Annotated in this window: 50 protein-coding genes and 1 riboswitch (1 of these 51 running past the window's edge); of the genes, 41 read left to right on the top strand and 9 right to left on the bottom strand. The window is 52.2% G+C overall.

The annotated features are described in order from the left end of the window. The first annotated feature begins 233 nt into the window (after positions 1 to 233). The 3 genes from GC101_RS27065 (at position 234) to GC101_RS27075 (ending at position 2,835) form a co-directional block, all read left to right on the top strand. The gene (locus GC101_RS27065; RefSeq protein ID WP_171719856.1) at positions 234 to 980 is read left to right on the top strand and encodes an acyl-[acyl-carrier-protein] thioesterase; all 747 of its coding nucleotides are present in this window, start codon (positions 234 to 236) and stop codon (positions 978 to 980) included. Between the two features lie 153 nt (positions 981 to 1,133). Beyond that, on the top strand, positions 1,134 to 1,727 hold the full coding sequence (locus GC101_RS27070) for an RNA polymerase sigma factor (RefSeq protein ID WP_343049834.1): 594 nt from the start codon (positions 1,134 to 1,136) through the stop codon (positions 1,725 to 1,727). Next, positions 1,702 to 2,835 carry a DUF4179 domain-containing protein gene (locus GC101_RS27075; RefSeq protein ID WP_171719858.1) on the top strand — a complete coding sequence of 378 codons (1,134 nt, stop codon included), beginning with the start codon at positions 1,702 to 1,704 and terminating at the stop codon, positions 2,833 to 2,835. The genes GC101_RS27070 and GC101_RS27075 overlap by 26 nt, the downstream gene beginning before the upstream one ends. 73 nt (positions 2,836 to 2,908) lie before the next feature. Here the strand turns inward: GC101_RS27075 and GC101_RS27080 are convergent, their stop codons facing one another. Both GC101_RS27080 and tsaA read right to left on the bottom strand, forming a co-directional pair. Further along, a complete protein-coding gene (locus tag GC101_RS27080) occupies positions 2,909 to 3,814 on the bottom strand; it encodes an AraC family transcriptional regulator (RefSeq protein ID WP_171719859.1) in 906 nt (301 codons plus the stop codon). Positions 3,815 to 3,835: 21 nt separating this feature from the next. Beyond that, positions 3,836 to 4,285, bottom strand: coding sequence for a tRNA (N6-threonylcarbamoyladenosine(37)-N6)-methyltransferase TrmO (tsaA, locus tag GC101_RS27085; protein WP_171719860.1), 450 nt, complete (start codon positions 4,283 to 4,285; stop codon positions 3,836 to 3,838). A 127-nt stretch (positions 4,286 to 4,412) separates the two neighbouring features. Between tsaA and GC101_RS27090 the strand changes: the two genes are divergently transcribed. The 19 genes from GC101_RS27090 to ilvA all read left to right on the top strand — a co-directional run bounded on the left by GC101_RS27090 (position 4,413) and on the right by ilvA (position 30,876). Next, positions 4,413 to 6,554: a DNA topoisomerase III gene (locus tag GC101_RS27090; protein ID WP_171719861.1), complete on the top strand. Its 2,142-nt coding sequence runs from the start codon at positions 4,413 to 4,415 to the stop codon at positions 6,552 to 6,554. Positions 6,555 to 7,064: 510 nt separating this feature from the next. Continuing rightward, the gene (locus GC101_RS27095) at positions 7,065 to 8,318 is read left to right on the top strand and encodes an MFS transporter (RefSeq protein ID WP_171719862.1); all 1,254 of its coding nucleotides are present in this window, start codon (positions 7,065 to 7,067) and stop codon (positions 8,316 to 8,318) included. 147 nt (positions 8,319 to 8,465) lie between these two features. Next, complete coding sequence (locus GC101_RS27100) at positions 8,466 to 8,729, top strand: DUF1294 domain-containing protein (protein WP_171719863.1); 264 nt, start codon at positions 8,466 to 8,468, stop codon at positions 8,727 to 8,729. A 50-nt stretch (positions 8,730 to 8,779) separates the two neighbouring features. After that, the gene (locus GC101_RS27105; protein WP_171719864.1) at positions 8,780 to 9,214 is read left to right on the top strand and encodes a universal stress protein; all 435 of its coding nucleotides are present in this window, start codon (positions 8,780 to 8,782) and stop codon (positions 9,212 to 9,214) included. 162 nt (positions 9,215 to 9,376) lie between these two features. Further along, positions 9,377 to 9,478: riboswitch (purine riboswitch) on the top strand. Positions 9,479 to 9,716: 238 nt separating this feature from the next. Then, a complete protein-coding gene (gene purE, locus GC101_RS27110; RefSeq protein WP_171719865.1) occupies positions 9,717 to 10,202 on the top strand; it encodes a 5-(carboxyamino)imidazole ribonucleotide mutase in 486 nt (161 codons plus the stop codon). An 80-nt stretch (positions 10,203 to 10,282) separates the two neighbouring features. Further along, entirely contained in the window at positions 10,283 to 11,584 is a 1,302-nt protein-coding gene (locus tag GC101_RS27115) for a 5-(carboxyamino)imidazole ribonucleotide synthase (RefSeq protein ID WP_246354542.1), read from the top strand. Between the two features lie 6 nt (positions 11,585 to 11,590). After that, the gene (gene purB, locus GC101_RS27120) at positions 11,591 to 12,886 is read left to right on the top strand and encodes an adenylosuccinate lyase (RefSeq protein ID WP_171719866.1); all 1,296 of its coding nucleotides are present in this window, start codon (positions 11,591 to 11,593) and stop codon (positions 12,884 to 12,886) included. A gap of 369 nt (positions 12,887 to 13,255) precedes the next feature. Continuing rightward, positions 13,256 to 14,146 (top strand): phosphoribosylaminoimidazolesuccinocarboxamide synthase, encoded by an 891-nt coding sequence (locus tag GC101_RS27125; protein ID WP_171719867.1) that lies wholly within the window; start codon positions 13,256 to 13,258, stop codon positions 14,144 to 14,146. A gap of 338 nt (positions 14,147 to 14,484) precedes the next feature. Continuing rightward, a complete protein-coding gene (gene purS, locus GC101_RS27130; RefSeq protein ID WP_039298247.1) occupies positions 14,485 to 14,730 on the top strand; it encodes a phosphoribosylformylglycinamidine synthase subunit PurS in 246 nt (81 codons plus the stop codon). 5 nt (positions 14,731 to 14,735) lie between these two features. Further along, positions 14,736 to 15,425, top strand: a complete 690-nt coding sequence (purQ, locus tag GC101_RS27135) for a phosphoribosylformylglycinamidine synthase subunit PurQ (RefSeq protein WP_171719868.1) — start codon at positions 14,736 to 14,738, stop codon at positions 15,423 to 15,425. Further along, the gene (gene purL / locus GC101_RS27140; protein WP_171719869.1) at positions 15,403 to 17,649 is read left to right on the top strand and encodes a phosphoribosylformylglycinamidine synthase subunit PurL; all 2,247 of its coding nucleotides are present in this window, start codon (positions 15,403 to 15,405) and stop codon (positions 17,647 to 17,649) included. The genes purQ and purL overlap by 23 nt, the downstream gene beginning before the upstream one ends. After that, the gene (purF, locus tag GC101_RS27145; protein ID WP_171719870.1) at positions 17,634 to 19,130 is read left to right on the top strand and encodes an amidophosphoribosyltransferase; all 1,497 of its coding nucleotides are present in this window, start codon (positions 17,634 to 17,636) and stop codon (positions 19,128 to 19,130) included. Before purL ends, purF begins: the two co-directional genes overlap by 16 nt. Positions 19,131 to 19,983: 853 nt before the next feature. Then, on the top strand, positions 19,984 to 21,024 hold the full coding sequence (gene purM / locus GC101_RS27150) for a phosphoribosylformylglycinamidine cyclo-ligase (RefSeq protein WP_171719871.1): 1,041 nt from the start codon (positions 19,984 to 19,986) through the stop codon (positions 21,022 to 21,024). Further along, on the top strand, positions 21,024 to 21,638 hold the full coding sequence (gene purN, locus GC101_RS27155; protein ID WP_171719872.1) for a phosphoribosylglycinamide formyltransferase: 615 nt from the start codon (positions 21,024 to 21,026) through the stop codon (positions 21,636 to 21,638). The genes purM and purN overlap by 1 nt, the downstream gene beginning before the upstream one ends. Positions 21,639 to 22,113: 475 nt before the next feature. Next, positions 22,114 to 23,661 (top strand): bifunctional phosphoribosylaminoimidazolecarboxamide formyltransferase/IMP cyclohydrolase, encoded by a 1,548-nt coding sequence (gene purH / locus GC101_RS27160; protein WP_171719873.1) that lies wholly within the window; start codon positions 22,114 to 22,116, stop codon positions 23,659 to 23,661. A 23-nt stretch (positions 23,662 to 23,684) separates the two neighbouring features. Continuing rightward, positions 23,685 to 24,950, top strand: a complete 1,266-nt coding sequence (gene purD / locus GC101_RS27165; protein WP_171719874.1) for a phosphoribosylamine--glycine ligase — start codon at positions 23,685 to 23,687, stop codon at positions 24,948 to 24,950. A gap of 383 nt (positions 24,951 to 25,333) precedes the next feature. Further along, entirely contained in the window at positions 25,334 to 26,680 is a 1,347-nt protein-coding gene (locus GC101_RS27170) for an SEC-C metal-binding domain-containing protein (protein ID WP_246354535.1), read from the top strand. Positions 26,681 to 27,007: 327 nt separating this feature from the next. Then, positions 27,008 to 29,089 carry a methyl-accepting chemotaxis protein gene (locus GC101_RS27175; protein WP_171719876.1) on the top strand — a complete coding sequence of 694 codons (2,082 nt, stop codon included), beginning with the start codon at positions 27,008 to 27,010 and terminating at the stop codon, positions 29,087 to 29,089. 524 nt (positions 29,090 to 29,613) lie between these two features. Then, positions 29,614 to 30,876 (top strand): threonine ammonia-lyase IlvA, encoded by a 1,263-nt coding sequence (ilvA, locus tag GC101_RS27180; RefSeq protein WP_171719877.1) that lies wholly within the window; start codon positions 29,614 to 29,616, stop codon positions 30,874 to 30,876. A 97-nt stretch (positions 30,877 to 30,973) separates the two neighbouring features. Here the strand turns inward: ilvA and GC101_RS27185 are convergent, their stop codons facing one another. Both GC101_RS27185 and GC101_RS27190 read right to left on the bottom strand, forming a co-directional pair. Continuing rightward, the gene (locus GC101_RS27185) at positions 30,974 to 31,933 is read right to left on the bottom strand and encodes a hypothetical protein (RefSeq protein WP_171719878.1); all 960 of its coding nucleotides are present in this window, start codon (positions 31,931 to 31,933) and stop codon (positions 30,974 to 30,976) included. Between the two features lie 41 nt (positions 31,934 to 31,974). Further along, complete coding sequence (locus GC101_RS27190; RefSeq protein WP_042133420.1) at positions 31,975 to 32,637, bottom strand: DUF1129 family protein; 663 nt, start codon at positions 32,635 to 32,637, stop codon at positions 31,975 to 31,977. Between the two features lie 223 nt (positions 32,638 to 32,860). On the opposite strand from GC101_RS27190, the gene GC101_RS27195 reads away from it, so the two are divergent. The 13 genes from GC101_RS27195 to corA all read left to right on the top strand — a co-directional run bounded on the left by GC101_RS27195 (position 32,861) and on the right by corA (position 44,906). Next, complete coding sequence (locus GC101_RS27195) at positions 32,861 to 33,061, top strand: hypothetical protein (protein ID WP_042133422.1); 201 nt, start codon at positions 32,861 to 32,863, stop codon at positions 33,059 to 33,061. A gap of 191 nt (positions 33,062 to 33,252) precedes the next feature. Then, positions 33,253 to 34,083, top strand: coding sequence for an alpha/beta hydrolase family protein (locus tag GC101_RS27200; protein ID WP_039298286.1), 831 nt, complete (start codon positions 33,253 to 33,255; stop codon positions 34,081 to 34,083). Between the two features lie 85 nt (positions 34,084 to 34,168). Beyond that, positions 34,169 to 34,945: a DODA-type extradiol aromatic ring-opening family dioxygenase gene (locus tag GC101_RS27205; protein ID WP_171719879.1), complete on the top strand. Its 777-nt coding sequence runs from the start codon at positions 34,169 to 34,171 to the stop codon at positions 34,943 to 34,945. Positions 34,946 to 35,092: 147 nt separating this feature from the next. Next, entirely contained in the window at positions 35,093 to 36,196 is a 1,104-nt protein-coding gene (locus GC101_RS27210; protein WP_171719880.1) for a DUF3048 domain-containing protein, read from the top strand. A 204-nt stretch (positions 36,197 to 36,400) separates the two neighbouring features. Beyond that, the gene (locus GC101_RS27215; RefSeq protein ID WP_039298293.1) at positions 36,401 to 37,018 is read left to right on the top strand and encodes a DUF47 domain-containing protein; all 618 of its coding nucleotides are present in this window, start codon (positions 36,401 to 36,403) and stop codon (positions 37,016 to 37,018) included. A 13-nt stretch (positions 37,019 to 37,031) separates the two neighbouring features. Beyond that, positions 37,032 to 38,021 (top strand): inorganic phosphate transporter, encoded by a 990-nt coding sequence (locus GC101_RS27220; RefSeq protein WP_171719881.1) that lies wholly within the window; start codon positions 37,032 to 37,034, stop codon positions 38,019 to 38,021. Between the two features lie 332 nt (positions 38,022 to 38,353). Next, positions 38,354 to 39,082, top strand: coding sequence for an amino acid ABC transporter ATP-binding protein (locus tag GC101_RS27225; RefSeq protein ID WP_039298298.1), 729 nt, complete (start codon positions 38,354 to 38,356; stop codon positions 39,080 to 39,082). Positions 39,083 to 39,114: 32 nt separating this feature from the next. Next, positions 39,115 to 39,966 (top strand): glutamate ABC transporter substrate-binding protein, encoded by an 852-nt coding sequence (locus GC101_RS27230; protein ID WP_281365926.1) that lies wholly within the window; start codon positions 39,115 to 39,117, stop codon positions 39,964 to 39,966. A gap of 161 nt (positions 39,967 to 40,127) precedes the next feature. Beyond that, complete coding sequence (locus GC101_RS27235) at positions 40,128 to 40,778, top strand: amino acid ABC transporter permease (RefSeq protein ID WP_039298474.1); 651 nt, start codon at positions 40,128 to 40,130, stop codon at positions 40,776 to 40,778. Between the two features lie 31 nt (positions 40,779 to 40,809). After that, a complete protein-coding gene (locus GC101_RS27240; protein ID WP_042133429.1) occupies positions 40,810 to 41,460 on the top strand; it encodes an amino acid ABC transporter permease in 651 nt (216 codons plus the stop codon). An 87-nt stretch (positions 41,461 to 41,547) separates the two neighbouring features. Further along, positions 41,548 to 42,837, top strand: a complete 1,290-nt coding sequence (locus GC101_RS27245) for an ATP-binding protein (RefSeq protein WP_171719882.1) — start codon at positions 41,548 to 41,550, stop codon at positions 42,835 to 42,837. Between the two features lie 3 nt (positions 42,838 to 42,840). Then, positions 42,841 to 43,743 (top strand): response regulator, encoded by a 903-nt coding sequence (locus tag GC101_RS27250; RefSeq protein WP_171719883.1) that lies wholly within the window; start codon positions 42,841 to 42,843, stop codon positions 43,741 to 43,743. 203 nt (positions 43,744 to 43,946) lie between these two features. Continuing rightward, on the top strand, positions 43,947 to 44,906 hold the full coding sequence (gene corA / locus GC101_RS27255; RefSeq protein ID WP_042210486.1) for a magnesium/cobalt transporter CorA: 960 nt from the start codon (positions 43,947 to 43,949) through the stop codon (positions 44,904 to 44,906). A 123-nt stretch (positions 44,907 to 45,029) separates the two neighbouring features. On the opposite strand, the gene GC101_RS27260 is transcribed toward corA, so the two are convergent. Next, positions 45,030 to 45,578 (bottom strand): tyrosine protein kinase, encoded by a 549-nt coding sequence (locus tag GC101_RS27260; RefSeq protein WP_171719884.1) that lies wholly within the window; start codon positions 45,576 to 45,578, stop codon positions 45,030 to 45,032. Between the two features lie 429 nt (positions 45,579 to 46,007). Here GC101_RS27260 and GC101_RS27265 point away from each other — a divergent pair, with 429 nt between their 5' ends. The 4 genes from GC101_RS27265 to rlmD all read left to right on the top strand — a co-directional run bounded on the left by GC101_RS27265 (position 46,008) and on the right by rlmD (position 49,846). After that, positions 46,008 to 46,298, top strand: a complete 291-nt coding sequence (locus GC101_RS27265; protein ID WP_019913624.1) for a YerC/YecD family TrpR-related protein — start codon at positions 46,008 to 46,010, stop codon at positions 46,296 to 46,298. 3 nt (positions 46,299 to 46,301) lie between these two features. Further along, positions 46,302 to 47,072, top strand: a complete 771-nt coding sequence (locus GC101_RS27270; protein WP_171719885.1) for a sirohydrochlorin chelatase — start codon at positions 46,302 to 46,304, stop codon at positions 47,070 to 47,072. 373 nt (positions 47,073 to 47,445) lie between these two features. After that, positions 47,446 to 48,339 (top strand): diacylglycerol kinase, encoded by an 894-nt coding sequence (locus tag GC101_RS27275; RefSeq protein ID WP_042133438.1) that lies wholly within the window; start codon positions 47,446 to 47,448, stop codon positions 48,337 to 48,339. Positions 48,340 to 48,382: 43 nt separating this feature from the next. Then, positions 48,383 to 49,846 carry a 23S rRNA (uracil(1939)-C(5))-methyltransferase RlmD gene (rlmD, locus tag GC101_RS27280; RefSeq protein WP_171719886.1) on the top strand — a complete coding sequence of 488 codons (1,464 nt, stop codon included), beginning with the start codon at positions 48,383 to 48,385 and terminating at the stop codon, positions 49,844 to 49,846. Between the two features lie 360 nt (positions 49,847 to 50,206). Here rlmD and GC101_RS27285 read toward each other — a convergent pair whose 3' ends face one another. The 4 genes from GC101_RS27285 to GC101_RS27300 form a co-directional block, all read right to left on the bottom strand. Next, positions 50,207 to 52,084 carry a serine hydrolase domain-containing protein gene (locus tag GC101_RS27285; RefSeq protein WP_171719887.1) on the bottom strand — a complete coding sequence of 626 codons (1,878 nt, stop codon included), beginning with the start codon at positions 52,082 to 52,084 and terminating at the stop codon, positions 50,207 to 50,209. A gap of 690 nt (positions 52,085 to 52,774) precedes the next feature. After that, on the bottom strand, positions 52,775 to 54,658 hold the full coding sequence (locus tag GC101_RS27290) for a leucine-rich repeat domain-containing protein (RefSeq protein WP_171719888.1): 1,884 nt from the start codon (positions 54,656 to 54,658) through the stop codon (positions 52,775 to 52,777). 335 nt (positions 54,659 to 54,993) lie between these two features. Beyond that, on the bottom strand, positions 54,994 to 55,980 hold the full coding sequence (locus tag GC101_RS27295; RefSeq protein WP_171719889.1) for a hypothetical protein: 987 nt from the start codon (positions 55,978 to 55,980) through the stop codon (positions 54,994 to 54,996). Further along, a complete protein-coding gene (locus GC101_RS27300) occupies positions 55,958 to 56,878 on the bottom strand; it encodes an AraC family transcriptional regulator (RefSeq protein WP_171719890.1) in 921 nt (306 codons plus the stop codon). Before GC101_RS27300 ends, GC101_RS27295 begins: the two co-directional genes overlap by 23 nt. A gap of 157 nt (positions 56,879 to 57,035) precedes the next feature. Here GC101_RS27300 and GC101_RS27305 point away from each other — a divergent pair, with 157 nt between their 5' ends. After that, entirely contained in the window at positions 57,036 to 57,278 is a 243-nt protein-coding gene (locus GC101_RS27305) for an acyl carrier protein (protein WP_171719891.1), read from the top strand. Beyond that, a protein-coding gene (locus GC101_RS27310) for an ATP-grasp domain-containing protein (protein ID WP_171719892.1) crosses the window boundary here: on the top strand, positions 57,275 to 57,671 show its 5' portion. Its footprint extends 953 nt past the window's final position; the window shows 397 of its 1,350 coding nt (coding positions 1-397); it begins with the start codon at positions 57,275 to 57,277; its stop codon lies off the right edge, out of view. Before GC101_RS27305 ends, GC101_RS27310 begins: the two co-directional genes overlap by 4 nt.

Here is a 57,671-nt window from a genome sequence, read left to right on the forward strand (position 1 = left end):
TCCTTTAGAGAATAGTATTACAATTACTTAGTGCCTTATTTTTGGTACTTGTTGTGAATTTTGTGCATAGCTTGTGTATAATTCGGTGGTAAATAGAAAGAAATGAAAACTTATACACATGTGGATAGATTATATTTTTTAACAAGTACTCCCCAATTCATGTGGATATCGTATTAGATAATGTGGATACAACAGAGGGAATTGTGGATGGATGCGTAAAGGAGCGTAAAGTTATGGACAAGCACGGCAACCTTTTGTGGACAGAGGATTTTATGGTTCATGCAAGTGACACTGATTTTCGGTCAAGAGGCAAGCTATCTTTTCTTCTTGATATTATGCAGCGTGCTGCGGATTCGGCTGTAAGCAGCCTGGGTCTAAGTATTGATACAATGCTTAATGCAAGAATGGGCTGGATGGTTATCACACTCGATCTGGATCTTCGACGTTTACCGTCGCCTAACGAGCTTCTTAATGTGCGTACCTGGAGTAAAGGAAACAAAGGAGCGCTCTGGCAGCGGGATTATCGGATTTTTGATAGTAATGCTGTAGAACTGGCGGAGGCACGCTCAATCTGGGCGCTTGTGGACATGGATAAGCGGAAGATCCTTCGTCCGTCAGCCCTTCCCATTGCTGTAGAGCCTTATTTGGAAGATTCGGTCGGAAGCCTCCCGGACAAAGTAGTGATTCCCGCTGATCTTTCTCTGCAGGAAGCCTTTCGCTATCAAGTAAGGTATAGCGGGCTCGATAATAACGGGCACCTTAACAATGCAAGGTATGTAGATTTATGCTGCGATGCGCTGACTTTGGAGGAATGGGAAGAGCTGGAGCTTACCGGTCTTCACATAACCTATGCGCAGGAAGCCCAGTATGGTGAGGAAATTAGCCTTTTACGGTCTTCGCGGACTGAAGAAGGAATATATGTACGCGGCCAAGGCGGCGACAAGGTGTTTTTTGAAGCATGTCTAAGGTTTGAGAGATAAACCTTTAACAACAACAGTCTTAAATGTAGTTTCTTCTCATGGCAGCCACTCTGTTTTCAGAGAACTGCCTTTTTTTCGTATATAAAGCTAATTATTGGGTTGTCACAAATAAGCAGTTGGCATTCGTTATACAGGTGTAAAAGGAAAATGGAGGTGATTCTTTTGGAGCAAGGCAACCCCGGGGGCCAAGTGAATCCAAATATGATCGAAGAAGCAATTCATAAGGTGCGCGCTGGTGAAAAGCATGCTTTTACTTCAGTGATTACTGCATATGAACGGCAAATATATACGTATTGTTATTATATTTTGAGGAGCCGTGAAGAAGCTGAGGATGCTGTGCAGGATATATTTGTGAAGGTGTATCAGGAGCTTGGGCGTTATGAGAAGCGTATCTCTTTTTCAGCCTGGTTGTATAAGGTAGCTTATCATCATTGCCTGGACCAGCTTCGCAGGCATAAGCGCCGCAGCCGGTTAATGTCACTTTATAAATTGCAGCTGGTGCGGGAAACTCCTGAGTCTCCAGTCAATTCGCCTGTGGATAGAATGTTCGGAGACCTAACTTCGGAGGAGCGCAGTTTGTTGATCCTGCGTGTCATTGAACAATACAGTTTCGAAGAAATTGCACAGATAACCGGGAGCAGTTCGGCCGCTCTCCGCAAGAAGTATGAACGGCTCCGGAGAAAACTGATCCAGCAAAAAGCGAACGAAGGAGGATGCACTCGTGGAGAAGTGGCAGAATCAAACTGAGAAGCAAATGTTGGAGCAGATTCGCAGCAGCATCGGAAAGGTTCAGCTTCCTGTGGACAGTTACAATGAGCAAATTATGAACCGTATTGAGCATATGGAGATCAAAGGAGGCAGCAAATTGATTAAAAAGACGTTAGCAGCCGCATGTGTGGCCGTAATGATCGGGTTAGGTACAGTAACAGCAGGATTCATCTCCCCTGTATGGGCCGATACATTGAGTCAATTCCCCGTATTCAGCAGTATTTTCAAGCACACCGACCCAGGTTTGAAATTGGCGGCGGAAAAGGGCTTGACTACTTCACCTAACATGAGCGTTACAAAGGATGGAGTTACTTTAAGTGTTACAGAAGTATTTTATGACGGTACCCGGCTAGCCATTGGATTTGAGAGAGCGGGAATCATGGATGAACGGGTTCTGGCGGAGATTACTGATTTCAAAACCCATGACTTTGATCAGTCGACCAAAGGGCTACTGGGGCTGCCTGTGGTTACTCAGGTGTCAGGTGAGCCCATCAGCTTCGGCTCCTCTTCTACAGGTGACGTAGAGGGACAAGCCCAAACCCTTCTGTTGGAGCTGAATGAACTGCGGAACACTGCAGCTTTGGGAGACGAATTCAAGGTGGATATCAGTGTGCCGGTTGCTCAGATCGCAGAGCCGTTTGAGTTCCAGGTAACGGTGAAAAAAGTAACGGAGGGAGTAATTAATCTTACTCCAGGTCAGGGGGCAAGCAAAGGCTCCTTCCATTACACAGTGAAGAGTCTGGACATTACGCCTGCTACCCTAAGATTGATCGTAACCAGTGAAGGGGAAGTGCCTGCCTCGCCGGAGCAGACAGGAGAATATGCTCCAACTGAGGTATTCTATGAGCTTGTGGATGATGCCGGAAATGTGATCAATCCCCGGCAGATGGGGTATGCCATGGCCAAGGCAGTTCAGCATCCTATTCTGGATAATCTGTACAATACCCTCCCGCAAATTCCCAAGACGATTACGGTCAGACCGTATACATGTACATTTGATAGTGAGCTGAATATTTTGCTGGATGCTAATGGTGAACGGGTAAAAACTTATTATAAAGAACTTGAGACCACTATAGTGATTCCTTAAGGCAGAGAAATAATTCGAAAAATGAGAAGTTTACTTGTCCGCGTCTGCTCTGCAGAGGCGGACTTGTTTGTATTCAAAGCAAAGTTAAAGGAATATAGATCTCACTTACCGAGTTAGGATTATCTGGTCCGAGATAGTCTTTGCCGTAGTATTCAAATTCGTAAGAGAGATTAAGGCGGTAATCGCTTCCGGGCAAAAATACGCCATAAATATATTTGTATGTAGCGGAGACTTCTGCTGAGGGACCTCTATGCAGGAATCGGAGATACCTCGCCGGAGGTAAGGTGTGGACAGGGAGATTGTTATCTGCGTTTTCTCTGTTTGTCTGAAGCTTAGTACCAGGTGGTAAAGGCAACGAGGCGTTCAACTCACAGGCACAGAGAAGAGAGAATCCGCTATCCTCATAATCATCCGGCCAATAGCTAAGCTGATAATACCTCTCCGGAAGCTTACGTTCGGGTATAGAGGAGATACTGCTGAATAGCTGTTCCCAAGCTGTACCTATAATAGATGGATCGTTGTTAGCGGTAATAAATGGTCCCTGGAGCCTGATTTCCCCGAGCTCAATGATTTCCGGAGATACGGTGTTGTGGACAGTCCAGTGCGGCAGATCCATTCCCTGTATAGGATGCAGCAGCAGAGGGATATCGGGATTTGATTTTTGGCGGATACGGGTGGGGGTGGTATGGAGCAATCTTTTGAAGGCACGGGTGAAGGTCTCATAATCATTAAAAGAATAATCCAGCGAAATATCCTGAAAGGTGCGCCCGGGACTTCTCAGAATCTCACGTGCAGCCTCGGAAATTCGACGTCTTGCGATATAGTCGCCGGGTGTCAGCCCGGTAACCCCCTGGAACAGCCGGATAAAATGATACAGCGAATAACCGCTCACTCTGGAGAGGGTCAGGACAGACAATGGCTGCTTCAGATTCGATTCAATATAATCAATCGCTTGCAGAATAAGCTTGCAGTTAGTCATGAGCTCTCTCCTCGTACTAATTTACTCTAGAGCCCACTCCCCCCAGGAGGCAGCCCATACAGGGACTCTGACATGACGGACACGGTCGGTAGCAGGAAAATAGGCTTTGATATCGAGCACAGGCGTTCCTGGATAGGCATCCAGTCCGGTAACCTCAACAATTCCCTGTTCAACATCAACGGACACAATTCCGGCAACAGAAAGGCCAATAGGATTAGGGCGTACGGGAGATCGTGTGGCAAATACACCAGTTACCGGAGCCTCATATGGAGGCTCAATCTGCGTAGTACGCCGGAAGGCATCTTCTGCAAATTCATGAATCCACCAGAGAATCTGGCAGTGGCTGAAATCAGCCAGCCCCTTCAAGGCAGGTCTGTATTGCGGTTTAATCTCGAGACGCAGGTTGTGCTGTGATCCGGATACGGATACTACACCTACTGATATAACATTATACGGTTCTGTTGTGAGCATTGGCTGTGACTCCTTTCGGCTGGGGAATAATTCTAGTTTATCTGAAATGAAGCGAAATCAGCCTGATGATATTTGCGGTCTTTTATCCCGTGGTATAATAGATTGTTGATATGGAGGGGAGAGAATTATGAAGGTACTGGTACTGGCGGAGAAGCCATCGGTTGCCCGGGAGATTGCCCGGGTGCTGGGCTGCGGAAATAAGCAAAAGAGCTATATGGAAGGTCCGAAATATGTGGTTACCTGGGCTCTGGGGCATCTGGTTGGCCTGGCTGAGCCTGAGGACTATAACAATAAATATGCTACCTGGGCATTGGAGGATTTGCCGATTCTTCCGGAGAAGGCCAAGCTTAAGGTGCTGCGGGAGACCAGCCAGCAATACAAAGCGGTACAACAGCTGATGAAACGGCAGGATATTGAGGAGCTGATCGTTGCGACGGATGCTGCGCGTGAGGGTGAGCTGCTGGCACGCTGGATCATGAATATGGCTGGCTGGAAAAAGCCGTTCAAGCGGCTGTGGATCTCCTCGCAGACGGATAAGGCGATTAAGGAAGGCTTCGCCGCGCTTCGTCCGGGCAAGGACTTCGACCGGTTGTATGAGTCTGCCCGCTGCCGTGCAGAGGCGGATTGGATGATCGGACTGAACATTACGCGCGCCTTAACCTGTAAGTTCGGTGCGCCGCTCTCGGCAGGACGTGTACAGACACCTACGCTTGGCATGATTATGGACCGGGAAAATGAAATTACGGGCTTCCGTTCCCAGGAATATGATCAGCTGACTGCCGATTTCGGCAATTTCCAGGCGGGATGGCGTGCGCAGGGCGGGGACGGCCGGATTTTTGATAGAGACAAGACAGGTATCCTGAAGGAGAAGCTGACCGGCCGCAGCGGACGGATCACCAAGGTGCACAAAAGCGAGAAAAGCGAACCCCATCCGCTGGCCTATGACCTGACGGAGCTGCAGCGGGATGCAAACCGTAAATTTGGCTTTTCGGCCAAACAAACCTCAAGCCTGCTGCAAAAGCTGTATGAACAGCATAAGCTGGTTACTTATCCGCGTACGGACAGCCGCTACCTGACTGCCGATATGACGGGTACGCTAAAAGAAAGATTGGACAGCGTAGCAGTCGGACCGTATGCGGCCCTCGCTAGACCGCTACTGCGCAAACCGCTGCCGGTTACGAAACGGATTGTTGACGACAGTAAGGTCAGTGACCATCACGCAATTATTCCAACAGAGCAGACGGTATTGCTTAATCTATTAAGTGCGGAAGAACGGAAGCTGTATGATCTGATTGTACGGCGGTTCATCAGCCTGTTCTATCCTCCGGCACGTTATGATGCAGTGGCTGTGACGGTGAACGTGGACGGAGAAACGTTCCAGGTTAAAGGCACTACTGTTAAGGACGCGGGCTGGCGCGAAGTCTATGGCGGGGATATGAGTTCGGATGAGGAGGATGAGAACGCGGGCGATGAGCCTGCAGCGGGCAGCGTGAAGCTGCCGGAGCTGCGGGAGGGCGACAGCGTGAAAATTGAGCGCTGCATCATCAAGCCCGGCCGGACGCAGCCGCCGAAGCGTTATAATGAAGCTTCACTGCTGACACAGATGGAGAAGTACGGGCTCGGTACGCCGGCCACCCGTGCGGATATCATCGAGAAGCTGGTCAGCTCGGATACGATTGAGCGGCAGGGTAATCTGCTGCATCCGACCGGCAAAGGCAAGCAGCTGATCGGACTGGTCTCAGGACAGCTGCGCACTCCGGAGCTTACGGCACGCTGGGAATCGGAGCTGGAGAAGATCGCGCGCGGGCAAGGGCGTCCGGAGCCTTTTCTGCAGGGCATCCGCAGTATGGCCCAGGAGCTGGTGTCCGGGGTCAAGAATAGCGCAGCGGAATACAAGCCGCATAATGTCTCTAACAGCCATTGTCCGGAATGCGGGACAAGAATGCTGGAGAAGAAGAGCAAACGCGGCAAGCTGCTGGTCTGTCCCAAAGAGGACTGCGGCTATACCCGGGCAGGGGAGAAGCAGCTGTCGAACCGCCGCTGTCCGCAGTGCCATAAGAAGATGGAGCTTAAGGAAGGCAAGGCAGGGATGTATGTGCAGTGCCTCGGCTGCGGGATTACGGAGACAATGGATAAGGATCATAAGCATATCAACAAACGCGAGCAGCAGAAGCTGGTCCAGCAGTACAGCAAGCCGGAAAGCGCCAGTGGCTCTAACCTTGGTGAATTGCTGAAGGCAGCGATGGAAGCCAAGCAGAAGGGGAAATAAAAAAGCCTAAAGTGTAAGGGCAACAGTGCATTAGATGAAGTAAGTGGCAAAAAACGAGCGAAGATACAACGAAGATAAAAACAAAGATAAGAACAAAGATAAGAACAAAGATAAAAACAAAGATACAAACGAAGATACAAGCCAAGATACAACGAAGATAAAAGCAAAGATACAAACGAAGATACAACGATGATACAAACAAAGATAAAAAAAAGATACAAGCGTAAGACTAGTTAACGTAAAAGCAGCATGTTTATTCTAAGCTCTGTTATATAGAAGTTAGTTTCCCTTCCAGAAAGGGAATGCTTCGAGAACAACAAGACTGCCGGAGCATCCGGTGGTTTTGTTGTGTTTATGGAAATCGTGGAGCTGGCTGGTGTATAACAGAAGATTAAGTGTAATGTTACTTTACGAAGGCTGTCCAAGGGGCGGCAGATATGTTTTACTTAGAAGATTGAAGCTGGACAGGGTTATTAGGGTTCCGGCAAATATAGTGGAGCGGGTGATGAAGTGGCGGCGGCTAAGCAATTAGAAGGTGAAGTCCAATCGGTACAAGGCTCAGGCAAGAGGGGGGGCAGCCGGTTTTTCTTTTTGGTGATTGTCTTTATGTTCTGGTTCTCTTCTTATATCTATGTGCCTGTGTTGTCTCCGTATGTGGAGCATCTGGGAGCTTCTTATATCATGGTTGGAGCGGTGCTGGGCGTATACGGCCTGATGCAGATTCTGTTCCGGCTGCCGATCGGGATCGGTTCGGATTATCTTAACCGGCGGCGGCCGTTTATTTATCTGGGGCTGATCGCCAGCGGAGCAAGCTGTCTGCTGTTCCTGGCTGGTGCACATCCGGGCTGGGCGCTGGCTGCGCGTGCCGTCTCAGGGATTGCGGCCTCCGCGTGGGTCGTGTACTCGGTGATGTTCGCGGGGTATTTTCCGAAAGAAGAGGCTGGTAAAGCGATGGGCATGCTGCAGTTTACAACGGTTATTGCCCAATTGACCAGTATGATGATCAGCGGCTATATGGTCGATCACTGGGGCTGGAACACTCCGTTTATTATCGGCGGGATTGTGGCGGCGGCAGCGCTGCTGCTTGCACTACGTCTGCCTGAACAGAAGCAGGAGAAGCGGAATGCGATTCAGATCAAAGATCTTGCCGGAGTAGTCAGGGAACCGCTGCTGGTCAAGGTATCGCTTTTGTCAGTGCTGGCGCATTGTGTACTGTTCATTACGATGTTCGGCTATACGCCGAATCAGGCGCTGGATATTGGAGCGAGCAAAGAAAGTCTCGGCTGGCTGACGCTGGCTTTCATGCTGCCGCATGCGATTGCCACACTGTACGGCTCACGTCTATTCGGCAAATGGCTTGGGGACCGGGGAACGTTAATGCTGGGTTTTGCCGGGAGTGCGGTATTCACACTGCTGATTCCCTCTATGCCTACTCTAGCCGCTCTCTGTGCAACGCAGATTGGGAACGGATTCATGCAGGGTCTTATTTTCCCGCTGCTGCTGGGTAAATCGGTGTCGGGAGTCGCTCCGTTCAAACGGGCAACGGCTATGGGCTTCTATCAGGCGGTGTATGCCATAGGGATGTCAGGGGGACCATTTGTTGCGGGATGGATGAGTGCGGCGTATGGACTGACCGGCGGTTTCTGGCTTGGCGGAATTGCGGCGCTGCTTGCTGCGGTGCTGTCCTGGCTATGGATCAGAGAGGCCGGAGAACCGGGCATAGGGAGCAGACAAAAGCGGCGGATACTTGGCAGGCAGGGTTAGGTTTATTGTAATAGAAGGGGGCCCCGCAAAGTACCTGAGTGATCACCTGCGCCAAAACCTCACTTTGTGGGGGAACTTATTGGTTTTTTGCCGGAAAGGGTAATATAATAGAGAGTAGATAGGATGCAAGGAGGAGGGGCCGGAAGGATGGTCAAGGGTGTATTGCTGTGGTTCGCACTGATCAATATTATCGGGTATGTGGTGATGTCGGAAGACAAGAACAAGGCCCGCAAAAGACGGGATCGGGTGCCGGAGAAAACACTGTTTCTGCTGGCGTTCATGGGCGGCGCGCTGGGTGTGCTGATTGCCATGTACCGCAAGCGCCACAAGACGAGGCATACTTCCTTCAGGATCGGAATTCCGCTGCTGCTGCTGCTGAATATCCTGCTGTATGGATATTTTTTGAGTTAAGTTTCTTGTAGTTTGGCTAAGGCTGTACACAATAGAAAGAGGTGGCGTATATGTTATTCTCTAAAATTTTGCTAGCCTATGACGGTTCGAAGGCTTCCAATCAGGCATTGGAACGGGCGATTGAACTGGCCAAGGTAACTCCAGGGTCCTCCCTGTACGTCGTACACGCATTTGAATTCCCGCGGTTCTTCATCGGGGAAGCTCTCGCGCCTCTACCGGCATCAGTGAACAAGGATTATTATGACCTCGCGGTCCAGACTACGGATGAAGTGAAAAGCCGGCTGGAAGCCGAAGGCCTGAACGCTACTGTGGAATTGCTGCAGGGATCGCCTGCCGAAGTGATTCTGTCCTATGCCAAAGAGCACACGGTGGATGTCATCGTTATCGGCAGCCGCGGGCTTGGCGGAATCCGGGAGTTCGTTCTGGGCAGCGTCAGCCACAATGTGGTGCAAAGCGCGCGCATTCCGGTGCTGGTTGTTAAATAATAGAGATACTTGCAGAGGAGCGCTTAGGCGTTCCCCTTTTTTTCTGCGGAGATGGCCGGAATAGGCGGAATAAGAAAATTAAATGTGCCCAAAAGCGAACATTTGAGAGACATGATATGACAATGTTCGTGTTTAAGTTGACACGAAGTGTAGGGCATTGTTAAACTGAACCTATGAAGAGCTCGTATAAAACCGGGGATAGGGCCCGGAAGTTTCTACCCGGTAACCGTAAATTGCCGGACTACGAGGAAATAGGATGACTGAAACGGCCAGCCGCCCCGCGTATACCGGGGCTGTGCTCTGCGCCGGCTCTCTTAAAGGCCGGGTATCTGCAGATGCCGGAGCAGTACTCTCCTAATTCCTTAGTAGTCCGGGTCCACCCGCAGCAAAATGCGTCTGGAATCCGGGCTATTTTTTTCGGATTTATGGGAAACTAGAGGGAAATGGGACACACTTAAATCAGAGGAATATCTATAACGGGAAACGGAAGGCTGGGTGAACGATGACTGTGCAAGTAGGTGTCATTATGGGCAGCAAATCGGACTATGAAACTATGGAGCATGCATGTGCTGTGCTTGAGGAGCTGGGTGTGCCTTATGAGAAAAAGGTCATCTCGGCGCATCGTACACCGGATCTGATGTTCCGTTATGCCGAGGAAGCGGCAGCGCGCGGCTTGAAGGTGATTATCGCCGGAGCGGGCGGTGCGGCGCATCTGCCGGGTATGGTGGCAGCCAAAACTACGTTGCCGGTCATCGGGGTGCCTGTGCAGTCCAAGGCGTTGAACGGCCTGGACTCGCTGCTGTCGATTGTGCAGATGCCGGCTGGTATCCCGGTAGCCACGGTAGCCATTGGCCGTGCCGGAGCTACGAATGCAGGGCTGCTGGCGGCGCAGATCATCGGTGCTTTCGAGCCGGAGGTGGCGAGAAAGGTGCAGCTGCGGCGCGAGGCGACCCAGCGTGAAGTGCTGGAAAGCAGCGAGACGCTATGAGACCTGGTGAGTCGAAGACCGGAGGCTCGGAGAGCGGGGCGCAGCAAAGAGCAGAGCGGGATCAAGCTGGAGCTGAGAGAATGGGGCGCCGGGAGGAGGCGGCTGCTGGTGCTGCTGAAGCACCTGGGGCGGGAACGCCCCGGACGCTGCTGCCCGGCGCGACGATCGGCGTGCTCGGCGGCGGGCAGCTCGGGCGCATGATGGCGCTGTCCGGCAGCGCCATGGGGTACCGCTTCGTGGCGCTGGACCCTGCGCAGGATGCGCCCTGCGGGCAGGTTACGCCGCAGATTACCGCGGCGTACAACGACCGGGACGCGGCGCGTGAGCTGGCGCAGCGCGCGGACGTGATCACGTACGAGTTCGAGAACGTCGACGCGGGCGTAGCCGCGCTGCTGACGGAGGAATCGTACGTGCCCCAGGGCAGCGCGCTGCTGTATACGACGCAGCACCGGCTGCGCGAGAAGGCGGCCATCGAGGCGGCGGGCGTGCCCGTTGCCCCGTACCGCAAGGTCGGCAGCCTGGCGGAGCTTGAAGCCGCGGCTGCCGAGCTGGGCCTGCCCTGTGTGCTGAAGACAGCCACAGGGGGGTATGACGGCAAGGGACAAGCCGTCATCCGCCGGCCGGAAGAGCTGGCAGCAGCGTTCCGGCAGGTAGCGCCGGGAGCGGCGGCTCCAGCACCGCAAGCAAGCGGGGCAGCGGCTTCGCCCGACTCGCCGGGAGCGGCTGAAGCGAAAGACGCTGCCGAGGCCAGGCCACATGCACCCGAGCTGGTGCTGGAGAAATTTATCGCCTTCCAATGCGAAATTTCGGTCATTGCCGCCCGCAGCGCGTCAGGTGAAGTCAAGAGCTTCCCGCCCGCCGAGAACATCCACGTAGACAATATCCTGCATCTCTCGATTGTGCCCGCCAGGGTGCCGGAGGAGATTCAGCGGCGGGCCTGCGAGCTGGCCGAGCAGATCGTCTCCGGCATGGATGCCGTCGGACTGCTGGCCGTGGAGATGTTCGTGACGGAGGATGGAGAGCTATTCGTCAACGAGCTGGCTCCGCGCCCGCATAATTCAGGGCATTATACAATGGATGCCTGCGTAACCTCACAGTTCGAGCAGCATGTGCGGGCGATCTGCAATCTGCCGCTGGGCGACACTACGCTGCTTACACCTGTAGTCATGGTGAATGTGCTCGGCCAGCATCTGGAGGGTGCCATTCAGGCGGCCTGCAGCGCGGACGAAGAATCAAACCGGCTTGGGGTATCCCCTAAGCTTCATATATATGGCAAGACTGAGAGCAAGACCGGCCGCAAAATGGGCCATATCAACCTGCTCTGCAAGGACACCGGAGACGGCCTGGCCTGGGTAGAGCAAACTAACCTTTGGAGGAACTGACAAGCTATGATCGAACGTTACAGCAGACCTGAGATGCGGGCCATTTGGACCGAAGAAAATAAATTTAACGCGTGGCTGGAAGTTGAAATTTGCGCCTGTGAGGCTTGGGCCGAGCTGGGAGTGATCCCGCATGAGGATGCCGCGAAGCTGCGCAAGGACGCCAAATTCGACATCGCGCGGATCGACGAAATTGAACAGGAAACGCGTCATGATGTGATTGCTTTTACCCGTGCAGTATCGGAGAGCCTGGGTGCAGAACGCAAATGGGTGCATTACGGACTGACCTCCACGGACGTTGTCGACACGGCACTCGGCTACCTGCTGCGTCAAGCCAACGAAATTCTGGAGCAGGATATTATCCGGTTCATTGAGATTCTAAAAGATAAAGCAGTAGCCTACAAAGATACTCCGATGATGGGCCGCACACACGGCGTACACGCCGAGCCGACGACTTTTGGCCTCAAAATGGCGCTGTGGTATGAGGAAATGAAGCGTAACCTGGAGCGTTTCCGTCATGCGGCGAGCGGCGTCCAATTCGGCAAAATCTCCGGGGCTGTCGGCACCTATGCCAACATCGACCCGTTCGTTGAAGAATTTGTCTGCCGCAAGCTGGGCACCAGCCCGGCACCGATCTCCACGCAGACCCTGCAGCGTGACCGTCATGCGGAGTACATGGCTGCGCTGGCACTGGTTGCCACTTCGCTGGACAAGTTCGCTACTGAAATCCGCGCTTTGCAGAAGAGTGAGATCCGCGAGGTGGAGGAAGCTTTTGCCAAAGGTCAAAAGGGTTCATCCGCTATGCCGCATAAGCGCAACCCGATCGGCTGCGAGAACATCTCCGGCCTGTCACGCGTGATCCGCGGCCATATGGTTACAGCATACGAGAACGTGCCGCTGTGGCATGAACGCGATATCTCGCATTCCTCGGTAGAGCGGATCATCCTGCCGGATGCGACCATGCTGCTGAACTATATGCTGAACCGCTTCGGCAATATCGTGAAGAACCTGACCGTGTTCCCGGACAATATGAAGCGCAACATGAACCGCACCTTCGGTGTTCCGTTCTCCGGCCGCATCCTGACGAAGCTGATCGACAAAGGCTTCAGCCGCGAGCAGGCTTACGACACCGTGCAGCCGCGTGCGATGCAGGCCTGGGAGGAACAGACCCAGTTCCGTGACATCGTTGAAGCTACACCGGAAATCACTGCCGTGCTTAGTCCGGAAGAGATCGAGGATGCTTTCAATCCTTCCTGGCACCTCAAGCATGTGGACACCATCTTCAGCAAGCTGGAGCTTATCTAATTAAAAAAGGTGAGTCAGTGGTGAACTGATGAGCTGGAGAAGATATGGGAGAGCGATGGGGGATGCTTGTTCCTGATATGCGGAGCACAGGAAATTGAATTAAGGTTTGGGTTAAAGGAGGAACGGAGAGGAATTTTGGAACTGGAGAAGCGTTAGCGTTCGCCTTTATGTTTGGATTTCTACCGCTGCCAGCGGTTCAAATCAGGAAATTCAAACATAACAGCGATCGGAAGTCCAAAATTTCCCGCAGTGACCCTATTAACCCGAAGGAGTAATCAGTTTCCGCTTAGGCGAAGCGAAGGAAACAAAGTGTCCCAGTGCTTTTAGCCCAAATATAAGCAAGATCATTTGTTCAAGGGAGGAAAGGTCATGACATCAACGGCCGTATCCACTGCCGTGGAACTCGTAAATGCACCGCTGCTCTACAAAGGTAAGGTTCGTGAGCTGTACGATTTGGGGGATGAGGTACTGATTGTCGTTACGGACCGCATTTCCGCATTTGATTACGTGCTGGACCCGGCGGTGCCGGACAAAGGCAATGTGCTTAACCGGCTTAGCGCCTTCTGGTTCGGCCAGACCAAGGAGCTCATTGAGAACCATGTGGTTCATATCGACGTGGACCGGCTCGGGGATATTGTACGGGACCGCGAAGCGCTGAAGAACCGCATCATGGTGGTCCGCAAAGCAGAGCGGATTGATATCGAATGTGTCGTGCGCGGCTGCATTACCGGCGGCGGCTGGCGGCAGTATCAGGAGACCGGCAAAGTGAACGGCATCGAGCTTCCCAAAGGGCTGCGCAAGAATGCGGTGCTGACCGAGCCGATCTTTACACCCGCGGCCAAGAATGATGTCGGCCATGATGAGGACATTCCTTTTGAGCAGATGCAGGAGCTGATTGGCGCGGAGCTTGCGCTGGAGCTGAAGGAGAAGAGCCTGAAGCTGTTCGCTTTTGCCAGAGAATATTGTAAAGACCGCGGCATCATACTCGCCGATTGCAAATTCGAGTTCGGGCTGCTGGACGGCAAGGTCATCCTGATTGACGAGATTTTCACACCGGATGCTTCCCGCTTCTGGGCCAAGGACAAATACGCGCTGGATATCGAGATCGACAGCATGGATAAGGAGCCTGTACGGACTTACCTTTCGGCATCCTCCTGGGATAAGAACAGTACCCCGGACCCGCTGCCGCTTGAAGTCGTTGAAGAAACATCCCGCCGGTATCTGGATATTTATCACCGCCTTACCGGAAAGTCCTTATAGATTATCCAATGACCTGATCTAAGCTACTGAAGAGGAAGCTAAACTTTAATTGCATTCTCTGCAGTTATTTTGCACAAAAGAAGGATCGCTTAGGGTTTAACTGTATCTGATACAACTAAAATGTGTGAAATGGCCTGAAAAGCAGATTTTCCAGAGAAATAGCTGTACGAAATGCAACTATAGTTGTTTTTACAGGAGATATTGAGATTATAGCTGTACATTATGCAGTTAAGTTAGCTGCCTGCAGTGAAGTAATTTGTTGCAGCTCACCGTTAGAGGTTAGCACATCGTTGTAATGTTGCGTTAGCTCATTAAATTTTAGGAGGAACTACAAGCGTATGTTAAAAGCGACAGTCTACGTCACCATCAAGAAAAGCGTGCTCGATCCCCAAGGTGTAGCCGTGCAAGGGGCGCTGCATTCCGTAGGTTTTCAGGAAGTTGAAAGTCTGCGTATCGGCAAATATATGGAGCTGACCCTCGATACCGACAACCGCGCTGAAGCGGAAGGACGCCTCAAGGATATGTGCGAGAAGCTGCTGGCCAACACGGTGATCGAGGATTACCGCTACGAATTGGAGGACTAAAAGTCATGAAATTTGCTGTACTTGTCTTTCCGGGCTCCAATTGTGACATTGACTGCTACAAAGCAGTAGAAGACAGCCTCGGCGAACCTGTAGATTATGTGTGGCATACGGTGACAGATCTGTCGGCTTATGACTGCATTCTCGTGCCGGGCGGCTTCTCTTATGGTGACTATCTGCGCTGCGGCGCAATTTCCCGGTTCGCTCCGGTGATGGCTGAAGTGGCCAAAGCGGCGGAGCAGGGCAAATTCGTGCTCGGCATCTGCAACGGGTTCCAAATCCTGACCGAAGCCGGCCTCTTGCCAGGCGCTCTGCGCCGCAACATGTCGATGAAGTTCCGCTGTCATGACACGGTGCTTAAGGTAGTGAATAACACAACTCCGTTTACGATCGACTATGCGAAGGATGAAGAAATCGTCATTCCGATTGCGCATGGCGAAGGCAATTACTATTGTGATGAAGAGACGCTGGCTGAGCTCAAAGCTAATAATCAAATCGTATTCACTTACAGCGACAACCCGAACGGTTCAGTCGCCGATATCGCCGGAGTCAGTAATGTAGCAGGCAATGTGGTTGGTATGATGCCTCACCCGGAACGCGCAGCGAATAGCCTGCTTGGTTCGGAAGACGGCAAACGGATGTTCACATCCATTCTTACATCGTGGAGGGATCGTTATGACGCAGCAAGTATCCGCTAAGGAGCCGACCGCAGAGCAGATCGCGGAGCAGAAAATCTACAGTCAGTTCGGTGTATCGGACAGCGAATATGAGCTCATTACTTCCTTCATGGGACGTAAGCCTAACTATACAGAAATCGGTGTGTTCAGCGTGATGTGGTCTGAGCATTGTGCCTATAAAAACTCGAAGCCGCTGCTCAGCCGTTTCCCGACAAGCGGACCGAAGGTGCTGATGGGACCGGGCGAAGGCGCAGGGATTGTTGATATCGGAGACAACCAGGCGGTTGTTTTCAAAATCGAGAGTCACAACCATCCATCGGCAGTTGAGCCTTATCAGGGCGCGGCGACCGGGGTGGGCGGGATTATCCGCGATATTTTCTCCATGGGCGCAAGACCGGTGGCGCTGCTGAACTCTCTGCGTTTCGGGAAGCTTGAGAGCGACCGGGTAAAATATCTGTTCGAGCATGTTGTGTCCGGAATCGCGGGCTACGGCAACTGTATCGGCATCCCGACCGTCGGCGGGGAGATCATGTTCGATGACAGCTATGACGGCAATCCGCTGGTTAATGCGATGTGCGTGGGCCTGATTGATCACGATAAAATCCAGCGCGGTGTCGCCAAAGGGGTAGGTAATCCCGTATTCTACGTGGGTCCTCCTACAGGCCGTGACGGCATTCATGGTGCGACTTTCGCCTCGGTTGAGCTCAGTGAAGAGTCGGAAGCGAAACGTACGGCGGTACAGGTTGGCGATCCGTTCATGGAGAAGCTGGTTATGGAATCTTGCCTGGAGCTGATCGACAGCGGTATCGTACTCGGAATACAGGATATGGGCGCAGCCGGTCTTACCTGCTCCAGTGCGGAAATGGCAAGTAAAGCAGGCAATGGTCTGGAGCTGTATCTGGATCAGGTGCCGCAGCGCGAAGACGGCATGAGCCCTTATGAGATGATGCTCTCGGAATCCCAGGAGCGGATGCTGTTCGTGGTTGAGCCTAAGGATGAGGCACAGGCACAGGAAATCTTCGACCGCTGGGGCGTGATTTGCCGCAAAGTGGGTAAGGTAACGGATGACGGCCGCCTGAAGCTGTTCCATCACGGTGAAGTGGTCGGCGACATGCCGGTAACAGCTCTGGTTGATGAATGTCCGATTTATAATAAACCATCGGCAGTTCCTGCTTACTATGAGGAGAATGCCGCGGTGGATACGCTTCGCTATGATGAAGTCACCGATCTGGGCGGCGCCCTGCGCACCGTACTGGGATCACCTACAGTAGCCAGCAAAGCATGGGTATACAACCAATATGATTATATGGTGCGGACCAGCACGGCCGTTCGTCCGGGTTCCGATGCAGCAGTGGTAACCATCCACGGCACACGCAAAGCTCTGGCGATGACTACGGACTGTAACGGACGTTATGTCTATCTCGATCCTGAAGTGGGCGGACGGATTGCTGTCAGCGAAGCCGCACGTAACATTGTCTGCTCCGGTGCTCTGCCGCTGGCAATTACGGACAACCTGAATTTCGGCAGTCCGGAGAAGCCGGAAATCTTCTGGCAGATGGAACGTGCGGTAGATGGCATGGCTGAAGCCTGCCGTGTGCTGGATACCCCTGTAATTGGCGGTAACGTCAGTCTGTACAATGAAAATGCTTCAGGAGCGATCTATCCGACACCGGTTGTCGGCATGGTGGGTCTTGTAGAAGATACCGATCATATTACAACTCAGGCCTTCAAGCAGGAAGGCGATTCGATTCTGTTGCTTGGTGTTACCAAGGCAGAGCTTGGCGGCAGTGAATTCCAGTATGCTGTTCACGGCCTGACCGAAGGACGTCCGCCAGAACTCGATCTGGCAACGGAACGCAAGCTGCTGGATGCCGTACTTGCTGCGATTCGCAGCGGGCTGGTCCGCTCGGCGCATGACCTATCCGAAGGCGGCCTGGCCGGAGCGCTTGCAGAAAGCTGTATCAGCGGCACCATTGGAGCGAATATTGAACTGTCTGCCGGCGGACTGCGTCCAGATGTGGCGCTGTTCAGCGAGAGCCAATCCCGGATTATTCTGACTTCGGCGCCTGACCGTGCGGAAGAACTGAAAGCGGCGGTTGTCGCATACGGCGTACCTGTAGAGATCATTGGAACTGTCGGCGGAGACCGCCTGCGTGTTGCTCTGGACGGAGCAGCTGCACTGGATGAAGCAGTGACTGAACTTAAGACCATTTGGGAGGATGCTATTCCATGTCTTATGAAATAAAGACCGGGAAAGAGCAGGAAGCCCCTATCCTGTGGACCGGCGACTTTTACAACGAAGGAACGGGCTCGGGAGATATTTTTGACACATTAAAAGAAGAATGCGGCGTCTTTGGGGTCTTCGGACACCCGGAAGCTGCTTCCATGTCCTATTACGGCCTGCATGCCCTGCAGCACCGGGGCGAAGAGAGCGCGGGCATCTGCGTAGCGGATGGGCGCGACTTCAACTACCACCGCGGCATGGGCCTGGTGAAGGAAGTGTTCGACAAAGACAAGATCGCTTCGCTGATCGGGGATATGTCCATCGGACATGTGCGTTACTCTACCAGTGGAGATAGCCGGCTGACTAATGCGCAGCCGCTGGTCTTCAAATACCGTGACGGTGATCTCGCGATTGCCACGAACGGCAATATCGTGAATGAACCTCTGATCCGTAAGCAGCTGGAGCAGGGCGGCTCAATCTTCCAGACCACCAGTGACACCGAGGTGCTGGCACATCTGATCGCGCGTTCGCAGAAGGATTTTGTCGAAGCCACGAAGGATGCCCTGGCCCAGCTGGTTGGTGGTTTCGCCTTCCTGCTGATGACTAATGACAAGCTGATTGTTGCTTCTGACCCGCATGGCTTGCGTCCCTTAGTGATGGGCCGGCTGGGCGAAGCTTACGTCTTCGCTTCCGAATCCTGTGCACTCGAAGTCATCGGCGCTAAGCTGGTACGCGATATTGAGCCGGGTGAGCTGCTCGTGCTGGATCAAGACGGTTTCCGGGAAGAACGCTTCGCAGAACCTAAACGTAAAGCGCTGTGCGCAATGGAATACATCTACTTCGCCCGCCCGGACAGTGATCTGAACGGCTCCAACCTGCACTCCGCCCGCAAGCGGATGGGCAGCCGGATGGCGCTCGAAGCCTTCGTGGATGCCGATATCGTAACCGGCGTGCCGGATTCCAGTATCTCTGCAGCCATTGGCTACGCCGAGCAGACTGGCATCCCGTACGAGCTTGGACTGATCAAGAACAAGTATACCGGCCGGACCTTCATCCAGCCGAGCCAGGAGCTGCGTGAGCAGGGCGTGAAGATGAAGCTCAGCGCCGTGCGCCGTGTCGTGGAAGGCCAGCGCGTAGTCATGATCGACGATTCCATCGTGCGCGGCACGACCTCTCGCCGGATTGTGAATCTGCTGCGCGAGGCCGGAGCGGCTGAGGTTCACGTGCGGATTACCTCGCCGCCGTTCAAGAATCCCTGCTTCTATGGCATCGATACCCCGGACCGCCGTGAGCTGATCGCCTCTTATAAGACGATCGCCGAGATGTGCGAGGAGATCAATGCGGACTCGCTTGCCTTCCTCTCACCGGATGGACTGATCCAGTCCATCGGCGGCTATAATAGTAACGATTACAAAGGCGGACTATGCCTGTCCTGCTTCGATAATGATTACCCGACGCAGGTGGATTTCGGCGGGGAAGAGAAGGACGGATGCAGTTGTTAACATCCCCCTAAATCCCCCTTGCAAAGGGGGACCCCGGAGGGCGCTGCCCTCCGGCCACCCGAAAGCTTGGTGGTAGGAGTTTGCTCTAAACTTGCTAAGAGGGCGTGGGTGCGGGTGCACGCTTTGTCCCTGTGTGCTGCGCACAGCCGGGACACGCTTCACGGCGCTGCGCGCCCTGGCGGCATGCTGCCCGCCGGGCCCTGGCTCCAGAACCTGTCCTGTTTGCTGCCGCAAATCCGGAGGTTCTGTCACCCAAGGATGCGCACGGCTTCGCCCCGTGCGCTAGAGGCTCCCGCCCCCGTCCTGTTTGCTAACGCAAAGTCGGGGGGCCTGTCGCCTAAGGATGCGCACGGCTTCGCCCCGTGGGCCTGAGGGCTCCAGAACCTGTCCTGTTTGCTGCCGCAAATCCGGAGGTTCTGTCGCTCCAAGGTACGCACGGCTTCGCCCCATGCGCTAGAGTGCTCACGCCCCCGTCCTGTTTGCTAACGCAAAGTCGGGGGGCCTGTCGCCTAAGGATGCGCACGGCTTCGCCCCGTGCGCTTGGAGGCGCTGGGCTTCGCCCACAGCGCCGAAACATTGCTGCTGTGCAAGGCGCGAAATTTCGGCTTGCGGCACGGGTTTGAACCCCGGTGGTTGGAGTCATGAAGAGGAATTTTGGAACTGTAGGAGCGATAGCGTTCGCCTTTATATTTGGATTTCTACCGCTGGACAGCGGTTCAAATCAGGAAATCCAAATATAACAGCGGCCGGAAGTCCAAATATTCTTCGTAATGACGACTATAACCACCAAAAGATTCATTTCCCTGCCGCCCCGAACCCGCGCTCTAAACTAACTTAAATGAGGTGTCCAAAAGTGTCGGAAGCTTATAAAAACGCCGGAGTGGATATTGCGGCTGGCAATGAAGCGGTAGAACGCATGAAGAAGCATGTGAAGCGCACCTACCGTCCTGAAGTGATGACGGAGCTGGGCGGATTCGGCGCACTGTTTGGCCTGAATAAGGACAAATATGAAGAGCCTGTTCTCGTATCGGGAACGGACGGCGTGGGCACGAAGCTCAAAATCGCGTTCGCAGCGGACCGCCACGACACGATTGGCATCGATGCCGTAGCCATGTGTGTGAATGACATCGTAGTGCAGGGCGCAGAGCCGCTGTTCTTCCTCGACTATCTGGCCTGCGACAAGGTAGTGCCGGAGAAGATTGAGGCGATCGTTGCCGGAATCGCCGAAGGCTGCCACCAGGCAGGCTGCGCATTAATTGGCGGAGAAACGGCCGAGATGCCCGGCATGTATTCGGCCGGTGAGTACGACATCGCCGGATTTACGGTAGGGGTTGCCGACAAAGCGAAGCTGGTAACCGGCGCAGACATTGCAGCGGGAGACACGGTAATTGGCCTGGCTTCCAGCGGTATCCACAGCAACGGGTTCTCGCTGGTGCGCAAGCTTTTGCTGGAGGAAGACGGCTACGGACTGAATGATGTAGTGCCTGAACTCGGCGCTCCGCTCGTGGATGTACTGCTGGCTCCAACCAGAATCTATGTGAAGCCGCTGCTGGCCCTGCTGGAACAGCTTCCGGTTAAAGGCATGGCTCACATTACAGGAGGCGGGTTCATCGAGAATATCCCGCGCGTGCTGCCTGAGAATGTGAATGTAGAGATTAACTACGGCTCCTGGCCGATTCAGCCGGTCTTCGGCTTGATGCAGAGCAAGGGCAATGTAAGCAACCGCGATATGTTCACCACTTTTAATATGGGGATCGGCCTTGTACTGGTAGTGGCTGAAGCCGACGGAGAACGTGCGCTGGAGCTGCTGAAAGCGAGCGGAGAAGAAGCTTACCTTATCGGGACTGTAACAGAAGGTGAACGCAAGGTTACCTTTACAGGAGCTGAAGTCTGATGGAGTGGAGCCGGATCGCTGTATTTGCCTCGGGGCAGGGCAGCAATTTCGCCGCACTGGTTCAGGCGCAGCAGGAGGGGAAGCTCGGCGGAGGCAGCATAGAGCTGCTGGTCTCGGACAAGCCGGAAGCGCCTGTGGCACAGCGGGCGGAGGAAGCGGGAATTCCCGCCCTCCTGCTGCGGCCGAAGGACTTCGCGGGCCGTGAGCTGTATGAGGCGGCAATTGTTGCCGAGCTGCAGCGCCGGGACATCGGACTGATCGTGTTGGCCGGATACATGCGTCTGATCTCACCTGTGCTGCTTGAGCCTTACGCCGGGCGGATCATCAACATCCATCCGTCGCTTTTGCCGGCCTTTGCAGGTAAGGATGCGATTGGCCAGGCGCTGGATTATGGCGTGAAGCTGACGGGAGTGACGGTGCATTTTGTCGACGGAGGCATGGATACCGGACCGGTTATTGCCCAGCGCAGCGTTGAGGTGAAGCCGGGAGACACAGCCGATTCACTTGCAGAACGTATCCACCAGGTAGAGTACGGAATGTATCCTGAAGTGGTTGCTGCTTTTGCCGCCGGGAAAGTGGAATTGAACGGAAGAATAACGACAATCGGCGAATAATAGCAGATGCCATACCAGCCGGATCTGACACACCATTAATATTTCAGGCAGGTGCGGCTGATTCTGATATTTCTCGGGAAATATTGCACAAAGTCTGCAAGATGTCGGATTGGCTGACTGAGCAGTTTGAAATTGCCGGAATTACGGGTTTGCTGACATGCCGGTTGATGTCGATATAGCAGTTGGATTTACACCACTTAATTTGTCTGAATACCAGCGACCGCGGAACGTAACTGGATAAAGTACAACTAATTCTGGCGTTGGTAGGCTCAAAGGCGCATATGGCATCATTTAGATGGACAATTTCCAACTAATTTCTATCCGGCTGATAACCAGCCGAAATTAAATGACGTAAATCCACTTATTTTATAAACATTATAAACTCAAGTATAAGCATGGGCTAACCGGCGACAATGATCCTGCGATCATTAGCCACAACCTAATCTAGCGTGAATCCAGAGGAGGACTATTCAAAGTGAGTATCAAAAGAGCGCTGGTCAGCGTATCGGACAAACAGGGCATCGTGGATTTTTGCCGCGAGTTGTCTGCACTAGGCGTAGAAATTATCTCCACAGGCGGCACCAGCACACTTCTGGCTAAAGAAGGCGTTCCGGTCATCGGGATTTCCGATGTGACAGGCTTCCCCGAAATTATGGACGGACGCGTCAAAACGCTGCATCCTGCTGTACACAGCGGCCTCCTTGCGGTTCGTGATAACGAAGAGCACACACGGCAGATGACCGAGCTTGGACTCGACTACATCGACCTGGTGGTAGTAAATCTGTATCCGTTCGCGGAAACTATTGCCAAGCCGGATGTGTCGTATGAGGAAGCTATCGAGAACATCGATATCGGAGGACCTACGATGCTGCGTTCGGCGTCGAAGAACCATGCTTTTGTCAGTGTGGTAGTGGACGCGGCGGATTATGCTACAGTGCTTGAGGAAGTGCGTGCAAATGGAGATACCACCCTTGCAACCCGCAAACGTCTTGCGGCCAAAGTCTTCCGCCACACGGCGGCTTACGATGCCCTGATTGCTGATTATCTGGCGAATGTAACCGGTGAACCGCTGCCGGAACGCTATACGGTCACTTACGAGAAAATCCAGGATCTGCGTTACGGGGAGAACCCGCATCAGAAGGCTGCGTTCTACCGCAAGCCGCTGGCTGCGCAGGATACACTCACCGCTGCTGAGCAATTGCACGGCAAGGAGCTGTCCTATAACAACATCAACGATGCGAATGCCGCGCTCCAGATTGTTAAAGAGTTCGAAGAACCGGCTGTTGTGGCTGTGAAGCATATGAATCCTTGCGGCGTAGGCGTGGGTGCGAGTGTATATGAGGCTTATCAAAAAGCGTACAATGCCGATCCAACCTCCATCTTCGGCGGAATTGTTGCGGCGAACCGGATCATTGATGAAGACACGGCTAATATGCTGAAGGATATTTTCCTTGAGATCGTGCTGGCTCCGGGCTTCACGGAAGAAGCACTGGAAATCCTGACGAAGAAAAAGAATATCCGCCTGCTCAAGCTGGGCAACCTCAGCACGGCGGCTTCCCGTAAAACCAGCTTTGTTGTAACCTCCATTGAAGGCGGGATGGTAGTGCAGGAAAGTGACGTGCATTCCGTGAATCCGGAGGAGCTGCAGGTCGTAACTGACCGCAAGCCAACGGAAGAAGAGCTGAAGCAGCTGCTCTTTAGCTGGAAGGTGGTTAAGCATGTGAAGTCGAACGCGATCGTGCTGGCGGCTGATAATATGACCGTAGGCGTAGGTGCCGGACAGATGAACCGTGTCGGCGCGGCCAAGATTGCGATCGAGCAGGCCGGAGAGAAATCCAAAGGCGCTGTACTGGCGTCAGATGCCTTCTTCCCGATGGGCGACACCCTGGAGATGGCTGCCAAGGCTGGTATTACGGCAGTTATCCAGCCGGGCGGCTCGATTAAGGACGAGGAATCCATTAAGGTTGCTAATGAATACGGCATTGCCATGGTCTTCACCGGCGTTCGCCATTTCAAACACTAGAACGCTGGGAGGGTTTCATACTAATGGATATTTTAGTGGTCGGCGGCGGCGGCCGGGAGCATGCGATCATCTGGAGCTTAACCCGCAGCCCCAAGGCCGGTAAAATCTACTGCGCACCCGGCAATGCCGGAATCGCGCAGCTTGCGGAATGTGTGCCGATCGGCGTATTCGAATTCGATAAGCTGACTGCTTTTGCCAAGGAACGGGAGATTGGTCTGGTCGTGATCGGACCGGATGATCCGCTGGCAGCGGGGATCGTCGATGCATTCGAAGCGCAGGATATTCCTGTATTCGGCCCGCGGAAGAATGCGGCGGAAATCGAGGGCAGCAAGACCTTCATGAAGGATCTGCTCCATAAATACAGCATCCCGACAGCCGCGTATGAGAAGTTCAGCGATTACGGGACTGCACTTGCCTATCTGCGTACTCAGGAACTGCCGATTGTAATCAAAGCGGACGGACTGGCTGCAGGCAAAGGTGTGACCGTGGCGTATTCCCGTGAGGAAGCGGAGGCGGCTCTGCAGGATATTATGGTGGCTAAGGTGTTCGGCGAAGCCGGCGCACAGGTCGTGATTGAGGAGTTTCTTGCCGGGCAGGAAATGTCGATTCTGGCCTTTGTGGATGGCGAAACAGTGCGTCCGATGGCGGCTGCACAGGACCATAAGCCGGTATTCGACGGCGATAAAGGACCTAATACGGGAGGCATGGGGACATACTCCCCGCTTCCGCATATCGATGAGTCTATTATCCGCGAAGCGGTGGAGACCATCATCGAGCCGACAGCCAAAGCCATGGTGGCTGAGGGACGTCCCTTCAGCGGCGTGCTGTTCGCAGGGCTCATGATCTCGCCGGACGGCAGACCGAAGACGATAGAATTCAATGCCCGCTTCGGTGATCCCGAGACGCAGGTTGTTCTTCCCCGGCTGAAAAGTGATCTGCTGGAGATCTTTCTGGCTGTTACAGAAGGCAGACTGGCGGATATCCAGATTGAGTGGAGCGATGAGGCGGCAGTCTGCGTGGTCCTGGCTTCGGAAGGTTATCCCGGTCCTTATCCGAAGGGTGTGCCGATCAGCGGCCTTGAAGCGGATACGGACGGACTCGTCTTCCATGCGGGAACTGCACGCGGTGAGGATGGCAGCTGGGTAACCAGCGGCGGCCGGGTGCTTGGAGTTGTAGGCATGGGGCCTACGATTGCCGAAGCGCGTGCAGCAGCATATGCCAGTGCCGGAAAGATCACCTTCCCGGGCAAACAGTGCCGGAGTGACATCGCTATGAAGGCTCTGATCTGAGGATAAAGCACTGTATTTCAGCCAGATAAGAGTGCCTATGCTTTGGGGCCAATGCAAATTACCCGTATACTCATCGAAGCTAAAGCCCCACTTTGCGGGGTTAGTTTATGCTATTAGTCCCAAAAAAAGGACTGACAAGTAGTAGGAGAAGTGCTATAATACAACTCGTACGGGGGAAAATGTGCGGATATATACAGATAAAGGGTCTTTCCTTTCATGGAAAGGCCTTTTTTAAAATTTAGGGATTTATATTTTTGAACTGTCCTTAACAGGACGGCCAAGCCGTTTCCACTTGCTGAATGTTCAGGGGATATAGAAAACCCCATGCCGGGAAATGATACTTAAATAATAAGTACAATAACAGCGATGCCGTTTTTTTACGGATGCTTAGTTACAGATTTAAGGGGGAATTGTTTTTGAGTAAGGTCGGAAGAAATGACTTATGCCCATGCGGAAGCGGGAAAAAATATAAGAAGTGCTGCTTGGATAAAGAAACGTCAGCGGTCGAATCCATACTGCGGCTGGTAACGACGGAGGATGCGGCAGCACAAGAGGCTGTATTCAGCGAATCCGTACAGGAACAGTCAGCAGCGGAGGCCGCGGTACGTACCGAGAGTAAGCTTACACTGCCCAAGCTGAAAAAGATGGTCGCACGCGAACTGAAATGGGAGCATCCGGCCCATGAACAGCTGGCGCTGCAGCTCATTGAGAGCATGAGAAATCAATACGACCGGGAACTGATTCTGGAAGCCCTGGTGCTGTGGAATGGCTTCTCCCGGCAGACCAAACCTGCGGTAAAGAAAGCCGGCTCGTTCTGCGCGGCCATCGAATATCTGCTGTCAGAGGAATACGGCTTCATGCTGTCGCAGACGGATCTTGCCGATAAATACGAAGTTACGGCAGCCACCATCTCCCGTAAAGTCAAAGAATTATATAATTATGTCGAAGAATACGGAATGGGCGGAGAAGCTGATGAGCTGATCGCGCTGAATGGTCCGGGCACTCCACAGGAGAAGGCCCAAGCCCTTCTGTACAAAGCGGTAGAGGCCACTTCTGCGAAACGCCGTGTTCAGCTGGCGGAGACGGCACTGGAGATTTATCCGGACAGTCCGGATGCCTATCTTATCCTGGCCGAGGAATCGGAGAATGAGCATGAGGCGCGTAAATTCCTCAAAGCGGGAATCGCAGCTGGCAGACGTGAACTGGGCGAGCTTTATTTTACCAAGAACAAAGGGTATTTCTGGGGGCTTACGGAGACCCGTCCTTATATCCGTATCTGTCAAAGCTATGCGGAATCCTGCTGGTTTGGCGGGAAGGCAGAGGAAGCAGCGGAGATTCTGGAGCATATTCTTGAGCTTAACCCGGATGACAATACCGGTGCACGCTATCTTTTGGCCGCTGTCTACTTGTACAGCAACCAGTTGAAGGAAGCGGAGCGGGTGATCAAGAACTACGGGGAAGACGATGCGGTGGCAGCTTTTGCCTATGACCGGATTGTGCTGGAGTTCAAGAAGAACGGAATTACCTCGCAGCTCAAGATGCTGTATCGTGTTGCGCGCGGAGTGAACAAGCATGTGCCTGATTATCTGCTGGGCGTAAAGCGCTTGCCGCATAATCTCCCGGATTTTGTCGGAATGGGCGATTCCAATGAAGCCATTGAATATGTCATTATGCATTCGCGTTTGTGGGCAAGCATGCCGGATCTGCTCAAATGGATGCTGAAACAATAGAATATAGATGATCTATATATGATCTGAACATGAAATATCTGACACAGTCCTCCGGGGCTGTGTTTTTTTGTAGATAACCTGACATGGATTAAGCCTCCGACCTACATTATCCAAAAAAACTAGTAAAACAAGCCTATTTTCAAATGAAAATGTTTGTTTAATGCTGTGTTTTTCTGAAAATACCTGACATGGTCACACTTATTTCACAGCTCGAAGTAAAACGTTAAAGGGATAAAGAGTTTTTTTGCAGAAATAAGTCGAAAAGACAGGGAGCATTCGAGTGAGAGTATTGCCTGAGCCTATTTACATTTGAAGGTGGGGAGTCCTATGGCACAGAAGAAGAGCAAGAAAGGTAAGGCGCTGCTGACATCATCTTTAAGCAATATGGGGATTCGCGCCAAGCTGTTTTTGTCGGTGATTATCTCTGTAGTTGCTATTTTTGTTATTGTATCCGTAGTGATTTACAGCAATGCCAAGCAGATTATAATCGATGGCCTGAACAATTCACTGACCTATGAGAAAGGAGAGATAAGCGTTAAGGTCAACGAGCTGCTGCAGCCCGCTTCGGACAGTGTAGAGCTTCTGAATGCCAACGCCTATATCCGTGACTATATCGCCAGTGTAAGTGATCCGGAAACAGCGAAGACCATCAGCGGGTACAGTGAACTGATCCGCACCCTGAATCTGGTCAAGAACAACAATAAGAACCTGCTGAATGTGTATATAGGTCTGGATGCTGCGAACAAGGTGATTACGCAGGATGAGTTCGAGCCGCCGGCGGACTTCGTGCTGAAGGAGCGGGGCTGGTATGCCAATACAGCCAAGAATAAGCGTGTTACGGTTACGGACCCCTATATTGATGCCGGCTCCGGCAAAATGGTCGTCAGCGTCAGCGCACCGATTCTCGACGATGCCGGCAAGCTGATCGGTGTCGCGGGTGCGGATATCTCCACGGAGCAGATTACCCAGGCGCTGAGCGCTTTTAATTACAATGGCAGCGGGTATGCCGTACTGATTGATAAGACAGGAACCTTCATCTACCATCCGGATACAGACAATATTCTGCTGAAGAAAATGTCCGATCTTGGCGAAGACTGGAAAGCTGTCGGGGATAAGATGGTACAGTGGGGCTCGAATGTGATAAAGACGGATATTGACGGAGAGGCCAGTTATGTGTCGTATTCGCCGGCTGTAGAGAATCAGTGGTCCGTGGCGCTGATTGTGCCGGAGAAAAAAGCGGAGCAGGAATTGAAGAAATTCGAGCTCATCTTTATTCTCTCGATTATTGCTTCGATTGTAGTGATGTCCGTGCTGTTGTACTTTGTCTCCAATAGTATATTGAAGCAGATTCCTATCCTTACAGCTGCCTTCCGAAAAGCGATGTCCGGCGACCTGTCGGTAAGAGCGAAGGTTACCGCCAAAGGGGAAATCGGCGTACTGGCAGAGGGCTTCAACGATATGATCTCCTCACAGCAGTCGCTGATTCAGGAAATCATGCGCAGCTCGCAGAGCATCTCTGGCGCAGTGGAGAATACGGAGAAGAATGTGTTCGTGCTCGACGGCAGCATCACCGATATTTCGGGGATTACGGAAGAGCTGTCAGCAGGTATGCAACAGACGGCGGCTTCGATGGAGGAAATGAATGCCAGCACGATCGAATTCGAGCATGCCATTAACGGTATCGCCCGCAAAGCCCAAGAGGGTGCAGATGCGGCCCGGGAAATTAATGTGCGGGCGGATAAGCTGAAAGAGGGAGCATTTGAGTCACGCAGGCAGGCGGATCATATCTACGGACAGAGTGAAGAAAAGCTGCGCATGGCGCTTGAGCAGTCGAAGTCGATCTCGCAGATAGGTGCGCTCACAGGAGCGATTCTGGAAATTGCCGCCCAGACCAATCTGCTGTCGCTGAACGCTTCCATTGAGGCTGCGAGGGCCGGGGATGCGGGCAGAGGCTTCGCCGTTGTGGCGGAGGAAATCCGCAAGCTGGCTGATAACTCGCGGGAGACGGTGACCGAAATCCAGGGAGTTACTGAAGCGGTAGTCCAGGCGGTATCCAATCTGGTCGAGGGTGCGGAGAGCATGCTGCGCTTCATGGACCGGCAGGTGCTGAAGGATTACGATGCGATGCAGGAGACGGGTGAGCGGTACAGCGAAGATGCCAAGTATATTGATGAGCTGGTAACGGACTTCAGTGCCACCTCCGAAGAGCTGCTGGCTTCCATTCAGAGCATGCTGACTGCGATCAGCGAGACGGGCAGTGCAACGAATGAAGGCGCAGAAGGGGCCGGGGTCATCGCCGTCCAGGCGGAGCAGATCATCGGCAAGTCCGGCAGCATCGTTGCCGAGATGGAAGAGATTAAGATTAGCTCGGCTCAGCTGCTGCAGACGGTATCGCGGTTTAAGGTCTAGGTATAGCAAGCTAGGGGACAGTCCTGCTGATGTATGGCAGGGCTGTTTGCTTGTTGCGTTTGGAAAGTAAGCATAGGCGCATAGGCGGGGTGTTTGGAGTGCGATATGAGGAAATGAGGTTATGAGTGTAGGACGCCGTGACCGGATTACGGTATATGCCTAGGAGTGTCTTCCGGTGGGTTTAATTGCACTTTGTACAACTAAAACGTCTGATTTTCCACCTATTATCCGTTTAGTTGTATTTCGTGCAACTAAAAAGCACTATGTAGACGGTTCTTGCCCATTCGGGCAGATTTAGTTGTACAGAATACAGTTATAAGAGGCAAGCCTCCCTTTTCGCTGTTTTTAATTGCACATTATACAACTATATAAGATGAACTTAAGAATGGAGGAGTGGAGTAGCTTGATTCCACCGGCAGTGGATGCTGTATTGTGTGACGAGGACAAGGGTTGAAAAAATGTCTCTGGAAGAGTATGTTACAAGAAGCGAAACGATAAGAAAGAGACAGTGAGGCGAGGAAAAGATGAGAGAAGGCGAAAACCGGATCGTAGGAATGGAAGATATTGTACGCGCACATCATGTGCTGCGGGAGGTTATCGTCCGTACGCCGCTGCAGCTGGATGCGGTACTGTCAGCTAAATACGGCTGTAATGTGTATTTGAAACGCGAAGATTTGCAGATTGTACGCTCCTTCAAGATCCGCGGGGCCTACAATATGATCCGCAGTCTGTCCGACGAGGACAGAGCCAAGGGAATCGTCTGTGCAAGTGCGGGTAACCACGCCCAGGGTGTGGCGTATTCCTGTAAGGCACTGGGAATCAAAGGCAAAATCTTTATGCCGAGCACTACACCTAATCAGAAGATTAAGCAGGTCCGGCGTTTTGGCGGCGAATTCGTTGAAGTGATTCTGAAGGGGGATACCTTCGACGATGCTTACGATGAAGCGCTGCAGGCTTGTATAGACTATAGCATGACGCTGATTCACCCGTTTGATGAGCCGCGCATTATCGCTGGCAATGGTACGATTGCGATGGAGATTATGGAGAGCCTGGACAAGCCGGCTGACTTTGTATTTGTTACGATTGGCGGAGGCGGCCTGGCGGCAGGTGTAGCCACCTATGTGAAGACCGTGAGCCCGGCGACTAAGGTGATCGGTGTGGAGCCTACCGGAGCAGCTTCCATGAGCGAGGCCATGGAGTGCGGTGAGGTGATCACCCTGAAGGAAATCAATAAGTTTGTTGACGGTGCGGCGGTGAAACGTGTCGGCGGCTTGACCTTCGACATCTGCTCGAAGCTCCTGGATGATGTAGTCAAAGTGCCGGAAGGCAAGGCTTGTACAACCATTCTGGAGCTGTATAACGAGAATGCGATTGTTGTGGAGCCTGCAGGCTCGCTTCCGATTGCTGCGCTGGACATGTACCGGGATCAGATCCGCGGCAAAAGCGTGGTCTGCATCGTCAGCGGCGGCAATAATGATATCGACCGGATGCAGGAGATCAAGGAGCGTTCACTGATCTATGAAGGCCTGAAGCATTATTTCATGGTTAATTTTCCGCAGCGCGCGGGTGCCCTGCGTGAATTCCTGACTGAGGTAGTCGGACCCGACGATGACATTACCCGGTTCGAATACACGAAGAAGAACGAGAAGGAGAACGGCCCGGCACTGGTGGGCATTGAGCTGATGTCTACAGATGCCTACGCCCCGCTGATTGAGCGGATGCAGCAGAAGGGCGTGGATTACGTAGAGATCAACAAGGATGTCAATTTATTCAGCATGCTGATCTAATATAATCGTTGTCAGCGGCAATAGCCGTTTATATGGATATGAAGAAGACCCGCCCGGGTTTAACCCGGGCGGGTCTTCTTTCATAGCGATACGCTTATCAGGACTGGGGCACCTCTGTCTTCAGATACTGCTCTGCGTCATCATCCAAGAGATAGCCGTTGCTCTTCATCAGCTTCATGAAGCCGTCGAGCTTCTGCAGGAACGGGCTGGTGCTGCTGTTTTTGGCCAGGATGCTGCTGTAGGCTTTCTGTGCCTCCAGATCCATTTCCAGATTATCGTAATGGAAGAGCGGCGTGTTGTTCTGGCCATAGAATGTATTCACTGCGTACATGTTATAAAGTGTCTTGACTGCTGATAGACGGTTGGATTTGGGGTAGGTCTGAATGAACTGCTCCTGGGTTAGTGCGCGGGAAGCGACATCCCCCCAGGCGATCACAAGCCCGTTATCCTTGGAAGGGGGCAGATCCGACTCGGTCGCCATTATTGAAATATAATCACGGATATCCTCCGTCACGTACAGTTTATATTTGCGGTAAGCGGCATAATCAATCACCGGGAAAAAAGTGCCTTCGGCCGTCTCCAGCTTATAGCCGCTCTCTCCCGCGCTTTTCAGCAGCGCACGCAGTGAAGCATTCTCCGTACTCTCGGCCAGCTTCACCATGCTGACTCCCGCTTTATAGACGGAGATGAGCTTCCGCTGTACTTCACTGCTGCTGAATTTCTTCTCCCAGGAAGGCAGGAGCGATTTGTGCAGGTTCTCCAGCTTCAGCGTCAGAACGGTCGCCTGATAAGGAGTGACAGCATACAGATTGGTATTCATATAAGTAATAGCACCCGGCAGGTTGCCTGAGGAGAACAGCGGCAGCGCAGCCCTGTAGACAGCCTCAGCATGGCTGAGGACGGCCGCACCGGTAACACCCGCCTTAGTGCTGGCAGCCGCCTCAGACGTGCTTGTGCCGCGGCCCGCGCTGCTCTCAGCACGGGCAGGAGCGGAGCTTGCTGCCTCCAGCCCCATGAGCAGAGCAATAGCGGCGGTTAGAACGACGTGCTTCTTCATACAAGTCTCCTCCTGTGTGGAATAAAAGTTGAATATATTCTCTATGATTTGAAAAATATTAATTTCAGTCCAAGACCACCGGCTGCGGCAAGAACCAGACTGACCCAAGGCGCAATCCGGATGACCGGAAACAGATTATCGAGGAACATCCCGGCAAATACGGCCGCAATCGCGATTCCGACATAGAGTCCCAGGCCTTTGATGTCAAAAGCCTTGGGCTTCGGGCTATCGTCCTCAGACAACGAGGCCATCCATTTCATAATAAGCTCAATCAGAACAATCGAGCCGATACCTACTATGATAAGGGTGAAAATACTGATCTGGCCGAAGATTTCATCCGGACCTCCGCTCCATTGCATGATCAGTCCGGCAGCGCCCATCACTCCGAACAGAATGGTCAGGGCGGACAAAGAGATCATCAGGGAGTTCTTCAGCTTGCTGCGCGGAGAGCGCGGGGGGCTGCTGTTCATCACATCTTTGAAATAGTCTCCGGGGTTCTCGCCGAAGATTTGCTTGGCATTCCGGCCTTTGGCCTGCCCCTTCAGCAGCAGTTCAGCCGCCTCCAGCAGCAGCTCCTCCGCACGGACAGAGTCTACCGAGCTGGCCCGCATGGCGAGAATCATATCTTCAAAAAAAGAGCGGTTAAATGGCGTCATCTGCTCACGCAGCAGGTTGTTTTGCTTAATCATAGCTTTAACTTTCATAGTATGGACGTATACCTCCAAGGTGGATTGATCAGGTTAGCCTTTAACCTAGAGTATACGTTTGTGCAGCAGTGGTGTGCAAGGACAACCCTTGCAGGCGGATAAGAAGTTCCGCTTCTGTGTAACTTTTCTTTCGGCAATCCCTGAATAATCCGTTTGGAAGAGTGAACACTGAAGAGGTGGTTGCTTCACCAAATATAGCTAGAGGAAGGCAGGGAGCGTTATGAAACAGGAGAACAAACAGGAACCCGGCAAATTTGTGGGCGACGGCTTCGCGCCTGCACCTGCTAATGAAGTGGGGGATTGGGGCAATTCTGACGGCTTCAGTCTTTGGGATGCTGCGGGCGTGACACCGGAGAACGGACTTGAAGACTGGGAAGGCCGGCAGGAGACCCATGATATGTTTCACGACAGCTATGACTGAGTGAAGCTCAAGCTTGACCCACGGCCTCTTTTGCTCCTGCGGGAGCGGAAGGGGCTCTTTTCAGGAAATCCGGAGGACTATGGTTATTGACAAGAAATTAAGGAGAATCGTATAATAAAGATATAAATCATACTAAATTAATCGGAATAATTATAATTTGGAATAAATCAGCTTTCAGGGAGGGCGCAGCAATGGAACGGAATATTATCATCCGGCATAATGGAGAGGAACTGACAGCGAGCATACACTATCCATCCGCAGACAAGGCAGGCACCGGACGGTGCAAGAACCGCGTGCCGCTTGCAGTGATCTGCCACGGCTTCGTGGGCAGCCGGATTGGTGTAGACCGGATCTTCGTTAAGGCAGCCCGTGAGCTGGCGCAGGATGGCTATATGGTTATCCGCTTTGACTACGTAGGCTGCGGGGAGAGCAGCGGTAATTACGGGAGCGAAGATATGGAGTCGATGATCAGCCAGACCCGGGCGGTGCTGGATTACGGCATCAGCTCGGCCGATGTGGACCCGCAGCGTGTGACGCTGATCGGACATAGTCTGGGCGGTGCAGTAGCGCTGCTGACCGGTGTCCGTGACCGGCGGGTGAAGAACCTGGTGCTGTGGTCTGCGGTCGGCTATCCGTTCAATGATATCGTAAAGATTGTCGGAAGGGAAGCCTATGACCGGTCGGTGAAGAGCGGCTCGGCCGATTATTCCGGCTATTCGTTCACCCCGGTGTACTTCAACTCACTGGCAGCGTTCCAGCCGTTCCAGGAGGCCGGGAAATTCAGCGGTGATGTGCTGGTCATCCACGGAACCTCCGATGATGTTATACCCGTTGACTATGCCTTCCTCTACCAGAAGCTGTTCTGGACACGTCCTGAAGGCCGCTGCGACAAGGAGATTATTTTCCAGGGCGACCATACCTTCTCGTCAGGTCCGGCACAGGAGCAGGTGCTTAAGCGCACCAGGGAATGGATGAATCAGCAGGAGCATCTGCAGGAGGAATGGCAGAACTGGATGATATAGGAGAAGTCCCATGCGTGCAATACGTAAGAATAAGCGGTAAAATAAAAGGGCAGACCATATACTGGGTTATGGAGGTTGGCACCCTATGAAATTACCGGCATTCTTTATTGCGCACGGCTCTCCGCTGCTGGCTCTTGAGGATAACGAATACACACGTTTCCTGGAGCGGCTGGGTTCTGATCTGGGGAAGCCCCGCGGCATTGTAGTTTTCTCGGCACACTGGGACAGTCCCCAGCAGCTGATTACAGTGGACGCACAGCATGAAACGCAGCATGATTTCTATGGTTTTCCGGAAGAGATGTATAAGCTGGCCTACCCGGCCCCGGGCGATCCCGCCTTAAGCAGCAGGGTTTCCGCACTCTTCAAGGATAGCAATCTTTGTCATCAGCCTATACTCGGCCGGGGCCTTGACCATGGGGTCTGGGTTATTCTGAAGAAAATGTTCCCGCAGGCCGACATTCCCGTAGTAGCCTTATCCGTCGATTCGATGCGTTCTCCCGAAGAGCAGTACAATATCGGACGGATGCTGGCCCCGCTGCGCGATGAAGGAATCCTCCTGATCGGAAGCGGAGGACTGGTCCACAATCTCAGGCTGCTGAAGCAGGATGATCAGCCCGAGCCTTGGGCGCTCGACTTCGATGCCTGGATCGCTGAGCGGCTCGAAGCATGGGATCTGGCTTCACTTTTTGCTTTTGAGAAGCAGGCTCCGCATGTGCGGGAGGCCGTTCCCACCTACGGGAAGGAACATTTCGTACCGCTCTTCTATGTAATGGGTACAGCCGATGAGGGCAGACGGGCGCAGTTAATGATTCAGGCCTATCAATACGGTACTCTAAGCTTAAACTGCTGGATGGTCGACTAATATACTAATAAATGCAGGATACAGCCGCTTTAATGGCTGTATCCTTTTTTGTATGCAGAATTTCCGGTGTGCTCAAGACAAACTCTGCCAGCTATGATTAAATGAAAGAAAGCTTACTGACAAAACTTTAGGAGGAACAACAAGTTTATGACGATAAACCGGTCTTCAGCCCGCCCTATATCTGTCTTCGTCCTGGCTGCCGCCCTGCTCTCCGCCTGCGGGACAGAGAATGCAGTAACGGTTCCAGTGCCGACTACAGTAGCAGCTACTGCTGAACCCCAGCCGACAGAAGCTGCGCAGCCCACTCCGACAATAGCGCCTGCAGCGGGAATAGTCTCCGGATTAACGGGGCTTCCGGCTACGGACGGAACGCTGCCCCGGCCGCTCGCAGTCATGATCAATAATGCCCCGGCCGCCCGGCCGCAATCCGGAGTCAGCGAAGCGGATATCCTCTACGAAGTACTGGCGGAGGGCGGAATTACCCGCCTGATCGGAATCTTCCAGAGTCATACCGGGGTGGTGAAGATCGGCCCGATCCGCAGTATCCGTCCTTATCTGCTCGACATTGGCGAGAGCTACGGCGGTGTAACTGTGCATGCGGGAGGCAGTCCGGCGGCTTACGCCATTCTGCAGAAGCAGAAGAAGGAGGACATGGACGAGATCGGACGTGCAGGTGCCTACTTCTGGCGGGACAAGGAGCGTAAAGCCCCGCATAATCTGTACAGCAATGCCGCCAAGCTGCGGGAAGGTGCGGAGAAGCTGGGATTTGCCGAGAGCGTGGAGGTTCCCGGTTTGCTTTTCACAGATCCGGATTATGCGCCTACTGAGGGAGAGCCCGCGCTGGAATTCAATGTAAGCTTCCTGCTGAAGAGCTATACGGTGGGGTATAAATATAATGCTGAGCAGCGAACCTATGTCCGCTGGGTGAACGGCAAACCGCATCTGGATTTGAACAATAACAGTCCGGTGGCAGCGGCGAACGTAATCGTAATGGGCTCTGACCATAAGGTGCTCGATGATGTCGGCAGGCTGCAGGTGGATGTGGAGCTGGGCGGGGAAGCGCTGCTGTTTCAGCGCGGAGTAGCGATTCCCGGCAAATGGTCGCGCAGGCCCGGGGACATCATCCGGTTCGTGAAAGAAGACGGCAAGGAAGCGCTAATGTACCCCGGCATAACGCATATTCTGATTGTACCTAACAGCCCATCCTTCGGCAGCCATGTCGATTATGCGCTGGCACCTAGTCCCACCTGATAAGCGCCGGATAATTAACCGTTTATATGATTATTTTCGCAATTACAGGGAATTGTTATTATAGTGTAAAAAAGTTCGGTTTTTTACTTCTATCCATTCTATTGATATGATAAGATAACAAGGGTTGTCATTCATTTTCATGCTGTTTACATTTGGGTGGCTTCACGTTTTCACGGCAATTTTATGTAAAGGGGTTTAAAGCTAATGAAGTTGAGAAAAAAGGATATATTCTTTGAGACGCTGGAAAACATGGCCGATACCATTGTTCAGGCGGCAGATTACTTCGCTCAGAATATTTCAACTCTCCAGGACAATGTTGAGAATTTCGCCGGGGTGATGAAGAAATACGAATCCCAGTGCGATACCTACACGCACACCGTCATCAAGGAACTGAACAAAACTTTTATTACGCCGCTGGAACGTGATGACATCATGGACCTGATCACAAGCATGGATGATGTTATTGATGGTCTGGAGGCTTCTGCCTCGCGTTTCTATATGTATAACCTGCTGGATGCGGATGAGTATATCGTCCAGTTCGCGGAAATTCTGCGTCAAAGTGCGTATGAAATCCAAAAAGCGGTTCATTTGCTCTCCCAGAAGAAGCTGCTGGCGATCCGTGAATACACGATCCGTCTGAATGATCTGGAAAACCAAGGCGATGAAGTGCTTCGTATCTGTACGAAGGCCCTGTTCGAAACTGTAAAAGACCCGATTGAGCTGATTAAGCGCAAAGAATTGTACGAGCGGTTGGAGACGACCACGGATAAATGTGAAGACGTAGCCAACATGCTGGAATCGATCATCATGCGCAATTCATAAGGGGCTCTGAAATATGGATACATCTATATATATACTAGGTTTTGTTATATTTCTTGCGCTGGCGTTTGACTTTATCAACGGTTTCCATGATACGGCCAACGCAATCGCTACCTCGGTCTCTACACGCGCGCTGAAGCCGCGTACAGCCATTATGATGGCAGCAAGCATGAACTTTATCGGTGCGCTGATGTTTGAAGGCGTAGCGAAGAAGATCGGCGGCAGCATTGCTGACCCGGCACTCCTGGATAACGGGATAGATATTCTTATTGCGACGCTCATTGCGGCGATTATCTGGAATCTGGTAACCTGGTGGCTCGGGATTCCATCATCGTCCTCCCACGCGCTTATCGGAGCTTTGGCCGGAGCGGTATATGTAGGTGCAGGTTCGGAGAATGTGAAATGGCATGGGTTCATTGAGATTGTGGAGGGGCTGATCTTCTCCCCGCTGATCGCTTTTGCCATCGGTTATGTTGTGATGATGATTCTAAAGTGGATCTTTGCCAAGCGCAGTCCGCATACCGTGAACAAGGGTTTCCGTTCCATGCAGATTATTACGGCGGCGCTCCAATCCTTCACACATGGTACGAATGACGCCCAGAAGGCGATGGGGATTATCACCTTTGCCCTCGTTACGTCGGGACGGCTCGAAACTATGCATGTACCACTCTGGGTTAAGATTGCAGCGGCAACATCCATGGCGCTCGGAACGTCCATCGGCGGCTGGAAGATCATTAAGACTATGGGCACCAAAATTTTCAAAATTGAGCCGATTAACGGCTTCGCAGCAGATATTTCGGCCGCATCCGTTATCTTCTCAGCTACACTGCTTCATCTGCCGGTAAGTACGACACATGCCATTACCTCTGCGATCCTCGGGGTAGGCTCAGCCAAACGCTTCTCCGCCGTGAAATGGGGAGTAGCCGGACGTATCGTGGTGACCTGGTTTATTACCATTCCGATCAGCGCAGTGCTGGCGGGAGTAATCTTCAAAATCTTTTTCTAGATTTGAATTGAATAGATTGCCCGTACAAGATGTCGCGGAAGCCATGAATGGCTGCGGACATCTTTTTTTGTGTTTCCAGCTTTTCTTGAGTTTGCGGGGAGTATTTTAATTTTTCAAGAGAGGAATGTCACAATAAGTTACAGCAAACTGATAAAAAACATTAATAGGCGTAAAAAGAAAATGAAATACGTCACATTTCGAAAAGAAAATGACATGAGTAATTAAAGGTTTTCGTAGTTTTTTGTAGTTTTCGGTAGTCTTTAAAGTAAGGTGTGTTTTAAGTGTTACCATAGCTGACAAACACATAATGATATACAAAGGAGGCCCTGTCGTTGATCGACTTTCATCAGGTAGACAAACATTACGGACATTTCCATGTACTGAAAGCCATTGACCTGCATGTTCAGGAAGGGGAAGTGGTTGTTGTAGTCGGTCCTTCCGGCTCCGGCAAGAGCACTATGCTGCGCTGCATTAACCGACTGGAGGCTATTACGAGCGGCGGACTGACCGTTGACGGTATAACTGTAAATGAACGCAAGACAGATATCAACAAGCTGCGCAAAGAGATCGGAATGGTCTTCCAGCATTTCAATCTGTACCCGCATAAAAAAGTGATCGATAATATCACACTCGCGCCGATTAAGGTGCTTGGACTAAGCAAAGCGGAAGCCGAGAAGACGGCGATGTATTATCTGGAGAAGGTCGGGATTGCCGATAAAGCACAGTCCTATCCTTCACAGCTGTCCGGCGGACAGCAGCAGCGTGTGGCGATAGCCCGGGGGCTGGCGATGAAGCCGAAGATTATGCTGTTCGATGAGCCGACCTCGGCGCTTGACCCGGAAATGGTCGGGGAAGTGCTCGATGTGATGCGGACTCTGGCCCGCGAGGGCATGACAATGGTTGTCGTTACCCATGAGATGGGCTTCGCCCGCGAGGTGGCCGACCGGGTAATCTTCATGGATCAGGGACAGATCGTGGAAGAAGCGGAGCCGGAGCAATTCTTCGCCAGTCCGCGTGAAGACCGGACACGAACGTTTCTCAGCCGTGTATTAAGTCATTAAACAAATATATAGGATTCAGGGGAGGAACAGAAATGAAAATGTCCAAAAGCTTCAAAATGTTAAGTGTACTGATGATCGCGGCTATGCTCGTGATTGCCGGCTGCGGCAACAACAATGCCAAGAACAATGCCGGAGGGAATGACGCTGCTGCAGGAGCGGCTACTGACTCTGAGGCGATTGCCAAGATCAAGGAACGCGGCAAGCTGCTCGTAGGCGTGAAGTACGACACCCGCCTGTTCGGTCTGAAGGATCCTGCATCCGGCAACGTAGAGGGCTTCGACATTGATGTCTCCAAAGCCATCGCCAAAAAAATTCTGGGTGACGAGAACGCGATCGAGCTGAAGGAAGTTACCTCCAAGACACGTATTCCGATGCTGAATAACGGCGAAATCGATATGGTTGTAGCTACCATGACCATCACTGAAGAACGCAAGAAGGAAGTTGATTTCTCCGACGTCTATTTCCAGGCAGGCCAATCCCTGCTGGTGAAGAAGGGCAGCCCGATTACCGGACTGGATGACGTAACGAAGGATACGAAGATCCTGGGCTCCAAAGGCGCAACCTCCATTAAGAATATCAAAGAAAAAGTGCCGGGTGTAACCGTGCTTGAATTCGATAACTATCAGGATGCATTCAGCGCCCTGAAGGCCGGCCAAGGTGATGCACTGACTACAGATGATGCAATTCTGTACGGTATGGCTTCGCAGGACCCGGGCTATGAAGTTGTAGGCGAGCCGTTCACCGATGAGCCTTACGGTATTGCAGTACAGAAGGGCAACACCGATGTAGTTAAAGCCGTAAATGATACACTGGCTGAACTGAAAACAAACGGTGAGTATGATGCCATTTATACGAAATGGATTGGTAAAGCTCCAGCGAAATAAGCATGTTCTAAGCTTCAGCTTACTTAACAACCTGCCTTATATTACTCGCAGAAACGGATGCCATCCCATGAGGATGGCACTGCCGTTTCTACTTGTTTATAGGAAGGATTCCTATATGGGGCAAGAATGAACTCATCTTTGGGCAAAGGCAGGTGAAATCTATGGAATTTTCAATATTAACGAATTATTTCGGGCTGTATATGGAAGGGTTCTACGGCACCGTGCTGTCCAGTGTATTGGCCCTGATCGGCAGCTTCCTGATCGGAGCGGTAATTGCGGTCTTCCGCATTACTACCGTGAGAGCGCTGCGCTGGTTCGGAACGGCGTATGTGGAGTTCATCCGCAATATCCCGCTGCTGCTTGTAGTGTACATCTTCTATTATGGACCTTCTGCTCTGGGCTTTACGCTGGACGGCTTCAAGGCAGGAACGATCGGACTTGCGGTATACACCTCGGCCTTCATCGCCGAAGCGATCCGTGCCGGAATCATGGCTGTTCCCAAGGGACAAATGGAGGCCTCACGTTCATCCGGCCTAAGCTACATACAGACGATGCTGCATATCATCCTGCCGCAGGCGATCAAGCTGGTCATCCCGCCGCTCGGCAACCAGTTCATCAACCTGATCAAGAACTCCTCGGTACTGACGCTGGTAGCCGGCCTTGATCTGATGTACTTCGCGGACAGTATCTCAACAGAGACTTACCGTACCTTCGACACCTATATCTTCGTGGCGTTGTTCTATCTGGTGCTTACCCTTCCGCTCAGCTACGGCGTACGCGTGTGGGAACGCAGACTGCAGCGCAAATATTAAGAAGCCACTCAAAGCATAAAGGAGGGATATCATGGATTTTATTGGTGCATACTCCGCCGATAATTTGAAGTTTTTGCTGGACGGACTGTATATTACGCTGATCGTTGCCTTTGTATCAATCATTCTGAGTTTTGTCATTGGCTGTATTATTGGAGTCATCCGCTATTCGGAAGTGCCGGTATTGTCTCCGGTGATGTTCTACCTGGTCGAGCTGATCCGTAATCTGCCGCTGCTGCTGATCATATTCTTCATCCGCTTCGCTTTGCCGGAGGTAGGGATTAAGCTTGGACTGATTACGGCGGCGATTGCTGCACTAACGATATTCGAGGCGGCGATGATCGCTGAGATTGTCCGGGGCGGGTTGACGTCCATTGATAAAGGACAGATTGAGGCTGCACGTTCCTCCGGTCTCAGCAATTTTCAGACTCTGTGGCATATCGTGCTCCCCCAGGGACTGCGGCGGATGGTTCCGCCACTGGTCAGCCAGTTCATTTCGCTGCTGAAGGATACCTCGCTCGCGGTAGTCATTTCATTGCCGGAGCTGATGCACAATGCCAATATCGTAATCGGGCACAGCTATGGCTATGCTATACCGACGCTCGCGCTTGTGGCACTGATCTATTTCACCGTAAACTTCCTGCTGTCGATGCTCTCCAGAAGACTTGAGAACAAAACAGCATAAATAGGATAGAATCGGGGCAAAGCCGTATAAAATAAAGTGCGGGTATGATACTATAATTGTCAACATCTCTAGGCAGGAGCAGTGGCGATGGGACAATCTATTCTGAGAATGAGAGTTGCACAGATTCTGCTGGTAGCGGTCGTTACGGCTGTAGCCGGTGAATTCAAAATAAATCCGTTTGACGGGGACATCTTCCGGATCGCTATGGGCAGCAGCGCTTTTCTGCTGTTTTTGCTTTTAATGAGGCAGTTGCCGTATATCAGTACAGGCATTGCTACGGGTGTGGTCGTCCTGCTGTTCCGGACGGCAATGGATGCAGTGGAAGGAAGCGGACTGACGTTTGAGCAGAGCCTGAGCAGTCATTTCTCCGCGATGGTCTATTATATTGTGTTCGCCTTGCTGATGCATGCCATCAAAAGCCGGCTGGATACCTTCCATCCGCTGGTGCTGGGCGCTGTTGCCGCGGTAATCGATCTTTTGTCGAATGAAATGGAGCTGCTGACGCGGCTGATTGTGCTGGATTCGGCCTCCTTCCGGCTGAACGAGTGGACTTATCTGATGGCGATTGCTGTCCTGCGTACGTATTTCACAACCGGGGTATACAGTAGTATCTCGGTCAGCCAGATGCGGATCAGAGCGCGTGAGCAGAATGAGCGGATTGAGCAGATGCTCGGATTCGGCTCCGGCCTGTACGGCGAAGTATTCTATCTGAAGAAATCCATCGGAACACTGGAGAATGTGACGCTAAACAGCTTCGAGCTGTACCGCAATCTGAAGGCCGGGGAAGGACCGGAGCCGTATAGCCGGCAGGTGCTGGATATCACCCAGCAGATTCATGAGGTGAAGAAGGATTCCCAGCGGATTCTGGCCGGGCTTGTGAAGCTGGTGGAGCGCGAGGTTACCGGTGATATGCAGTTATCGGGAATTCTGCGGTTCACGGTCAAGAGCAATGCCAAATACGCCGAAATGCTGGACAAGCAGATCGATTTTCATATTCATATTACCTCCGATTACACAACCGACAGTTATATTCCTCTGCTGACTCTGCTTAACAACCTCACTGCCAATGCGGTGGAAGTCATCAAACGTAAAGGCAGCATCAACCTGGATGCTTATGAGAAAGACGGCATGACCATTTTTACAGTGACCGATAGCGGGGCAGGGATTCAAAAGCGTGACCTGGAGCTGCTGTTCGAGCCGGGTTTTACTACGAAATTTGATGAAGAGGGAATCGCCGCTACGGGGATTGGACTCTCTCATGTACGGGATATAGTGAATATGTTCGGGGGAACGATTACCGTTCAGCCGGTGTCGCATGCCGGAGGGGCGATGTTCCAGATTATTGTGCCGAGTGCAAAGCTGCGGAAGGAGGAATAGAGAATGCCGCTTTCTTTCTGTATTGTAGATGATGACGCGTCGGCAAGAAGAATGCTGCAGCATATTATTGAGGATAGCGGACTTGGCGAAGTGGTGGGTACGGCGGAATGCGGGCAGGAGGGGGTAGCCCTGATCCTGAGTGAGACGCCGGATATTGTGCTGATGGATCTGCTGATGCCGGACCAGGATGGTATTGAGACGATCATTTCCCTTCAGGCGCAGGGCTGCCGTTCCAAGTTCGTGATGATCTCACAGATTGAGAATGGTGATATGGTCAGCCGCGCATACAAAAGCGGAATTGAATTCTTCATCCGTAAGCCGATCAACAAGATTGAAGTCGAATCTGTGCTATACAAGGTGAATGAACGTTATGCGATGGGCCGTTATCTGGATGAGATCAAGCTGACGCTCGGCAAGCTGGAGGGTCTGCAGTTCGGAATGCCGCAGATGCCATCCGGTAAACGTACGGTCAAAGAGATTATCCAGCCGATACTGATGAATATGGGAATGATCTCGGAGAACGGCAGCAGGGATATTATCACGATCATGGAGCTGGCGGTAGCGGGCGGGAACAGCGGGAGCCTTCCTCCGCTGAAGGAATTATACGAAATGGCCGCCGCTACGTACAAGCCGGTGCCGGCTGATGCCGCCAAAGAAGTCAAAGCCATTGAACAGCGGCTGCGCCGCGCGCTCGCGGCCGGACTGGCGAACCTGGCTTCCATCGGTCTGACGGATTACGGCAATCCGAAGTTCGAGCATTATGCGCCGCTGTATTTCGACTTTGAAGAAGTGCGCCTGAAGATGAAAGAGATTGAACAGGGGCGCGACACCGGCAAGGTGAAGGTGAACATCAAGAAGTTCCTGCAGGTGCTTCATCTGGAGGTACTGGAGGGTATGGGCCGCTAGAGCGGAATTGATACGGAAAATGAAGCAAAAATAAACCTCCGGAACCGCTGCCAGCGGACTGGCGGTTATTTTTTTGAGATAACAGGAGCCGGGGCGGATACAGAGGTTTCATAATAGTAGGCCTCATGCGTTACAATAGTAGCAGGCCGACAGGCAACGGGCTGTTGCAAGGCGGATAGCAGGATAAGGTGGAGGACTCATATATGATACGAACGCTTGCGGTAACACATAAGGGCGAGGTGCTGACTGACCTGCCGCTTCAGAGTATAGTGCTGGATAACTATGCCTGGATTTGGGCGGATTTTGCCATGCCTACGGAAGAAGAGACATTGCTGCTGGACACTTATTTTCATTTTCACCCGCTGGCTATTGAAGACTGTATGCATGTGCTGCAGCGTCCGAAGCTGGATTATTACGAGGATGTGCAGTTCTTCGTGCTGCATGCGCTTAATGAGCGTACGCTGGAGGCGGAAGAGGTCGACCTTTTTCTCAGCAAAAAATTCCTCGTTTCCTACCATCACCAGAATAAATCGGAAATGGAGGAAGCGTGGCAGATGGTTCAAGCTGAAATTCATAGCCGTAAGGGCTGGTCGGGCGGGCCGATGGCTGCTGCTTACACTGTAATGGACAAGCTGGTCGACAGGTATTTCCCGTCACTGTACACCCTGGAGGATGAACTGGCAGATCTGGAGAGCAAGAGTGACAGTGAATCGGTGGAAGAGCTGATGAGTCAGGTGTTCAACGTGCGCGGAAGACTGCTCAAGCTGCGCCGGACGATCGTGCCGATGCGTGATCTGATGTACCGGATTGTCAACTCGCAGCATGTGCAGAGCAACGGGGAGGAGCGGATCTACTTCGGTGATATTTATGATCATCTGCTGAAGCTGACCGACATGATTGAAGTTGACCGGGAAATGACCGCCGATCTGCGTGACAGCTACATCTCGCTCAACTCCAACCGGATGAATTCCATTATGAAAACACTGACGGTAATCACTACCGTATTTATGCCGCTGACGCTGATCGCCGGAATCTACGGGATGAACTTCAGGGTAATGCCGGAGCTGGACTGGGATTATGGTTATTTCGCGGTATTGCTGCTGATGCTGGTGCTGGGAGTAGGGATGTTCAGGTGGTTCCGGCGGAGCGGCTGGTTTAAGTGAAACCGTGCGAGAACCGGACAAGGACCGGCGGTATAAAAGAATGGTTATGGCTGACGACGCATGGGTATTCATGGAATACAGCGGTCCGGCAGCAGAGAGAAAAGGCGTGTTAAACGCCGCCGCTTAAGAACGGCGGCGCTTAACAGAGGAAGGGGCCCCGGTTTTGCGGCTCTTGGAGGTATTTTTGCGGCGCTGCGTGGTTGGGCGTCTTTTTTTGCGCCGTTTGGGGGTATACAGTGCCGCATCTTCTTCCGCCGCAAGTGCTCCCGCTGCGCTTCCCTTGCCTTTGCCGAATCCGCCCATCACCAGCTTCACCATCGGAGCCATCTGTGAAAAGCCCTGCATGACCTTCTGTACCTTGCCCATGGAGTTGACGATTCCGTCAATCCCGCCCATCCGGTCGACAATTCCCTTGATCTGCTCCATATTCGCGAGACTCCCGAGGTTGCCCAGCCCGCCCAGCAGACCGCCGGCTTTCGCAGTAGCAGCTTCGGCAGCGGGTATAGCAAGTGCAGTATCGGCAACTTCTGCACCGAAGGCAGGCAGTATTCCGGGTTCTCCGGGAAGCGGGGCAGGCGCGTAGGAAGAGAGGCCCGGATAGGGTGACGGATTGTACGGCTCAGCCAGTGAACGCCCTTCCCTGCGGGAATGATTATAGTAATGCTCAGGCATAATATCACATTCCTTCGTTAGTGGTTTGCTATACTGTATGTCATGGGCGAACATACGGTATAGACGAATGCCCGGGTAACCGGGATACTAGCGGAAAAGGGCGAATGCCTACAAGAACCCTCTGGAAGTGAAGAAACCGTGTCCATGCTTGATTTCGTGAGGTTTTGTAGTACTATAGTTAAGGCGGTAGAACCTAGGAATCAGAGGAAGAAGGCCGTAAGCTCCATTAGTGGTGTGCGCCCGGGGTGGACGTTTGTCCATCATTTTCGTTCTTTACAGCGTGAAACCGTTAATGCTTGAAAAATGTGCTCCAGTGCAATATAGTAGAGGCAAGATAGTCACATTAAGTTTATGCTTCCGAGTATCTAATTTGTACGAAGCTTAATCAGTGATGCTAATGCTGACCAAACTTTTAGGGGATGATTAACGATGCAGCTTAAGAAGCTAAACGATAAAAGTATCGATCAATTATTTGAGGCTATTTTAACATTGAAAAATATGGAAGAATGCTATGTGTTCTTTGATGATTTGTGCACGGTGAACGAAATTCAATCGCTCTCGCAGCGCCTTGAAGTCGCGCGGATGCTGGGCAAAGGGTCTACATACAATCAAATTGAAGCAGAAACAGGTGCCAGCACAGCAACAATCTCCCGTGTGAAGCGCTGCCTGAACTACGGCAATGACGGCTACAAGCTCACGCTGGAACGTCTGGGACGTTAATTGATGCAGCCGGGTGTGCTGATGATCAGTCACGGCTCCCGCGATAAGACCTGGGTGTCGATCGTAGAGGAAGCCGTGAGTCATTTATCGCTGGGGGAAGAGATTCCCGTGGCGGTATCTTTCCTGGAGCTGGTAGAAGGACGATTGATTCAGGACGGTATAGACGAGCTGGAACATGCAGGGGTCACAGATATTATTGTGATCCCCTTGTTTGTGTCCTCCGGCAGTACGCATATCGATGAGATAGAGTATGCACTGGGCGCTAAGCCGGTTCCAGAACGGGAGACGGATCTGGAACGGTTCCGGGTTACAGCGCAGATTCACTTCGGCTATCCCGTTGACGACGATCCGGACATTGCGCTGATGATCTGGGATAAGCTCCGGGAACTCTCGAAGAATCCGGAGCGGGAGACCCTGCTGCTTGTCGGACACGGCAGCAGGCATGAGGGCTTCCGGCAGCGCTGGGAGCAGGGGATCTCCTCACTCGCGGCGCGGGTACGGGACATAAGCGGGCTGGCTGCGGCCGATTACGGGCTGCTGAACCCGGACAGCGTAAGAAGCAGAGTGGAGTATTGGCAGGAGCAGGGCCATGATGTACTGGTGGCTCCGCTCTTTTTAAGTGAGGGGTATTTCACCAAGGTTGTTATTCCGCAGCGGCTGGAAGGGCTCGAATATGCCTACTCCGGCCAGACCCTGCTGCCGCATCCGCTGCTGCCGCGCTGGATTGAACGGCAGGTGGAGGCGGCGCTGCTGCGTCTGCGGGGCCGGGGTTAGAAAATAACATATGCGAGAAGGATCGAAGGGGATTTTGGAACTGTAGGAGCGTTAGCGATCGCCTGAAAGCTTTCCGCAGGAAAGCTCGCTACGGAAGCGGCGTGCCCAGTCACCGGATATTCACCGTAGTGACGATTGAGCTTGAAGTTAGTATTTTAAGTTCAGCTTATATAGAAAAAATAGAATGCGTCCAGTATTTATTTTGGCAGCCGCCGCATACATATATCTATACTTTCTGCCGGGCTGAGGAGTCTTTGGCGCTGCACGGGAGTATAAATATAATCCTCTAAAGCTCCCTGACATTGCTTGTGGGGTGCTGAATTGGGTATAATCAGTAAGGTTATCCATTATATAAACAGGTGGCGTTCCGGTAATGAAAACTGCGAGATTGATTTATAATCCCACTTCTGGTCGGGAAGAAATGAAAAGACGACTCGCCGATATTTTAGACCGGCTGGATGTTGGCGGCATTGAAGCCTCCTGTCATGCAACAACCGGAGAGGGCGATGCCACAGCAGCCGCAGCTGAGGCTGTAGAGCGCGGTACGTATGATCTGATCATAGCTGCCGGAGGCGACGGTACGCTCAATGAAGTAATCAACGGGATGGCTGAGAAGCCTAACCTTCCCCCGCTCGGCTTATTACCGCTCGGGACTACCAACGATTTTGCCAGGGCCATGGGCATTCCGAAGAATTGGGAGGATTCCTGCGACCTGATTCTGCGCCAGGAGTCGCGCCTGATTGACCTCGGCAAAGCCAATGACCGTTATTTCATTAATATAGCCGGCGGCGGCCAGCTGACGGAGCTTACCTATGAGGTTCCCAGTAAGCTGAAGACCATGATGGGCCAGCTTGCCTATTACCTGAAGGGTATTGAGAAGATGGCCAGCCTTGCTCCGCAGGAGCTGTACATCCGCGCGAACGGCCAAGAGATGATCCATGACGAGTTCATGCTCTTCCTGATCGCCAATACGAACTCCGTCGGCGGCTTCGAGAAGCTGGCTCCGGGTGCCAGAATCGATGACGGTCTGCTCGATGTAATTGCCGTCAAGAAATGCAACCTGGCCGAATTCATCCGGCTGGTCCGGCTTACGATCCGCGGCGATCATCTGAATGACAAGAAGGTTATCCATTTCCGCACGGATGCGATGGAGGTTACCTCCCCAGGCTACGTCCAGCTTAATCTGGACGGCGAACTCGGCGGCACGCTGCCGGGCAATTTCAGTATTCTGCCGCATCATCTGCGGATCTTCGCGCAGAATAATTAACAAGATTAATAGTGAAGATAATGAAAGAAGTGAACCTATACACATGAGTAAACACCGCAGCGGGCGCAGCGCAAGCCGCCGGGAACAAGGACCGGCTTCTGTCGCCGGACTGCCAGTGAATAAGAATGATGAGGTCCTGCTCGATATTATCGGCATGACGCATGAAGGTGAAGGGGTAGGCCGTGTAGAGGGCTTTACCCTTTTTGTGCAGGGTGCTCTTCCCGGTGAGAAGGTCCGCGCCAGAGTGCTGAAGACCAAGAAGCAGTATGGCTATGCCAAGCTGATGGAGCTGGTGCAGGCTAGTCCCGACCGAATAGGGCCGCCATGCCCGATCTATGATCAATGCGGCGGCTGCCAGCTGCAGCATATGGACTATACCGCCCAGCTGGCGTGGAAACGGCAGCTGGTGGTGGACAACCTGCAGCGGATCGGGAAGCTGCAGGTGGCGGATGCGGCTGACGGTAATGCCGCAACAGCTGAAGGGACCCGAGTCCTGCCTACCCTTGGCATGGACGAGCCTTGGCGTTACCGCAACAAGGCTCAGGTGCCAATTGGCGTGACCGATGGCGGCCTGGTCGGCGGCTTCTACGCACGCGGCAGCCACCGGATCATCGACATGGAGACCTGTCTGATTCAGCATGAAGATAATGACAAGGTCGTCGCCACCGTGAAGAGCCTAGGCCGTGAGCTTGGCATTACCGCCTATGACGAAGAGACCGGCCGCGGGCTGCTGCGCCACGTTGTGGTGAAGAAGGCCTTCCGCACCGGGCAGATGATGCTGGTGCTGGTAACCAATGGCCGGGATATCCCGCATCTGGATGCCTGGCTCGGCAGTATCCGTGAGCAGCTTCCTGAAGTGGCGAGCATCTGCCAGAACATTAACATCCAGAAGACCAATGTAATCTTCGGTAACGATACCCGCGTCTTATGGGGCAGCGATGTGATCTACGACTACATCGGAGATGTGCAGTTCGCTATCTCAGCACGATCCTTCTATCAGGTGAATCCGGTACAGACCGAGGTACTGTACGGCAGAACCCTGGACTACGCTGCGTTAACCGGCAGCGAGACCGTAATCGACGCCTACTGCGGCATCGGAACCATCTCGCTGTTCCTGGCCCAGCATGCCGACCAGGTCTACGGTGTAGAAATTGTGCCCGAAGCTATTGAAGACGCCCGGGCCAATGCCAAGCTTAACCACATGACCAATGTGAAGTTTGAAGTCGGCGCTTCAGAGGATGTCATCCCCGCCTGGAAAGAGCAGGGCATCACCCCGGACGTTATCGTCGTCGATCCGCCGCGCAAGGGCTGCGACCCGCGTCTGCTGGAAACGATCCTGCTGATGCAGCCGGAGCGTGTGGTGTATGTATCGTGCAACCCGTCCACCCTGGCCCGCGATTTGCGGGTCCTGGAAGATGGCGGGTACAGAACCGTGGAGGTCACTCCGGTGGATATGTTCCCGCATACGGTGCATGTGGAGTCGGTGGCTTGGCTGGAGCGGAAGTAGTACAGGGGGAATCCTTTGTGTATCAAGGGTTGTTGCGATGATACAGATGCGTGGAAGTTAGTAGGACAGTGTGTCCAATTGTACATTGGTGCAAATGTGGTGCAAAAAATAAAGATAATCGCCAGTAACTGGTGATAATTCGACATAAAAGCAAGCAAGAAGACGCTCGGGAATTGTTCTCCGCAGCGTCTTTATTTTTGCGATTTTGATTTGTTGAGGTATGGCGCAGATCGTGGAAGCGGATATAGCGTAGGTTGTTATTCTGAATGAACTGCCTGAACCATAGGTAAGTTCGCTCATGATGGAACGGCGATCCGTAGGCTTCTTTGCGTTCTGCGAAGTTCTCATTTCATGAGCAATCTAAAAGTACAAATCCCAGCCGATGATAAGGGCGCTGAACAGCAATGCTGAAAAGCCGGACAGTGCATATAAGATTGTTCTTCGTTTGCCGTTCTTTTGCTTCCTGAGTTTAAGTCCAAGCAGTACGATATAACCCGCTGTCAGCACAACATAAACGATGTTCAATATTAGGTGAATGCGAAGGGATGAATAGGTCGACAGGATCAAGGTTCTATAGCCCAGGATTGCAGTATTCGCAATAAAGGCAAGTCCTGCAGCATTCATCCAAAGATGGTATTTGTTCAACGGTGCTGGCATTTTTGGTGTTTTTTTAAATCTGTGAATGATCCATTTGATCAGGCCGCCAAGAAGAGAAAAGATTATGATTGCTGTACCAAGACTGAATGCAACCAGGGTTATTCGAATACTTTGTGCGGACAGGCCTGTGAGCGAAAAAAAGTCGTTATACGGGTTCGAGAATTTGATCACTGCTCCCCCGGCATCCCGCACAAAATACATAAATCCAGAACTATAGACCGGAACATAAGCATCAGGCGATATTTGGCTCAAGGGCTGGCCGTTATGATTTATATAGGAAGGGTTACTAGCGGTAATCTTCTCAGTATAAAAGAAGTCACGGATTTTGGTGAATCCGTGGACCACTCTTCGCGCAGTTATATATTCACCAGCCACCTGTGAACTATCCGGAAGCTCGCCGCTGTAGACTGCGGGCAGGTAGTTGCCGAACACCTTGTCGACAAGGCCGGTGGTATAGTTCGACTCATTATACTGGTTGGTCATCACTACCATGCCGAAGCCGGATTGCGGGTCCAGCACGAACTTGCTTGTGAAGCCGAGCGTATTCCCGGCATGTTCCAGCGCAGGAACAGCATAATTCACTGCAAAAAAACCGTGGGCAATTCTTGGAATGTCAGTCCCTTCATAGTACAGGCTGGGGGACAGCATTTCCTGTAATGTGGCATTATCGTGGAATAACGGACTGTTACGGCCCGCTGGAGGCAATAGAGCCGCCACGAATTTCGCTGCGTCCTTTGCTGTTCCTATGGTACTTCCTGCCGGATAAATACTGAGATAGGCTCTATTCTTCTTAATCAGCTTCAGCTTCGTTGTGTATCCTTGAATTCGGCTTCTCCCTTCGGCAACTGCCGGATTGTCCTGTTGCGCCCAGTGAATGGAGGTATGGTCCATGCCAAGCACTTCAAAGATATGCTTTTGCACATAGGTATAAAAGGGCATGCCGCTCTGCAGTTCCACAATATAGCCGGCCAGCGCTACTCCGAAATTGGAATAAGCTACAACCTTGCCTGGCGGGTTGATCTGCCGGGGTTCAAGGCGCTGAAGTGCGTCTCCAAGTTCAGGGACATCTTCCTCTGCAAAATACCACAAATCAGTGCTCAGCTCCTGCCAGCCCGCGTTGTGATTCATCAGGTTCAGCAGAGAAACAGGCGTCTCATATTCTAGCTTGCTGAGAAAGCCTTCAGGAAGATATTCACGGATATCCGTCTCCAGATTAAGCTTCCCCTGCTCAACCAGCTGCATCACGCTGGTCCATACCAGCAGCTTCGTGCAGGAGCCCCACTCAAACACAGTATCTGTATCTGCAGGAACCTGACGCTCTATGTCTGCAAATCCATACGCTTTATCGAAGAGGGTGTCGCCATCGTTAACCACCGCCACAGACACGGCTGCAGTCGTCGGCTCATAGACAGTTTCATGATTATCGGTCAACCCCTCAAGCGAAGACAAGGGTGAGCCGGAAGGAAGCAGAGCTTGCCCTTCCTCAGCTGCATATGCAGGAACTGCCAGCATCAGCATAATGACAACAAGCATACTGGCGGAGAACTGCTTAACTCTGTTCCTTCTGTTTTGTTCTCTCATAGGTAAACTCCCTTATATAATTCACATGAATTGAAACGTTCTTGAGTATTTCCACAAAATTACATCATATTCCTTCTTTTCTTTATCAGGTTGAACGGTCCAGGTGATAACGAAGAAACTTTTTGATAGGATAGGCCTTGCCGGGTTTTTGAAAAGCTCCGTATTTATTAGCATCGCGTGGGTTTAGGCATCCCCGTTAATTGTTATTAAATGTGTTGACTCTGCTTACTCTACACATGTGGAGTCGGTGGCTTGGCTGGAGCTTAAATAGTACAGTGGAGGGAATCTTTGTGTATCAAGGGTTGTTGCGATGCTACAGATGCGTGGAAGTTAGTAGAACAGTGAGCCTAAATGTACATTGGTGCAAATGTGGTGCAAAAATCAAGATAATCGCCAGGAACTGGAGATATTTCGACATCAAAGCAAGTAAGAAGACGCTCGGGAATTACTCCTGAAGCGTCTTTATTTTTGCACTGGTGTTAACATTCGTTAATCTCTGAGGTTAGTAAAAGCAGAATGAGCGTACAATGCAAAAAAAGCCGTGCGCTAACACGGCTCTCTTTGCAATAGCCACTTTTAAGGGCGGTAGGCCGCAACAAACAGGACACGACAGATAGACCGCAACCCCTTGCTGGGAGAGCGGTCTATTTACGTTTATTGGACAGTAATTTCAGCAGGTATTTTCTGAAATCAATACACGAGCACGCCCGCACCAAGCACGGATGTGTTCAACACGGAATTGCCGGCCAGAAATACCTTTTGCAGATTAGGCAAGCGGCTTAAGGTTTCTATATTGGAAATGGCATTGTTCTCCAGATGAAGCTCTTCGATGGCCTGCCACTTGCTCATGAACTCCAGAGAAGCCAAATTGCTGTCTTGCAGGGTGAAGGAACGCAGAGCGGACAGGTTGGAGAAATAAGGAAGCGCCTGGTCAACTTCACTGACGGAGTTATTGTTTATGCTAAAAGAGGGCCGGTCTAAGGTCAAATGCTCAAGCACGCTGTTCGCCGCGCCTGCCTTTTGGACGAAATCGAGACGGCATTCCGAGCATACCAGCGTATTCACCTGCTTCAAACGAAATAAGGCATCGCTCTCCTTATACAGCGACGAATCGTAGATGCTTAGTGTCTTCAGGCGGGTCAAGTCGTCCAGGGCGTCAAGCTGGGCCATTTCGTCGATGTCCCAGAGGGAAAGCTGCGCAAGCTCCGGAAATTTCCTGAGAGCGGCCATATCGAGCTCCGCACTTCCGCCCCGGATTGTCAGGGCGGTTACGGCAGGCGCTTTCAGTCCGGGGAGAAAGTCGCCGGGTATTTCGACCTGCCTTACGCCCGGCAATGTCAGCGCTTCTGCCTTCTCGTAGTACCCGGACAACGTGAATTCCCGCAAAGAGGGCAGGCTGTTCACGGCCGCTACCGAGCTAAGCTGGCTTAAGGAAGCCAGGCGGAGTGTGGTAATGGAAGTCTTTCCGGCCAGAGGCTTCAGATTGGAAAAATTCAAATTTTCCGTGTCAAGCATTTGCAGAGCAGGCATGTTTTGCACAAAGTCGATGGACTTTACATTGGTCAGATAAGAAAGGTGAAGCTCCTGAAGCTGGGTTAAGGCGTACAGCGGCTGCAGGTCTGTGGCTTCACTGTGATGGATGGCCAGGGATGACAGCCCGGTCATGGACGATAACCACCCCAGTTCATCGACAAAGGTAAGCGACAGGGACTTCAGCGGCAGCTTATTCAATAAATGAAAATCCGTCACAGACTCATCCACATAGGTAATGGCCAGAGAGCTTAGATTGGGGAATTCCAGCAACATCGCCAATTCCTGATTGCTGCGAAGCTGGGTGGTTAGCTCCGTAATTTTAGACTTATCGCCAAAGTAGCGGGAAAATGTGCTGAAGGATTCGTTAAAGGCACCGCCATAGCTTTTTAATCCGGCCATATGGGCAAACGTTGTTTGGTCCGCCTGGGAGATTTCGTAGGTATCCATCAGGTTCAGTGCCGTCAGCCCCTTAAAGGCTTCGAAATCCCGCTGATCGATCCGCTGGGTATTCAGTCTTTTGTCCTGGGTAACATAAGTGATCTTCTCGGCCCGCTCATTGCTGAAGGGGTCGGAGAGGCTGTAGGTGAAACGCCACTGGTCATTCTCCGATTGATCTACGCTTAAATAGCGCAGACGGGCCAATTCTTCTTCTGTCGGCATTGCAGAGCCTTTATCCAAGATCTCCCGCAAAAAGGAGAGCAGGACCTCGCTTTCGGGCATCTTCCGCACAGACAGATTGGCTTCTGTTGTGTGCTGAGGGGAGTCTAAGCCGTAATAGAAATAAGTACCGATAGCGCCTGATATGACGAGCAACAGGATAAGTACCAGCCTTAGGGGGACGGAGACAGAGACGGACGGCTTTGGCGTGGCCGTGGCCTCAGGAACTGTCCCGTGATAATGGTTAATGGTCTGATCCACATAGTAGACATGATTTTGCTTCAATAGAAGCTCTGTATGGCAATAGGGACACTTGAGGATCGTACCTTCCTTGTATTCAATTCTTCCGCTGCAATTGGGACAGTTTAACGGAATAAATGCCACGAATGCCTCCTCCTTCATGATGTGATGATGATAAGCTCATCTGAGCTGGCATCTGAGTTTATTATACTTCTTTTATTCTATTACACTTTCCAGAGAGGATAGAGCCAGCTGTTGTCAAAAAGCAAGTGATTTGTAGGTGGCTTGGTTGGTGAGGGCAGGTAAAGGTGATACAGATGGCGGGAGACAGATTTGACATAATATTAATGTGGAAATCCACCAATTTCAACCTATTTCCCCCAAAATGAAAAGAAGCCCCCAGGAAACTGCAAGTCCTGGGGGCTTCTTTTTTGTACTTATGTTTCATCATAGAGAATTAATAATGCTTGTTAACGAACTTACCAGGCCCGTCCAGCCTGCATCGTCAATTGTACCAATTCCTCCAGCAGCTGCTCCTCCAGACTGATGATTTCACACATTCTTCTATGAATCTTCTCCCGCCCGGCCGGCTTATTGCCGGAGCACATCACCTTGATCATGAATTGATTAATCAGATCCCACTGCTCTCCTGCATGACGGTAGCCCTCCGCGGCCCGGGAGAGTGCAGGTACAGAAGCCTCGCGGTTAAGCAGCTGCAGGAACTGGCTGAACCGGATCCGGCTGATGGGCAGGGCGTTGGCGTACAGCTTGAAGCGGGAACCGGCCTCGGCAGAATTATCGGCGGGGATTCCTGTATGCAGATAGGTCCCGGCATAGGATCTGAGGTTAGCAGGAACCTCGCCCGGCTGAACCTGATTGGTTGGATCTGTCAGCATTCCTTGAAGCGTAGTCTGCCAATCCGTGTATGAATGCGTAGACTCACAACGGTCAAATAAGGCATAGAAATGGCAGGCCTGCTCAAGGATATCGAAATCTATTGCTTCAAGCTCTTTGCCATAGTAGGCATCCGTCAGATAGATGATGTTACCGGGCCGGTCCAGTCCAACAGCGAGACAGGCATGGCTGGTATGCAGCCTGCGGAAGGCCACACACCAGGGGCAGTCATAAGAATCGAAGCCGACCAGCACCGGCATTCCCGAAGACAGCCGGCTCTCCAGAAGGTCAAGCATAAAGTCCTTATCCATCGCCGGCCCCTTCCGTTCAATATAATGGAATAGAAGGCCATGATACGCAGATAGGGATTCTGTACTGATCCGCGGCAGCACTAACCGCTCAATTAACGGCTGATCCGGGGACTGCTGTTCTGCAAAGGACATCTGCCAGGCATTGCCGTACATGCACTTGCTGTCCTTGCCCTGCCACTCTGCAACAGACTGGATACAGTCATCAATACAGCTGCGCAGGGTAGGATAGGGCGTACTTTTAATGGGAGCAATGTTCAGCACTGCTCATCATCTCCTTTGCCGACAAAAAGTGACTCTGCAACCGGTTTCGATAAGAGGCAGGAGTCATACCGCTATATTCACGAAATAGCCGGTAAAAATATTTCATGTCATAAATTCCGACCTCCAGGGCAATGGACTGTATCCCAAGCTCTGTGAACATCAGCAGGAGGCAGCTATATTTCATGCGGATTTCCTGGAGCATCTGGATATAGGACCTGCCGGTCTTAATTTTGAATAATCTCTGAAACTGGCGGGAGCTCACCGCAATCTGGCGGCTCATCTCCTTCAGTGTGATTTTCTCTCTGAAATGACTGATCATATACAGGATGACGTCATGCAGCGGATCATAGTCTATTTCGGGCTGCTGAGCGAACGGAAGGGCGGCTGCGGGCATTATGAGGTCTGCGAGTTCAAATAGCAACGGGTATAGCTGCTGTTCGTCCCCAAGTGAGCCGCAGCTCTGCATCTCATGCATACGGCGGAGCAATAAGGCCAGCTCCATGCTGCTCTCCCTATACCCGAACCATTGCTTGACCTCCAGAAGCTCCAGGAGCGGGAACATCTCTTCTTCAGAAAAGGGTTCCGGCAGCCTCCTGAGCATCCTGCCAAGCTCAGGCCTGAGCATACAATTGTAGATGAGGAGCGGCTCTGCACCGGTCAGATCCTGCGGCTGGAAGACATGGGAAACCCCGGGCGGTATAACTAACAAATCCCCTTGCATAACCTGCATTTTATCCTCATCCGCTTGGTGGATGCCTTCCCCCTGAACCACATAGGCGAGCTCTACAAAATCGTGCTGATGACGTACGGAAGTGACCGTTTCCTGAGTCAGGAGCATTTGTACCGGCGAACAGGAGTCAAATAGATATTCCCCAGTAAAGACCGGAAAAACTTCCATAACACAAACCTCCGTTTCCTGCTTCCTTAAGATAGACATCTGGAATCCATCCTAGTATATCTGAATATTTTGGCGTATTCAACCATATATTAACAGTCTGCTATTTGGTATATTCATCCTATTCATTCCTATCATGCCTACTGAAAGGGGTATACACATGCAGCAAAAGGTTATTGAGATTATCGCGGAAATCAAGGAGGAGCCGGGCCTGCGTCAGACGCTGAGCGGAGCTTCCGATCTGACGCTGGACGCCGCACTGGATTCGCTGCAAATCATCAACTTTATTCTGAGAATCGAAGATGAATTCGATGTCGAAGTAGACTTTGATACCTTTGATCTTGAGCATTTGAAATCGGTGGACCGCTTCTCCGCGTATGTCGCCGAGCTTGCTGTACGATGAAGCACGCTGTACACTGCGGCAGCCTGGAGTCGGAACGGTACTGGCGGGAGGAAGACCTGGCTGCGCTGCCATCCGTTCCTGATGCGAAGGCTCTGGCTATCGTGCAGGCCATGGATGAACTGCTGTTTGTCTTCTGCGGGAGCGGAGATATTCTATTAACCCGCCATGGGATGGACAAGGCTCAATATGACTATCTGCAATCTCTCAATTATTCATTCAAGACCAATATGAATCCTTTAACCCTGGGCGTGGAGGCACCTGGCACAGCACAGAACGCACTGAATGCAATGAATGTATTCGAGCTGCTGGGCAGGCTGAACCCCGGGCAGGAGCCGGACAGGTTAATACCGGAAGGAGCATGGCTTGAGCCCTTTGCCGTGCTTCCCGGAACGC

The sequence above is a fragment of the Paenibacillus phytohabitans genome, from assembly GCF_013141775.1.
Classification (GTDB): Bacteria; Bacillota; Bacilli; order Paenibacillales; family Paenibacillaceae; genus Paenibacillus_AQ; species Paenibacillus_AQ phytohabitans.

Coding starts and splice junctions, on each gene's coding strand:
- GC101_RS27065 (WP_171719856.1), top strand. CDS start 234: ATGGACAAGCACGGCAACCTTTTGTGGACAGAGGATTTTATGGTTCAT.
- GC101_RS27080 (WP_171719859.1), bottom strand. CDS start 3,814: ATGACTAACTGCAAGCTTATTCTGCAAGCGATTGATTATATTGAATCG.
- tsaA (WP_171719860.1), bottom strand. CDS start 4,285: ATGCTCACAACAGAACCGTATAATGTTATATCAGTAGGTGTAGTATCC.
- GC101_RS27090 (WP_171719861.1), top strand. CDS start 4,413: ATGAAGGTACTGGTACTGGCGGAGAAGCCATCGGTTGCCCGGGAGATT.
- GC101_RS27100 (WP_171719863.1), top strand. CDS start 8,466: ATGGTCAAGGGTGTATTGCTGTGGTTCGCACTGATCAATATTATCGGG.
- GC101_RS27105 (WP_171719864.1), top strand. CDS start 8,780: ATGTTATTCTCTAAAATTTTGCTAGCCTATGACGGTTCGAAGGCTTCC.
- purE (WP_171719865.1), top strand. CDS start 9,717: ATGACTGTGCAAGTAGGTGTCATTATGGGCAGCAAATCGGACTATGAA.
- GC101_RS27115 (WP_246354542.1), top strand. CDS start 10,283: ATGGGGCGCCGGGAGGAGGCGGCTGCTGGTGCTGCTGAAGCACCTGGG.
- purB (WP_171719866.1), top strand. CDS start 11,591: ATGATCGAACGTTACAGCAGACCTGAGATGCGGGCCATTTGGACCGAA.
- GC101_RS27125 (WP_171719867.1), top strand. CDS start 13,256: ATGACATCAACGGCCGTATCCACTGCCGTGGAACTCGTAAATGCACCG.
- purS (WP_039298247.1), top strand. CDS start 14,485: ATGTTAAAAGCGACAGTCTACGTCACCATCAAGAAAAGCGTGCTCGAT.
- purQ (WP_171719868.1), top strand. CDS start 14,736: ATGAAATTTGCTGTACTTGTCTTTCCGGGCTCCAATTGTGACATTGAC.
- purL (WP_171719869.1), top strand. CDS start 15,403: ATGACGCAGCAAGTATCCGCTAAGGAGCCGACCGCAGAGCAGATCGCG.
- purF (WP_171719870.1), top strand. CDS start 17,634: ATGTCTTATGAAATAAAGACCGGGAAAGAGCAGGAAGCCCCTATCCTG.
- purN (WP_171719872.1), top strand. CDS start 21,024: ATGGAGTGGAGCCGGATCGCTGTATTTGCCTCGGGGCAGGGCAGCAAT.
- purD (WP_171719874.1), top strand. CDS start 23,685: ATGGATATTTTAGTGGTCGGCGGCGGCGGCCGGGAGCATGCGATCATC.
- GC101_RS27170 (WP_246354535.1), top strand. CDS start 25,334: ATGCTTAGTTACAGATTTAAGGGGGAATTGTTTTTGAGTAAGGTCGGA.
- GC101_RS27175 (WP_171719876.1), top strand. CDS start 27,008: ATGGCACAGAAGAAGAGCAAGAAAGGTAAGGCGCTGCTGACATCATCT.
- ilvA (WP_171719877.1), top strand. CDS start 29,614: ATGAGAGAAGGCGAAAACCGGATCGTAGGAATGGAAGATATTGTACGC.
- GC101_RS27185 (WP_171719878.1), bottom strand. CDS start 31,933: ATGAAGAAGCACGTCGTTCTAACCGCCGCTATTGCTCTGCTCATGGGG.
- GC101_RS27190 (WP_042133420.1), bottom strand. CDS start 32,637: ATGAAAGTTAAAGCTATGATTAAGCAAAACAACCTGCTGCGTGAGCAG.
- GC101_RS27195 (WP_042133422.1), top strand. CDS start 32,861: ATGAAACAGGAGAACAAACAGGAACCCGGCAAATTTGTGGGCGACGGC.
- GC101_RS27200 (WP_039298286.1), top strand. CDS start 33,253: ATGGAACGGAATATTATCATCCGGCATAATGGAGAGGAACTGACAGCG.
- GC101_RS27205 (WP_171719879.1), top strand. CDS start 34,169: ATGAAATTACCGGCATTCTTTATTGCGCACGGCTCTCCGCTGCTGGCT.
- GC101_RS27210 (WP_171719880.1), top strand. CDS start 35,093: ATGACGATAAACCGGTCTTCAGCCCGCCCTATATCTGTCTTCGTCCTG.
- GC101_RS27215 (WP_039298293.1), top strand. CDS start 36,401: ATGAAGTTGAGAAAAAAGGATATATTCTTTGAGACGCTGGAAAACATG.
- GC101_RS27220 (WP_171719881.1), top strand. CDS start 37,032: ATGGATACATCTATATATATACTAGGTTTTGTTATATTTCTTGCGCTG.
- GC101_RS27230 (WP_281365926.1), top strand. CDS start 39,115: ATGAAAATGTCCAAAAGCTTCAAAATGTTAAGTGTACTGATGATCGCG.
- GC101_RS27235 (WP_039298474.1), top strand. CDS start 40,128: ATGGAATTTTCAATATTAACGAATTATTTCGGGCTGTATATGGAAGGG.
- GC101_RS27240 (WP_042133429.1), top strand. CDS start 40,810: ATGGATTTTATTGGTGCATACTCCGCCGATAATTTGAAGTTTTTGCTG.
- GC101_RS27245 (WP_171719882.1), top strand. CDS start 41,548: ATGGGACAATCTATTCTGAGAATGAGAGTTGCACAGATTCTGCTGGTA.
- GC101_RS27250 (WP_171719883.1), top strand. CDS start 42,841: ATGCCGCTTTCTTTCTGTATTGTAGATGATGACGCGTCGGCAAGAAGA.
- corA (WP_042210486.1), top strand. CDS start 43,947: ATGATACGAACGCTTGCGGTAACACATAAGGGCGAGGTGCTGACTGAC.
- GC101_RS27260 (WP_171719884.1), bottom strand. CDS start 45,578: ATGCCTGAGCATTACTATAATCATTCCCGCAGGGAAGGGCGTTCACTG.
- GC101_RS27265 (WP_019913624.1), top strand. CDS start 46,008: ATGCAGCTTAAGAAGCTAAACGATAAAAGTATCGATCAATTATTTGAG.
- GC101_RS27270 (WP_171719885.1), top strand. CDS start 46,302: ATGCAGCCGGGTGTGCTGATGATCAGTCACGGCTCCCGCGATAAGACC.
- GC101_RS27275 (WP_042133438.1), top strand. CDS start 47,446: ATGAAAACTGCGAGATTGATTTATAATCCCACTTCTGGTCGGGAAGAA.
- rlmD (WP_171719886.1), top strand. CDS start 48,383: ATGAGTAAACACCGCAGCGGGCGCAGCGCAAGCCGCCGGGAACAAGGA.
- GC101_RS27285 (WP_171719887.1), bottom strand. CDS start 52,084: ATGAGAGAACAAAACAGAAGGAACAGAGTTAAGCAGTTCTCCGCCAGT.
- GC101_RS27300 (WP_171719890.1), bottom strand. CDS start 56,878: ATGGAAGTTTTTCCGGTCTTTACTGGGGAATATCTATTTGACTCCTGT.
- GC101_RS27305 (WP_171719891.1), top strand. CDS start 57,036: ATGCAGCAAAAGGTTATTGAGATTATCGCGGAAATCAAGGAGGAGCCG.